Here is a 57183-nt window from a genome sequence, read left to right as displayed (position 1 = left end):
TGCATGGTGCGCCCGATGCCGTGCCCACCGAACTCGCCGTTGACCTGGTAGCCGTAGGAGGCGGCGACCTGACCGATCGCGGCGGAGATGTCGCCGAGCCGGCCCCCCGGCTGGGCGGCGGCGATGCCGGCTTCGAGGGCGACCTCGGTGGCCTCGATCAGCTTCAGGTCAGCCGGGGCGGGGGTGCCCACGATGAGGGAGACCGCGGAGTCGGCGACCCAGCCCTGGATGCTGACCGCCATGTCGATGCTGAGCAGGTCACCGTCGCGGAGGAGATAGTCGTGCGGCAGGCCGTGCAGCACCGCGTCGTTGACCGACAGGCACAGGACGTTACGGAAGGGTCCGCGGCCGAAGGAGGGAGCGTAGTCCCAGTAGCAGGACTCGGCACCGCGTTGCGCGATCCGACGGCGGGCGTGGTGTTCGAGGTCCATCAGGTTGACGCCGGCCGCGGCGACCTCGCCCAGTTCGGCGAGCAGCTCACCGACGAACTGGCCGGTGACCGCCATCTGGCCGATCTCCACGGCGGACTTCAGCTCGATCACGACGCCTCCCAGGCAGCGGTATTTTAATACCGTATTTTTATACCACCCTCGGGGGAGAACACCGGAGGCTATCCTGCCGACATGGTTCGCCAACCCCTGACCGCCGAACAGATCGCCGCGGGTCAGCGCCTCGGGGTCGCCCTCCGGGCCGCGCGGGCCGACCGCAGCCTCGTCGAGGTGGCCCTGGCGGCCGGCATCTCCCCCGAAACCCTACGCAAGATCGAGTCGGGTCGACTGCCCGCACCGGCGTTCGGCACCGTGGTCTGCCTCAGTCGCGCCCTCGACACCCCCCTCGCCGACCTGGCTGACGCCTGGCTCACCAACCCGTCCATCCGCCAGGCATCCTGACCAACAGCGGCGAGGCCGACCGGCGGTCGGCCTGCCCCGCTCCCGCTGGTCGCCTCCCGGCCAACCAGCCCGGCCGCCACCGCCAGCTCGCCATCGACATATCCCGAACCTACGATCGGAGCCCCGCGCACCACCGCGCGAACCTTCGACGCTAGCGCAGCGACCCAGGGTTCGGCGCGCAAAGCCGGACAGACTCCGCTTTCGGGTGAGACGAGCTGTTTCGCAGAACTGAGACTCAGAGTTTGCAAGACTGTGAACGATGATCAGATTTGGTCTGAAGTAGTCGCCCACTCGGTTGCGAATTCGTGATGCCCGTCTGCGCATCAATCGAAGGAGGCTTCATGGCCCGCTTGATCCGATCCCTCTGTGCCTCCCTCTGCGCCGTGGTGATCTTAATTACCGTCCCCTCGTACACCACTGCGAGATCACCATCTTCCGGTGGGCCAGGAGGGGGGGCCGACAGTCAGGCAACGGACGTCTACGACGTGACGCGCCGCTATGTGACGAAGTTCTATCCTCGATGGTTCACCCACCAGCAACAGCTCATCCTGGTCCCCAACCTGCTTTTCGGGCCAGACCGGATGTCCCCAATATTTCGCTCCGTCGTAGCACCCAATGACGACACGCTGTACACCTCTGCGCTCATCGGCGTGCGGAACGAGCCAGCGGTCCTGGAGATCCCGGACACCATGGCAACTTACGGCGTACTCATCACAGACGTCTACGGGAACATCATCAAAACAGACATCTCGACAACCTCTGGCGGTCGCTACGCCTTTACCGGACCCGGCTGGAGCGGAACCCTTCCTCCGGAGTTGACCGAGATCCCGCTCCCGGTGACGAACCCGCTAATGATTATCCGGAGCAACAGATTCTCACCCGACGGGGAAAACCAGATCGCGCTGGCCGAAGAGTTCCGGCGATCCCTCCGCATGGGCCCCCTGCTGGCGTACGAGAGGGGCGTACTGCTGGAGACCCTGATCGTCCCGGTGTCTTTCTGGGCTCGGTCGTTCAAACTCGATGCGGACAGGATGATCAGAGATAACCCACTTCGCTTCCTGCGAGAACTCCAGCGGGGAGTTATGGATATCCGGACACCACCGCTCACCGGCGACAACAGGGCCCTTGCGGAAGAGTTCGACCGGCTGTTCGCTACCGGGATGTTCGAGGACGAGTTCGCGCGAGCGACCCAGGACGCACAGGCCGAAATCATTTCGAACTATCTTGACAATACCGATCAGAACAACTGGATCAACTTCCGGAATATCGGCTTCTGGGGAACCAACTACCTCGACCGATCCTCGATTACGCAATTCTGCCAGTACTGCAACGACATCGAGAGTTCAGCGTACTACGACGTCTTCCGAGACAGCAATGATCAACAACTCAACGCCGCCTCCGGTGGCTATGTTCTCACTTTCGAGAGGGATCAGATACCCCAGGCCCGCGAGTTTTGGTCGGTCACTTCCTACATACCCGAAACAATCACCCTGCATCGCAACCCGGAGGACAAGTACGTCGTAGCGGGCTATACGCCCGGGCTCGAGACCAACGAGGATGGCTCGATCAGCATCTACGCAACGCCAACTCCCCCAGTAGGAGTAAGCATCGCCAACTGGCTACCCGTTCCCGATGGGCCCTTCAGCATGATGCTCCGCGTCTACGGCCCGGAGGGAAGCGTGGCCGAGGGAACGTACGTCCCGCCGGCGGTCCGAAAAATCAATCCATCTGGACGGAGCGGAGGCGGTCCCCGTGGGAAGGGTTGAGCCTCCCTCGTAACGAGTACGCACCGCTCACCTCCACGAAGAACCGTGTTGGGGCGGGAAGCAGAAAGCGCCCTCCGGGCCGGACTGACGGAACCCTGTCGAGTTCGCGTCAGTCCACCGGGGGGCGTTTCTGGGGATCCGGCAACGACGACTCCGTCCTCGACCAGGCCGGCCGCCCCGATCAGTCTCCGGACCGGCTCGACCCGCGCAGCCCCCGACGGGACACGATGTCCGCCTGACGGGTCGCCTCAGGAATTCGATAGCGCCGACACAAGCTCAGGGTTAGGTCGCACGCCTGATCAAGACCAATTCGGTGGCCAACCGAAACGAAGACGGGCTTGACCCCATCCCGCGTACGTAGCGCACGCCCGAGCGTCTCCCCACCCTCCTCCAACGGCGATCCGGCGCCACGGCGAAGGTCTGGGTACGCAAAGTCGGCGGTGAAGGAGGTCTTGGCGACCCCGAACGTTGGCAGCCCGGTCAACACACCGACGTGGCAGGCCAGGCCGAAGCGCCTCGGATGTGCGATGCCGTAGCCGTCACAGACCAACACCTCCGGCTCATCCGCCAACCCCTGGAGCGCCTCCAACAGAATCGGCGCCTCCCGAAACGCCAGCAGGCCAGGGACGTACGGAAAAGTGACCTCCCCGACCACGGTCGCCACATCTGTCACCGCCAACGACTCCAGCTCGATCACTACCGCCGCCGCACATACCCGGTTGGTAGCTTTCTCGTAGGACACGTCGAGCCCCACCACCGACTCCGGGAAGGAGGTCAGTCGAGTCGACAGGTCAAGCTGACGCCGAAGCTGTCGCTGAACTTCCTCAGCATCCTCTTCACTCCAGGGCACAGCTGAGGCTATCCAGGAACCGGGCGACGCTCGCGCGCGCCTGCCGACGGGTCGCCCACTCCACCTGCCAACACGGGTACAACACCAACCGCGACCACCACGCCAGACAGCTGCCGGGCGCGTCATCAATCCAAAAGCTCAGTGTCCGCTAACCAGGGTTGCTGTCCGCTGGTAGTCGGCGTCCCGGGGCGTACTCCACGCACAGGTCACGCAAGGTCGCGGCCTCCGGTGCCCCCGACTGTTCCACCTTTGTCAACAGTTCCGCAGCTCGCCACCAGTTCGACGGCACCACCCGCCCGGACGCCACAGCCTGCACCCCCAGAGCGACCGCCTCGTCGGGCTGACCGGCGGCGACCAGGGCAAGGCCAAGATCGAGACGAGCTGACGCGGACCGGCGAGGCCGCGCTCCCCCATCTCCGTGCGGGTCCAAGTCAGCCAGCACCGCCCGCGCTACCTGCTCAGCACCGGGGTCCCCCGCCCACGCCAACGTCGTGGCCGTATAGGCGGCAGCCTTGGCCGGGTCGTAACGATAGTGATGCTCGGCCCGCTCCGGAACGGGCAGATTCGCCGTCAACCGCTCCACCCAGTCCAGCACTCGACGGGTCGCACCGACCTCGCCCATCCGTGCCCACGCGCGCGCTTCCTGAGCGGTCGCCTGGATGCGAGCAGAGCTGCCCTTCGGGGCAACCCGCTGAGCTTGGTTGGAAAGATCGAGCGCCCTCCGGTAGTCACCTTGAGTCAGCACGTCCCAGGCCTGGGTTCCAGGCACCATGCCTGGATCTCATTCTGGATGGTCGCCGCACCGGTTTGCGGCCTGCTGGGCTGTCTGTCTATCTGCGCCGTCCTGGCGGCGCTGGCGACCTGGCCCAGGAAGGGCGACCGAGGACGGTAGCCCGCTCACGTTCATCCGTGAGCGCATCGCCGCCCACAAGGGCCGGCCAGGTGGAGCTTCAAGAGGCGGCGGCTGGCCGTGGTTGGCGCAGCAGGGCCGGCGGCCAGTGGGGCTGGCCCACCGGCCGCCGGCCGCCGGCCGCGATCAGTCGCGCCGCTCCCCCACCCGGTACGTGACCAGGTTCGGGTCGGCACGGAGCTGGCGCTGCGTGAATTTGATGGTGTCCCACCCCTTGTCCGAGTACAGCCGGGTCTGGTCGGCGTACCAGGGCGAATTCGGGTTGGCCGACTGCGAGTAGGTGAGGATCTGCCGGCCCGACGGCCCGTCCCTACCCAGCTCGACGGCCATCAGGAACGAGGTGCCGTGCAAAATCTTGGGATAGCCGACGCCGGGCGTAAACCCACTGATGATCATGTTGAAGACACCGGCGTCGTGGTGGCCACCGTGGATCGGGATGTGTTCGGCGCCACGCGGCTCGGTCTGGATGTCGCCGAGCCGGGCGTCGAGCGGAATGCCGTCCAGCTTCTGGACGGCGTTCGCGAGCGCGGTCCGCACCTCCGGGTCGTCGACGGCGAGCCGGCTCGGTGTGGTCAGCGGGGCGGTCGGGTCGAACGGGTCGGCGAAGCGCAGGCCCGCGGCCCGAGCGAACTCGGTGAACAGGTGTGCGCCCCGGCTGTCCAGATCAACCCGCAGATCCCACCCGCGCAGGGCGGCGCAGGCTGCGGTCAGGTCGACGGTGGCGCCGTCGGAGGTGATCGCCGTCGGCTCCGCCTCGCAGCTCCGGACCAGGTCGTCCCGGACCAGTTCGCCGCCGTAGGCTCGGTTGCCGAGCGTCACATCCCACAGGTTGCTGGTGGTGAAGCCCCTCCCGGGAAGTCCATCGGTGCCGGCGCGGCGCTGCTGCACCTGGTGCACGCCGAGTCGGGTCCGCAGGCTGCGCTGGGTCTGCTCGTCGCCGACGATGCGCGGGTAACCCTCCAGCGGATGCTCCGGATTGGCCAGCCAGTGGCTGTCGTTGGAGTTGGTCACGTAGTCACTGCGAACCAGGGTGGGCAGGTTGGCCGGGCCGAGGATGCCGGGTACCGCCGCGTCCGGATCCCGGCCCAACTCGCACGAGGAACGGGAACCGTCGAGGACAGCCTCGCCCGTGCTCTCGTACAAGTCCTGGAAGGAGGCCGGAACGCAGGCGGCGGCCAGGGAGTCGGTTACCCGGGGCACGACCGAGTGATCGGCGTAGAGGGCCTGGCCGCGACGGTCAACGGCGATGACGTTGACCCAGGGCAGGAACTGCCGCTGGTCTAACACCGTCCGCAACTCACCCACCGACCGAGCCTGTCCCATCGCCAGCCAGCCATCGAGCGCGCGGTTGTTGGTGGCATTGGCGTCAGTGATCGCGTACGCCGTGGTGGTGGTCCAGTCGAGCGCACCGGGCACCACGACGACCGGACCGAAGTGGGTGTCGTAGAGGGTCCGGCTGATCGGCCCGTCGGGAGTCTGGATGGTGACCGTACGGGCGGTCATCTTCCGGGGCTGGCCGTCGTGGCGGTAGCTGGTCGGGTCACCGGGTACCAGGGACAGCCGGTGCCACACGTATCTTCTCGCGGTGGAGACGGTATGGCTCCAGGCGACCTGGCCGTTGTGGCCGATCTGGATGATTGGGCCACCGACCAGTGCCGCACCCTCGACGTCGTACCGGCCGGGCACCTTGAGATGCATCCGGTAGAAGCGCTCGGCGCCGTCCCACGGGAAGTGCGGGTTGGCCAGCAGCATGCCGGCGCCGCTGGTGGTGGCGTCCCGCCCCAAGCCGTACGCGTTGCTGCCCAATCCGGTCGGCGTACCGCTAGAGCCGGCGACGGCTGCCGCCGGCGGGGCACTCGCCGACGCGCTGTTCCCGCTGGCGGTGGGGGGCGCTGCGGCGACGATGCCGTCGGCCAGGGCACCAGAGCTGGCCAGGACCATCTGGGCCCAGTGCGCCCGCCACATGTCCAGCTCGCTGATCGGGCGTACCCACTCCTTCCCGGCACAGGCGGGGTCGTTGATCGCCTTCCCGTCCCGGAGGTACGCGTTGTAGCCGGCGGCGAAGCCGCGGATCTGGTCGCGTACCTGCCTGGAGGGTGCGCGGACACCATCGCGGGGACCTTTGAGCAACCTCTCGGCAACCTGGTCGTCGATGGCCTTCTGATGGAACAGGTCGCTGCTGACGTTACTCGCCTCCGCCCCGAACCAGCGGGACCGCTCGGCGCGAACCGTCACCATCTGCTCCGCGATCAGGCAAACGTTGTCCTCGGCTTGCACATAGCCGGTACCGAAGCCGAGGCTGGCGAAGTCACGGGCGGTGATGTGCGGTACGCCGTACGACGCGCGCTGGATCAGGGCCGAGTAGCCATCGCCGTTCGCGACGGCGGTGCTGCCGGTGACAGTGAGGCCGGCGGCGACCAGTCCGACGACGGTAGCCGCGGCGGCGAGCCGGCGCCGGCTCATCGGTGGGCTCTATTCACGGTGCGTCCTCCCACGTGGCATTTTGTCCATGCCCGACAGACGCTAGTGGTGGAGAACTGCCCCGACATCAGTAGCTGACCACGAACTTTCGTCAGGGTTCACCCCGAGGGGCCGCTCGACGATGATGATCAGATGGACGACCTCAGTATCCGTGATCGGGTCCCCGCCGACCTGCAAAGCTGCATCTCAGTCCTCGCGGACGCGCACCGGCGGGACCGCTACCCGCTGAACTGGCCCGCCGCCCCGCACCAGTGGCTCTCTCCCGACAACACCCGCCACGCCTGGATCGCCGAGCGCGGAGACACCATCGTCGGCCACGTCGCCCTCCACCACCCCGTCGCCGCGACCGATCCCGCCTTCACAACCGACCCTGCCGCCGCGACCGGCTCTGTCGCTGCGACCGGCTCTGCCTGCTCAACCGGCCCTGGCTCCGCGGCCGTGGCCGAGGTCAGCCGCCTGTTCGTCGCACCGGCCGCCCGTCGCCTCAACACCGCGACCAGGCTCCTGCACCACGCCCGCCAATGGGCCACCGAGCACCAACTCGACCTGACGCTGGAGATCGTCGACGACCCCAGGTCAGCCGCCGCCATCGCCCTGTACGAGCGCACCGGCTGGCGACACACCCACACCTCCACCACCGCCGCCGCCTGGACCAACCCCGAAGGCCGACCCGTACGGCTGCGCCGCTACAGCCTCCGTGACCACGGGGTGCAGACGTTGCAGGAGAACTAGCGTCATTCCCGCAGCACCACCAGCGGCGGCGCGTTCCAACACCTGCTCAACCGGCACCTTCGGGGCGACTGGTCGATCCGACAGGAGACGCTGGGGCAACTCGGCAGCCGCTACATCTGAGGGCAGCTACGCTTCCGCTTATCTTGCTGCGACAGCGGACCGCTGAGTGGCAGGTCGGCTCTGACCACAGCGTTGGGAACCCGCTGCACACAGCGGTGGGCCGGAGACCTCAGCCAAGGAGAGTGGCGCCACCAGCGATACTAGGCGGGTGACCCTGCTGGAGATACGCATCGCACTCCTAATCCTCGGAACGTTAATCTTAAATGGTTTAACCATCGTGCTCGTTGTAGGTGCGGCCGGCTGGTCATCCCTGCCTATTCCCCTGATGGGAATCCTGACCGCGATGCAACTCAGAGACGCACTATTGCGGAGAGACCGGAGCAGCCCTACGGTCCTCTCCCGCTGGCGCAGAAACGCTTAGACTGGAGTTGGCCCAGAAAAGGGGCGTCCCAACTGGGACGAGGCCAACCCAGACCGTAGCAGCGACCGGTGCGGCGCAACCTCTCCTTCGGCCAGGCCGGGCGGGCCTCGCTGCCGGCGAACCGCTGCCTCAGCTCAGCCTGATCGCCAGGGCAGCGCCGGGAAGCCGGCGCCTGCTTGGCCGCATAACGTGTGCGGTACGTGCAGTTATGTTGGGATCAGGCATCTCCGGCACAGGGACGGACCGATGACCGACGACCGCGACGCCGACGGAGCCATAAGCTTCATCTTCGAAGCCGGCGTCCTCAAACGTGCCGCCCGCACCGGCTGATGGTTCGCCGGCGTCACGCAGCCCGAGTCCATCGCCGACCACTCGTTCCGCACCGCGCTGATCGGTTTGATGCTCGCCGCCATGGAGGGCGCTGACCCGGCCCGGGTGTCGATGCTGTGCGTCCTGCACGACACCCAGGAACCCCGAATCACCGACATCCCCACATCGCCAAGCGCTACCTCACCGCCGCACCCAACACCACCGTCACCGCCGATCAGGTCGCCGCCGGCCCACCAGCCGTCGCTGACCTCATCACCGCCGCCGTCGCTGAGTACGAAGCGGGCGAGTGAGGCCCATCACCCCAGGCGAATAAAGCCATCGCTCGAAGGGTCTGTGCAGGGGGCCGGGCGGAGGTCCTTCCGCGTTCACGACCTCGGGTAACTGTCCGGCCGCTCCCGGCTGTCCATGTCGCGGCTTGTTCCTGTCAGCATCGCTGTCGGACTGTCGCCACCGACGGTGTGCGAGGCTTGGGAGCCCCGCAGCCGGCGGGGCTCCCCGGACTCGGCCCGACTCGAACGGGCTGCCACCCTCTCCATGTTGCGGGCATGGTCATCCGGAGCCACCATGCCTTGAGCGAGGACACCGGATTCAACCAGGTGAAGTACTCACACGGCAACGCTTAATTCAGACGTTGAAGCGGAGCTAAGAGCCACTGTCCCGCTGCTGACGGCGACACCGTCCGACACCTGGTCACTCGACCTCCCGGGCTGTCACGGGTGTTCGCTGTTTGACGACGTTCCACGGTGTCTTGTGCCCCCTGTGTGCCCCGAGCTTCCTGTCGGTGCGTCTGTAGTTGACCCCTGTTGACCAACCGGACGGGCACGCGCCGGGGCACCGACCTCCGGGTCTGCGAGCATGCGGTCACCGCTCGATGCGCAGCTTGGGAAGACACCGAGCTGCTGTGCGAGTCACCACCGTCATGGTCGCACGTGGATGCACCGTCACCCTGGCGAGCGTTAGGCGTTGATCGCCATCTAGCATCATCTCGTGGTTCCGACTAGCACGAACTCAGCTGGCGGGCTGCCGCCTCGGCGCCTCCCGTTGAAAGTCAACGTCGCAAGCGTATTGTTGATTCTTCAGGCGTCGTTGCTCATATTCGCGGCGATTTCCGCCGCATACTCTCAAGGGGAGATCAATGCTGCTGTAAACGATGCAGCGGCTCGTTCCAGCACTCCGATAGACAGCAGTTCGATCGCACTCAAGGCGTCCTACTTCCATTTCCAGGCTCAGCTTACCCTGTGGTATTCACTCTTCTTCGCGCCCGCATTGGTTGGCGTCGCGTTGTGGGTCAGGACGGGTCAACAGAGTGCGCGAGTAGCCACCCTCGCGACGAGCCTGCTTAGCATGCTTTGCTGTTGTGGGGCCGGGGGATGGTTATGGCTAGCTGACGAACCAACAGGGATTGATGAAGCATTGCCGGACGCATTCGGTCGAATATCTCCAGCATGGGTTGAACTGGGTCAACTCGGGCTCGCAGCATCCTTTGTGCCCGCATTTATCGCAGCCGCACTGATCTATAGTGCGCGTACCGTTGCCCGGACCTCGCCAGAATCGGACCAGTGACCTCTTCGGCGTCAAGGAATGATCTCGGTTGCCCGGTTCCGAAACCTTTGTCGTCGGTCACGAGCGGGCATCGTTCGAATACGGCGGTTGCTACGAGCAGGGCGTCTCCGGTGTGATCAATGTTGCCGGACTGCACTGCCTCGAACACCTCTGCGTCGTCTACTACTCGGCACCAACTGACGCGAGAGTAGTTGGCGGCGGCAGCCCCGGTGGAAACGAGTCGACCGAGAGCAACCATCACCAACAGCAGATGTTGCCGGCGGTCTACGTCCGGGATCTCGGCCAGCTCGTCAATGGTCAGGAACATCGACGAAGGGGTCAATGGCGTTTGAATCCAGGAGGGCGGGAGCACCCGCCACGGATGAGCTGTGGTCGATTGAGGGCGTGTCGACGTACCTCCGGGTTCAGGTGAACTTCTCGCGCTACGCGTCCAGGACATCGACCACGTCAGCCGTACGGTGCGGATCGAATGGCAAGCTGCGCCGCAGTCCAAGGTCCGAACCGAGCCGAAGACCCGCCGGTCCCGTCGAACGGTCCCGCTACCAGAGGTGGTGTCGACGGCTCTGCGTGAACACTCGGAACAGTTCCCGCCTGCTGACGACGGCACGATCTTCACCACCCGCTTCACGGGTCCGTACCGGCACGACTATTACGGCTCGCTGATCTTCTCGGCGGCGGTGAAACGGGCCGGACTGCCGGAGGGCACCACGAGTCACGACCTGCGGCACCACTGCGCGTCGGTCCTGCTGATGCAGGGCGAGTCGGTCACTGTCGTCGCCGAACGCCTGGGGCACGAGAACGCAAGCCTCGTCCTGTCGACCCACGGTCACCTGATGCCGGACTCGGAGAAAGCACCCGCCGCGCGGTTGACGACGCGTGGGGTTGTGCCCCCGGTGTGCCCAGAGCGACAGTCCAACCGCCTGAGCTTGCGGAAACAGGCCGGTTTCAGACGTTGAAGCGGAACTCCACGACGTCGCCGTCCTGCATGATGTAGTCCTTGCCCTCGATGCGGACCTTGCCCACCGCCTTCGCGGCGCTCATCGACCCGGCCCCGAGCAGGTCGTCGTAGGAGACGACCTCCGCCTTGATGAAGCCGCGCTGGAAGTCGGTGTGGATGACCCCGGCGGCCTCCGGGGCACTCGCCCCGACCGGCACGGTCCAGGCCCGCGCCTCCTTGGGGCCGGCGGTGAGGTACGTCTGGAGCCCCAGCGTGCGGAAGCCGACCCGGACGAGTTGGTCCAGCCCGGGCTCGGCCTGCCCGATCGACTCCAGTAGTTCGCGGGCTTCCGCCTCGGGCAGGTCCACCAGCTCCGATTCGATCTTCGCATCCATGAAGACGGCCTCGGCGGGGGCGACCAGGGCCCGCAGCTCGTCGAGGAACTCGGCGTTGGCCAGTTCGGCCTCGTCGACGTTGAAGACGTACAGGAAGGGCTTGGTGGTCAGCAGGTGCAGCTCGCGCAGGTGCTCCAACGCGACACCGGCGGCGGCCGCGCCCGCGTACAGGGTGGTGCCGTTGTCGAGCACCTCCACAGCGGCCTTGGCGGCGGTCACCGCGGCGGCCCGGTCCTTGCGGAGCTTGGCCTCCTTCTCCAGCCGGGGAATCGCCCGCTCCAGCGTCTGCAGGTCGGCGAGGATCAGCTCCGTGTTGATCGTCTCGATGTCGTCCGCCGGGGCGATCTTGCCGTCGACGTGCACAACGTTCGGGTCGGAGAAGGCGCGGACGACCTGGCAGATCGCGGCGGCGTCCCGGATGTTGGCGAGGAACGCGTTGCCCCGCCCCTGGCCCTTCGAAGCGCCCCGGACCAGCCCGGCGATGTCGACGAACGACACCGGCGCGGGGATTACCTTCTGCGAGTCGAAGATCTCGGCGAGCTTGCCCAGCCGCTCGTCCGGCAGGCCGACCACACCGACGTTGGGCTCGATGGTGGCGAAGGGATAGTTCGCCGCGAGCACGTCATTCTTGGTCAGCGCGTTGAAGAGGGTGCTCTTGCCGACGTTGGGCAGGCCGACGATGCCGATGGTGAGACTCACGACGAGCCAGCTTACGCCGCCACCACCCGGCACCCGGCACCCGGCACCCGGCACCCGGCACCCGGCACCCGGCACCCGGCACCCGGCACCCGGCACCCGGCACCCGGCACCCGGCACCCGGCACCCGGCACCCGGCACCCGGCACCCGGCAGATGATTCCTGCTGCCGCCTCAGTCCAGCAGGCGTGGGCCGATGGGTGTCTCCCGGATGCTGCCGTCCGGACCGCGACTGACCTCGTACGCCGACGCACCCGGCCGGTCCGCCACCGCCTCGACCAGCCGCTCACCCCGGTAGAGCAGACCGACGCCGTCGTCGGTGCACCGGCTGGTGGGCAGCGTGCCGTCGCCGACCAGCCGGTGCATCAACGGGCGCCGCTGGTCTTCACTGTCGTAGTGCACCCCGTTGCCGTACGGCAGCCAGCCCAACCCGTCGGTGAAGCCGCGCAGGGTGGTCCCGAAGCTGTCGGTGGCGCCGCCGGCGTGCCAGCAGATCGAGCCGGCGGACACCCCGCCGAGCACGACCCCGGCCTCCCAGCACTCCCGCAGGATCTCGCCGAGGCCGTGCACCCGCCACACCGCCACCAGGTTCGCCACGCTGCCGCCGCCAACCCAGATCACGTCCTGCGCCCGCAGGTGGGCCCGCACGTCCTCGACGTTCGGCATCGGGAACAGCGCCAGGTGGGACATCCGGAACCGGCTGCCGGCGAACCCCTCGTAAACCCGGGCCAAGGTGGCCGGCTGGTCCCCCTCGGCCTGGTTGAGGAAGCAGATCCGCGGCTCCGCCGCGCCGGCCAGGTCGGCGGCCAGGTCGAAGACCGGGTTGGTCCGCCGGGGCTGGCCAGCGCGTCCGGGCGCGAAGATGCCCATGCTGGTGGCGAGGATGGTGGGTTCGGTGGCGGCCACGGTCTTCCTTTCCGTCGGGTGCGTCGCCCATCCTGCCCCGAGGGCGGCCTCGGTCAGTCCCGGGGGCGGGCCTGGCGGGGGATGACCGGCTCGATCCGCGGCGTTTCCGGGGGCAGTTCGGCGGCGGCGGCGAGCGGCAGGGTGAAGCGTGCGTCGGCCGCCGGCCCGACCGCGTGCGACTCGCGGAGCATCCAGCGAACCTCGTCGGCGGTCCACCCCAGCCCCGGCCGGGCAGCGATCTCGCCGAGCAGCCGCAGCGCCGCCCGGGTGTCATCGTCGTAGAAGCGCACGCACCAGTGGTGCACCCACATCCCGAGGGCACGAAGCCGATCGTTGTCCAGGGAGCGGACGAGCCGACCGCTGGCGGTCTCCTCGAACGCCCGCTCCGGGTTTCCGGAACGGTCCCGGTCCAGCGCTCCGACCGCCGCCGGGGCGACCACCCGCATCCGGGTGAAGAAGCCCTGCGTGACCGCCGGATCCAGCGGCGGGTGCCCCTCCCGTGTCAGTGCCCGCCCGCCCGCCCCGCTCGCCATCGCCGCACCCTTCTCCCGTGATCTGGTGTGCGAGACGGTACCGACCAGGACCGACCGTCCCTGCCTCGGGCACCCCCGTACGCCGACGTCCGATTCCCGCCAGCCGTTCGGCTCCGGACGGAGGCATCATCGGTGCGTGGACCTGGACTTTGAACGGTGTTATCGGGCCGTTGACAGCCGTGACCAGCGGTTCGACGGCTGGTTCTACACCGGTGTGCTCACCACCGGCATCTACTGTCGGCCATCCTGTCCGGCGACCACCCCGAAGCGAAATAACGTGCGGTTCTTCCCATCTGCTGCCGCGGCGCAGGGGGCCGGGCTGCGGGCCTGCCGCCGATGCCGGCCGGATGCGACCCCCGGTTCACCGCAGTGGGATCTCCGGGCGGACCTGGTGAGTCGGGCCATGCGGCTAATCGCCGACGGCGTGGTCGACCGCGACGGGGTGCCCGGTCTGGCGGCGCGGCTCGGCTACACCGAGCGCCACCTGCACCGGCTTCTCCGCACCGAGTTGGGCGCCGGCCCGCTCGCGCTGGCCCGTGCGCAGCGCGCGCAGACCGCGCGGACCCTGATCGAGTCCACCAACCTCGGGCTGGCGGAGGTCGCGTTCGCCGCCGGGTTCGGCAGCGTACGGCAGTTCAACGACACGCTCCGCGCGGTGTACGCGGTCCCGCCGTCCGAACTGCGGGCCACCCGACGAGGTCCAACGACACCCGCGGGACCCGGCGCCATCACGGTACGGCTGGCCTACCGCCCCCCACTGCACGTCGGGGCGCTGCTGGACTTCCTCGCCCCGCGGACACTGCCCGGGGTGGACGAGGTGCGCGCCGGTACCTACCACCGGGGCCTGCGGCTGCCCCACGGCACCGGCACGGCGGCGCTGACCCCGACGGAGCGGCACGTGGTGGCGACCCTGCGCCTGACCGACCTGCGGGACCTGGCACCGGCGGTGGCCCGGTGCCGGCGGCTGCTCGACCTCGATGCCGATCCCACCGCGGTGGACGCCGCCCTCGCCACCGATCCCGCACTGGCCCCGATGGTCACGGCGGAACCCGGGGTCCGGGTGCCCCGTGCGGTCGACGGTTTCGAGGTGGCCGTCCGTGCGGTCGTCGGCCAGCAGGTCTCGGTGGCCTCCGCCCGCACCACGCTCACCCGGCTCCTGCGCCAGCTCGCCACCCCGGTGTCCGAGGCGGGAGGCGGGGAGTTGTCCGGGTTCCCCGCCGCTGCGGAGGTGCTTGCCGCGCCGGATTCGGCCTTCCGGATGCCGGCCGCCCGCCGGGAGACGCTGCGTCGGCTTGCGGCGGCGGTGGCCGCCGGGGAGATCGACCTGGAGCCGGGTGGGGATCGGCAGGAGACCCGGCGGCGGCTGCTGACCCTCCCCGGGATCGGGGCGTGGACCGCGGACTACGTCGCGCTCCGCGCGCTCGGCGACCCGGACGTCCTACTTCCCACCGATGTGGCCGTTCGCCGGGGCGCCGCCGCCCTCGGCCTCCCCACCAGCCCCGACACCCTGTACTCGTACGCCGACCGCTGGCGCCCCTGGCGCTCGTACGCGCTGAGCCGACTCTGGAGAGCAGCATGAACATGATCGACGCCACCGTCGCCGACACCCCGGCCGGCCCGCTCGGCATCCTCGCCGGACCGGACGGGGTGGTCCGCGCCGCCGGCTTCACCACCGACCTGCCCGCCCTGCTCACCCTGGTCCACCCACGCCTGCGTGGTCCGTTGCGCCAACGACGCGACCTCGGCCCGGTCACCGCCGCCGTCGCGGCGTACCTGGATGGGGAGCTGACCGCGGTTGACGGAGTTCCGGTCGAGCAGCACACCGACGGCGCGTTCCTGGCCCACGCCTGGAACGTGCTGCGGGACCTGAAGCCGGGCGATCCGGTCACCTACACGGAGCTCGCCGGGCTGGCGGGTCGCCCAGCAGCGGTCCGCGCCGCCGCGGCGGCCTGCGCCCGGAACGCTGCCGCGCTCTTCGTCCCCTGTCACCGGGTGCTACGCACCGACGGAACGCTCGGTGGCTACCGCTGGGGCCTGGATGTGAAGGAATGGCTGCTGAATCATGAGCGGCAGTTGACAACAAGCTGACACCGGCGACGGTCCTAAAAGACGTAACGTCGGGTAGTGCCCGCGGAGGTTGACGGTTATCCGGGCCCCACCACGGGCCGACATCCGCTCGACAGCCTCTGGCGGCTGCGGCACTACCTGCGCCCATACGCACCGGAGTTCGCCTGGCTCTTCCTCGCCGGCCTGGCCGCCGTGGCGGCGGGGATCGCCGTACCGCTGGTGGCCCAGCGGGTGGTGGACGGTCCGGTCGCTCGGCAGGATCCCGCCGGGCTGTTCCGCCTCGCCGGCCTGGCGCTGCTCTTCGGGCTCGCCGAAGCAGTGCTGATCTTCGTCCGCCGCTGGGTGCAGTCCTCCTCCTCGCTGGGGATCGAGACGGCCATCCGGGCCGACATCTACGCCCACCTGCAACGGTTGCCGGCCAGCTTTCACGACCGGTGGCAGTCCGGCCAGCTCCTCTCCCGGATCACCACCGACCTTTCGGCGATCCGTCGGTTCCTCTCCTTCGGCCTGCTCTTCCTCGCCCTGAACCTGGTCACATACACCGTGGTGGTGGCGCTGCTGATCCGGCTACACCCCATGCTGGGCCTGGTCGTGGCGGTCAGCGCCATCCCGCTGTTCCTCGTCGCCCGGCGGTTCGCCCAGGCGTACCACGCCGCCTCCCGACGGATGCAGGACCAACAGGGCGACCTGGCCACGCTGGTGGAGGAGACCGCGCAGGGGCTACGCACGGCTAAGGCATACGGGCGCGGGCCGGAGCTGGCCGCCCGATTCGCCGTCAGCTCCCGAGCGTTGCACGACACCGCGGTCGGCAAGGGACGGCTGCTCGCCGACACCTCCGCCCGGCTCGACCTGGTGCCGAACCTGACCCTGGGCATCGTCCTCGTCGCTGGCGCGGGCGCCGCCGCGGCCGGCACGCTCACCATCGGCGAGCTGGTGGCCTTCGTCAGCCTCCAGCTCCTGCTGATCTGGCCGGTGCAGGGCCTGGGGTGGATCATCGCGGGCGGGCAGGAGGCGGCGACCGCGGCTGACCGGATCCGGGAGGTGTTGGACACCCCACCCGCGATCCTGGACGCTCCCGACGCCGCCGCCCCACCCCGCGCCCAGCTCCGCGGTCGGTTGCGGTTCTCCGGTGTCTCGTTCCGGTACCCGGATGCCCGCGAACCCGTGCTGCGCGACGTTGACCTCACCATCGAGCCGGGCGAGACGGTGGCGCTGGTCGGCGCGACCGGCTCCGGCAAGAGCACCCTGCTGTCGCTGGTGCCCCGGCTACACGACGTGACCGGCGGCCACATCACCATAGACGGGTACGACGTGCGGCACCTGCAGCTGGCGACGCTGCGCCGGCTGGTCGGGGTGGCCTTCGAGGAGCCGACGCTCTTCTCCATGTCGGTGTGGGAGAACGTGACCCTGGGCCGGCCCGACGCCGGCGACGAGGAGGTCTGGGCCGCGCTCACGCTGGCGCAGGCCACCTTCGCCTACGACCTGCCGTGGGGGTTGGCGACCCGGGTCGGCGAGCAGGGCCTGTCCCTCTCCGGCGGGCAGCGGCAGCGGCTCGCGCTCGCCCGGACGGTGCTCAGCCGCCCCGCCCTGCTCCTGCTCGACGACCCCCTGTCCGCCCTCGACGTGCACACTGAGGCGCTGGTCGAGACGGCGCTCCGCCGGGCCCTGCCCGACACGACAACGCTGGTCGTGGTGCACCGACCGGCCACGATCGCGCTCGCCGACCGGGTCGCCCTGCTGGAGGGCGGCCGGATCACCGCGCTGGGCCGGCACGCTGACCTGCTCGCCACCGTGCCGGCGTACCGTGCCCTGCTCGCGGCCGAACCGGGGCCACCGGCGGGCGATCCGACCCCCAACGGCCTGGTGCGCTCGTGACCGACGGCGACAATCCGGGCGGTGACCCGCGGTCGGCCGTCCCCGTGCGGAGGCCACTGCCGGCCCAGGAGAACTGGCGGGGCATCGCGGTCGACCCGGACGCCGACCGCAGCCGCGCCGAAGACACCGATCCGGCGGCGGTGGCCCGGCTGCGCGCCCGCAGCCGAGCGCTGCTGCGCAACCTGCTCCACCCGCACCGCCGACAGCTCGCCGTCGCCGTCGCGCTGCTACTCATCCAGAACGTGGCGGGAATGGCCGGACCGTATCTGGTGATGCTCGGCATCGACCGGGCCATTCCGCCGCTGCGGGCAGGTGACGCCGGGCCGTTGACGTACATCGCGGCCGCGTTCGTCGTCGCCACGGTCGCCGAGTACGCCGCCCGTCGCGGCTTCCTGGTCCGCTCCGCCCGGATCGGTCAGGCGGTGCTACTCGACCTCCGACGCCGGGTGTACCGGCACTTCCTGCGCCTGTCGGTCACCTTCCACGAGCGGTACACCTCCGGGCGGATGGTCTCCCGGCTCACCAGCGACCTGGACTCCATCGGCGAGTTGGTCGGCGGCGGCATCGACAGCCTGGTCCTCGCCGCCCTGTCAATCCTGTCGGTGGCGGCGATCCTGCTCTGGCTGGACCTTCCGCTGGCCGCCGTGACACTACTGGCGTTCCCGTTCCTGTTCTGGCTGTCCCGCTGGTTCGCCCGCACCTCGGCCGTCGCGTACCGGTGGACCCGGGACACCATCGCCCTGGTTATCGTGCACACCGTCGAGTCGCTGCGCGGGATCCGGGCGGTGCAGGCGTTCCGCCGCGAGCCGCGCAACCAGCGGATCTTCACCCGGGTCAACGACGACTACCGACGGGCCAGCCTGCACGCGTTCCAGCTGATCGCCACCTACTCACCCGGGGTCAAGCTGATCGGCAACGTGACCATCGCGGCGGTGCTCTGCTACGGCGGGTGGCGCGTCCTCAACGGTCACGCGGAGGTCGGGGTGCTCGCCGCCTTCCTGCTCTACCTGCGTCGGTTCTTCGAGCCGATGCAGGAGCTGAGCCAGTTCTACAACTCGCTGCAGTCGGCCACCGCGGCGCTGGAGAAGCTCGCCGGGGTGCTGGACGAGCGACCGGAGGTGCCGGAGCCGGCCCGCCCGGTGCCACTGCCGGCCGTCGGGCGCGGTGCGGTCACCTTCCACTCGGTCTCCTTCGGGTACTACCCGCAGTCCCCGATCCTGCGCGGGCTGGACCTGGACATCCCCGCTGGACAGACAGTCGCGCTGATCGGACCGACCGGCGCCGGCAAGTCGACCATCGCCAAGCTGCTCGCCCGTTTCCACGACCCGAACACGGGCGCCGTTTCGCTGGGCGGCGTGGACCTGCGGGACGTCGCCGACGCCGACCTACGGCAGGCACTCGTCCTGGTCACGCAGGAAACCCACCTCTTCGGCGGGACGGTCGCGGAGAACATCCGCTTCGGCCGGCCGGACGCCGACGACGACGCGGTGGCGGCGGCGGCGAAGGCGATCGGCGCGGACGAGTTCATCACCGCGCTGCCCGACGGGTACGCCACCCAGGTGCATCGCCGCGGCAGCCGGCTCTCAGCCGGTCAACGGCAGCTCGTCGCGTTCGCCCGGGTGTTCCTGGCCGACCCGGCGGTGCTGATCCTCGACGAGGCAACCTCGTCCCTCGATGTCCCGACCGAACGAGCGGTCCAGCGGGCCCTGGCCACCATTCTGCGCGACCGCACCGCGTTGGTGATCGCGCACCGACTCTCCACCGTCGAGATCGCCGACCGGGTGGTGGTGCTGGAGTCGGGACGGATCGTCGAGGACGGTCCACCGGCGCGACTGGTCCACAGCGACGGGCGGTACGCCGCGCTACACCGCCAGTGGCTCGACTCCCTCAGCTGAGCAGGGGGCGGTTCGACGAGTCGCACCCCGCCGGGTTGGCACGCGATCGCCGCCCAGCCGCCCCGAGACGGGGCCAGCGGTGATCGACCAGCGCTCCATTGTTCGACCGTTTCCAGTCGCCACTCAGAAGCCTCCTCGCCGCTGCCCCGCCACTCCTCAGCTGGTTTCGCCGGCCACACTGAACGACCGGAGCCGATCAACCGCCAGGGCGGTGAAGCCGACCGCGATCAGCGTGCTCATCACCGCCGCGACCGGCACCGAGACATCGGTGCCGAGCAGCTCAGTCGGGGCGAACCGGTCGGCGAGCGCGATCACGTACTGCTGGATGGAGAGCACCTTCGTACCGCTGACGAAGTTGCCGAGCAGCCCCTCCCAGATCAGCACGTAAACCAACCCGAGCAGCACCGGGCGGCGCGTGACCAGGCTGAGCGCGAGGAAGAACGCGCAGTAGGCCAACGCGCCGATGGAGGCGGCGGCGGCGAGCGCCAGACCGACCCGGACCGAGCTGGCGAGCACACCGGCCACATACAGCGGCACGGCAACGGTGACCGCGGTGACCCCGGCCGCCACGGCCAGCTTGGGCAGCACGATCTGCCAGCGCGGCAACGGCTTGGTGAGAAGGTGCACCACGGTGCCGTCATCGATCTCCGCGCCGAGCACCCCGGTCCCGACGATCAACGCGATCACCGGCAGCACCACGGCCAACCCGAGACCGACCAGCACCGGCGGCCCCCACTCGCCGGGATCCACCCCCAGCGCGCGGGAGAGCACCGCGAGCAGAATCAGCAGCACCGGGAGCGGGAACAGCAGCAGGAAGCGACGCCGCCCCAACAGCCCCCGGGCGGTGATCCAGGAAACAGTCGACATTGGTCAGGCCTCCACCAGGTAGGAGAACACGCTCTCCAGGGACTCGTCCTCGGGCACCAGCTGCCGCACCCGGATTCCCCGGGCCGGGGCGACCTTGGGCAGCACCCGGGTGAAGGCGCCGTAGTCGCTCACCCGCACGGTCAGCCCGGCCTGGCCCAGCTCCACGCCGGTCACCGACGGTTCCGCCATCAGCGCCACGGCGAGCGCCCTGTCGTCGGTGGAGCGGACCGCGAAGACATGGGGCCGGTTGGTCATCAGTCGGCGGATCGTCCGGAAATCGCCGGAGGCGGCGAGCCGGCCGGCGACCATCACCTGCACCGTGCCGGAGAGCTGCTCGACCTCCTCCAGGATGTGCGAGCTGAACAGGATGGTGCGCCCGGCGCCGCCGAGGCGGTGCAGCAGGTCCATCATGTGCAGCCGCTGTCGCGGGTCCATCCCGTTGAACGGCTCGTCGAGCAACAGCACCTGCGGATCGTGGACCAGCGCCGCCGCCACCCGCGCCCGCTGTCGCATGCCCTTGGAGTACGTGCCGATCCGGCGGGACTGCGCCCCCTCCAACTCGACCAGGGCGATCGCCCGGCGAGCCGCCTCCGCCGGGTCCGGCAGCTGGTGCAGCCGTGCGCTGGCCAGCACGAACTCGTACGCGGTGAGGAAGGTGTGCACGGCCTCCCGTTCACTGACCAGGCCCAGTCGCCGGTAGACCTCGGGGTTACGCCAGGTGGGCGCCCCGTCCAGGGTCACCGCGCCACGGGACGGCGCGAGGAAACCGGCCATCATGTGCAGCAGCGTCGTCTTGCCCGCACCGTTGGGGCCGAGCAGCCCGGTGACCCCCGGCCCCAGGATCATGCTGACGTCGTTGACGGCGACCACGTTGCCGTACCAGCGGGAGACCCCCGCCAGATCCAGTCGGCTGCCCGTCGGGGCCGACGTCGACCTCGGCTCCACACTGGTCACGCTCATCGGGTGGCCACCTTCCGGTAGCGGGCCAACAGGAGGACGACACAGCCGGCCACGAGCAGCACGGCCGCGAGGGCGTAGAGCGGACCGAACCCACCGATGGGCAGCCCACCCCCGCCCTCGAAGAGCAGGTCACCGAGCGCCCAGGTGCCCACGCCGTTGACCATGGTCATGGGGGAGGCGAGGAAGGCCAGCTCATTGATCGTCTGCGCGGGCAGGATGGCAAGGATGCCGACGATCGGCGTGGTCATCAGAAAGACCGCGACGATCCCGCCGGCGGCGAACGCCCGCTTGCCGGTGAGTGCGGCGATCAACAGGCCGATAGCGCCGAAGACCGCTGCCCAGAGACCGGCGTAGAGCAGGCCCGGCAGCAGGTCGAGCAGCTCGTTCCAGACCCCCCGTGGCCCCTCCTCGGTGGTGAAGGCGGCGCCAAGGAACATCACCAGCTGCGGACCGCCGAGTAGCAACCAGAGCGCGGTGACCAGGGCGAGGAGCTTGGCCAGCGGATAGTCCGACCGGGCCAGCGGCCGGGAGAAGTACAGCGGCAGCACTCCGCTGCGCAGGTCGCGACTGACCAGTTCGGGGGCGGCGACGGCGGCGAAGAAGATGATCAGCCAGCTCATCGTGTCGGCGAACTGCGCGTACGTGATCACCACCTGACCGATCTGGCTCCGGACGGCGGCGACCACCGCGGCGACCACGATCACGATGCCCACCACCAGCCAAGGGAAGATCTTCGCCTTGGCGCTGCGGCCGAAGCCGAAGACCGTACGCAGCCCGTGCAGGTAGAGCGCGGCGAAGACCGGACCACGGCCGAGGCGGGGGCCCTCGTAGCGCTGGTAGCCGATGTCGTGAATGACTCCGGTCGACTCAGACATGGCTGGGCTCCCTGGTGGCGAACAACTCGGCCACCCGGTGACGACGCTGGTCCAACCGGTGCAGCGGCAGGTCCAGCTCGGCGACCGCGCCGAGGATCTGATCGTAGGTGTCGTCATCGGCCAGCTCGACGAGGAGTAGGCGGCCGTCCCGGCGGACCGGCAGCCGCAGCGCGGCCAGGTGGGCGGCCAGTTCCTCGGTGCCCTCGCTGACCTCCACCGCGAGCACGTCGGTGGCCGAGGTCATGGCGTCGATCCGGTCGGCCCGCAGCAGCCGGCCGCCGTCGATGGCGACCAGCGTGTCGCAGATCCGCTCGACCTCGCCGAGCAGGTGCGAGCAGACCAGCACCGAGATGCCGAACTCGGTGCCGATCCGGTGGATCAGGGCGAGCATCGCGTCCCGCCCGGCCGGGTCGAGCCCGTTGGTGGGCTCGTCGAGCAGGAGCAGGTCCGGGTCGTGCACCAGGGCCTGCGCGAGCTTCACCCGCTGCTTCATGCCGGTCGAGTAGCCGCCGACCGGGCGGTAGCGCTCCTCGTAGAGCCCGACGTGTCGCAGTGCCTCGCTGGCCCGTTCGCGGGCCACCGTCCGTGGCAGGCCGCTGACCCGGCCGAGGTGGGTGACCAACTCGGCGGCGGAGAGGTCGGGCGGCAGGGCCTCGTGCTCGGGCATGTAGCCGACCCGCGCCCGGACCTGGTCGGGCTGGGTGGTCGGATCCAGGCTGAGGACCCGGACCTGCCCGTTGGTCGGCGGGAGCAGGCCGAGCAGGATCTTGATCAGGGTGGACTTGCCGGCGCCGTTCGCGCCGACGAGACCGACGACGCCGGGCTCGACCACGACGGTCAGATCAGCCAGCGCGGTGACCCCACCCCGATAGGTTTTGGTCAGCGACTCGGTCGCAATGAGTGCCACGCTCCCAGCCTAGGCAGGCGCCGCCCGCTGCCGACACCCGACGCGCCCCTGATCAATCCCGTAGGGGGCGGCAGTCGTAAGGCTCCGGTAATTTCACCCACCGACCCCGGCCGGCAGACTGAACGTATGGCCTCAAGACTGCTGCGCGCCCCGCTCACCTGGGTCGCGGTCACCGTTCTCGCCGCCGGCACCGCCTTCGGTCTCTACTGGTTCCAGCCGTGGAAGCTGGTCACCGACACCGAGGTGAACGAAGAATTGTCGGTCGTGGCCACCGATGCGCCGTCATCGCCGGCCAACTCCACGCCAGGCGAAGGCTCTACTCCGGACGAGGGCTCCGCCTCGGACACCAGCCCGGTAGTCGTGCGCAGCGGCGAGTTCGTCACCCACGAACACGACACCAGCGGCACCGCTCGGATCATCCGCACCGCCGATGGCAAGCTGCGGTTGGAACTGGTAGGCCTGGCAACCTCCAACGGTCCTGACCTGCGGGTGTGGTTGACCGACCAGCCGGTGCGGACCGGCGAGGCCGGGTGGCACGTGTTCGACGACGGCCACTGGGTCGAGCTGGGCCGGCTCAAGGGCAACCGCGGCGACCAGGCGTACGACATCCCGGCCGAGGTGAGGCTGGACGAGCTGACCAGCGTGTCAATCTGGTGCAAACGGTTCGCGGTGTCGTTCGGCGCCGCTCCCTTGGCCACTGCCTGAATCCGGCCGCACCCCCGTCTCCTGGAGTGGCACTCGACCGATCCCCCGGTTGGCTGAGAAACTAGTGCCGAACAGTGATTTGGGGGGTTCATGAGTAACGGTTGGGTGCCGCCCGACGAGGTGCTGCGGGACGCGCCGGCGTACTCGCCCCGCCCGGGTGAACTGGCCGACCTGGAGCTGCTCCTCACCGGGGCGTACACCCCGCTGACCGGCTTCATGACCCGCGCCGACCTGGTCTCGGTGCGCCGGCGGGGCCGGCTGGCCGACGACGTTTCCTGGTCGGTGCCGGTAACGCTCCAGGTGCCCACGGCCCTCGTCGAGCGGCTCGACGTCCACGATCCGGCCCACCGCACGTTGGTACTGACCGACGGCGAGGGGGCCCCGATGGCCGCGCTGGAGGTTGCCGACGTCTGGCCGGTCCGCGACGGGGTGACGGGGGTCGGCGGTCCGGTTCGCCGGCTCGGTGACGGCGGGCACGGCCCGTTCCAGCGGCTGCGTCGCACCCCGGAGGAGATTCGCTCACTGCTGCCACCCGGCCGGGTGCTCGGGGTGGTCGCCGACCGGCCGCTACACCGGCCGCAGCTCGCCCAGATCGCCCACGCGACCCGTACCCTCGGCGCCCACCTGCTGGTGTTGATCCCGATCGGTGAGGACGGCGGCGAGTTGCCGCCGGAGGCCCTGGTTCGCAGCGTCTTCGCCGCCCGGGACCGAATGCCGCCGGCGACGCTGGTCGCCGTTCCGCTGCCCCGCCGCCGCGAGGAGATCGCCGACGCGTTGCTCCGGGCGCGGGTCTCGGCGGCGTACGGGGTGACCCATCTGCTCTCCACCGGCGAGACGCTCTCCGGTGCCGGGCTGCGGGTGCTGGTCCCACGGGAGTTGGCCTACGACAACCGCGACGGGCAGTGGCGGTGGCGGGAGGACATCCCGCCGCGCAACCGGCGGCAGGCGCTGACCCAGGCCGAGATCGACGACCTGCTGGACCGGGGTTTCCCGCTGCCGGAGTGGCACACTCCACCGGCGGTGGCGAAGGAGTTGGTGCACGCCCGCCCACCCCGCCGCTACCGAGGACTGGTCATCTTCCTGACCGGCCTCTCCGGTTCCGGCAAGTCCACCATCGCCCGTGGTCTCACCGACGCCCTGCGGGAGCAGGGTGAACGGACGGTCACCCTGCTCGACGGCGATATCGTGCGCCGGGAGCTGTCGGCGGGGCTCGGCTTCAGCAAGGCCGATCGGGACACGAACATCCGCCGGATCAGCTGGGTGGCCGCCGAGATCGCCCGGCATCGGGGGGTGGCGATCTGCTGCCCGATCGCCCCCTACGAGCAGGCGCGGGCCGCCGCTCGAAGGATGACGCTGGCCACCGGGGCGGGCTTCCTGCTGATCCACGTCTCCACCCCGCTGGAGGTCTGCGAGCAGCGGGACCGCAAGGGCCTGTACGCACGCGCCCGCGCCGGCCTGCTGACCGGGATGACCGGAGTGGACGACCCGTACGAGGAGCCGACCGACGCTGACCTGACACTCGACACGACCGACCTGTCGGTGGAGGAGGCGGTGCAGGCGGTCCTGCACCAGCTGGCCGAGACGGGCTGGGTCGAGCCCCGCCACCCGAGCGGATAGCTTCCCGGGAAGGGCCCGGAACCGGGGCGCGGGGGGCCCGGGACAGGGCCCCCCGCTGGGAAGGGACGGCTGGCTGTACGCGACAGCCGGGAAGCTGACGGGCGGCGCACGTCGTGGGCGACCACGGTCAACTTTCCTGGACTCGACTGGCATCTCGTCCATCTGGGTCAACGAGGCGCGCCGAAGAAAGTCGCGCCACCCGCCGGCTCGACCCGGCCCCGCCGACTACCCATCGGTAGTCGGCGGCCCCGTCGGTCGGGATTGGTCAGGCGAGCTTGCGGGCCAGGTTCTCATCCAACGCGTTCATGAACTCGTCGGTGGTCAGCCACGGGGCGTCCCGCGAGATGAGCAGCGCGAGGTCCTTGGTCATCTGACCGCCTTCGACGGTCTCGATGATGACCTTCTCCAGCGTGTTGGCGAACTCGACAACCGCCGGGGTGCCGTCCAGCTTGCCCCGGTGGGCCAGGCCCCGGGTCCAGGCGTAGATCGAGGCGATCGGGTTGGTCGAGGTCTTCTCGCCCTTCTGGTACTGCCGGTAGTGCCGGGTGACGGTGCCGTGCGCGGCCTCGGCCTCGACGGTACGGCCGTCCGGGGTCATCAGCACGGACGTCATCAGGCCGAGCGAGCCGAAGCCCTGTGCGACGGTGTCGGACTGCACGTCACCGTCGTAGTTCTTGCAGGCCCAGACGAAGCCGCCCTCCCACTTGAGCGCCGCGGCGACCATGTCGTCGATCAGCCGGTGCTCGTAGCTGATGCCGGCCGCCTCGAAGTCGGCCTTGAACTCGGCCTCGTAGACCTCGGCGAAGATGTCCTTGAACCGGCCGTCGTACGCCTTGAGGATGGTGTTCTTGGTCGACAGGTAGACCGGGTAGCCACGGTCGAGGCCGTACCGCATGGAGGCGCGGGCGAAGTCCCGGATCGACTCGTCGAAGTTGTACATGCCCATGGCGACCCCGCCGCCGGGGAAGTTGGCGATCTCCATCTCGACCGGCTGGGTGCCGTCGGTCGGGGTGTAGGTGATGGTGACCTTGCCGGGCCCGGGGACGACGAAGTCGCTGGCCTTGTACTGGTCGCCGTGGGCGTGCCGACCGATGATGATCGGCTTCGTCCAGCCGGGCACCAGCCGCGGCACGTTGGACATGATGATCGGCTCACGGAAGACGACGCCGCCGAGGATGTTGCGGATGGTGCCGTTCGGCGACCGCCACATCTTCTTCAGCCCGAACTCCTCGACCCGCGCCTCGTCCGGAGTGATCGTGGCGCACTTGACGCCGACGCCGTGCTCCTTGATCGCGTTGGCGGCGTCAACGGTGGCCTGGTCGTCGGTCTCGTCCCGGTGCTGGATCGAGAGGTCGTAGTACCGCAGGTCGACGTCGAGGTAGGGCAGGATCAACTGCTCCCGGATCTGCTTCCAGATGATCCGGGTCATCTCGTCGCCGTCGAGCTCTACGACCGGGTTGTTTACCTTGATCTTCGCCATCGGCCGGCGCTCCTCTCGGGGGACACATGCTCAAGCAGTACGAGCGTACTGCAAACAATTCCGGTCTCCCCAGCCGGCCTCATTCCAGGATCCCCGAGCCCTTGGTGAGGGCGACGGCAGGCCCGCGGCCGGGTGGCCACGGGGCCTGCCGTCGGGATGATCACATGCTGGCGACGTCGCCCTGCTTGGCGCGAACCGCCTCGGCGGCCTCCTTCAGCGCGGCCAGCTCATCGGCGTCCAGGTCGGTCTCGACGACCCGCCGAACTCCCTGCGCGCCGATCTCCGCCTCCACCCCGAGGTAGACGCCGGAGATGCCGTACTCCCCGTCCACCCAGGCGCAGACCGGCATGACCTCGCCGGAGTCCTCGGCGACGGCCTTCGCCATCCGGGCGGCGGCGGCCGACGGGGCGTAGTAGGCCGAGCCGGTCTTCAGCAGCGCCACCACCTCGGCGCCACCGTTGCGGGTCTTGACCACCAGCTCCTCGATCTGCTCCGCGGGCATCGCCTCACGCAGCGGCTTGCCGGCCACGCTGCTCTTCGACGGCACCGGGACCATGGTGTCCCCGTGCGAGCCCAGCGTCAGCGTCCGCACCGACGCCACCGGTACGCCGAGCGCCTCGGCCACGAAGTTGGTGAATCGGGCGGTGTCCAGCATGCCCGCCTGGCCGAGCACCCGGTTGTGCGGGAACTGGGTGGCGATCTGGGCCAGCGCGGTCATCTCGTCGAGCGGGTTGGAGACCACGATCACGACGGCGTTCGGCGCGTACCTGGCGACGTTCTCGGCGACCTGCCGGACGATCTTGGCGTTAGTCTCCAGCAGGTCCATCCGGCTCATGCCCGGCTTGCGCGGCAGACCGGCGGTGACAACGACGACATCCGAGCCCTCGATGGCCTCGTAGCCCTCGCCGTTGGGGCCGGTGGTCACGCCAACCAGCTTGGTCTCGAAGCCCTCGATGGCCCGCGACTGGTTGAGGTCCAGGGCTAGACCCGCCGGCTTACCCTCCACGATGTCGGTGATCACGACGGTGTCGAAGACGTCGTACTCGGCCAGACGCTGCGCGGTGGTGGAGCCGTAGAAGCCGGCCCCGACGACAGTGACCTTCTTACCCATTGACGTCCCACTCCCTGATACCAGTCGGTTTTTCCGGACCGTATCAGCCATCCTGGCACCGATCCGGTCAGGGGCGGACGGTTATGACCCCGATGCGCGCGCTGCGGTGCCGCTGCGGGACGTCAGCCGCGTTCGGCCCGCTCCACGACGTTGGTCAGCAGCATCGCGCGGGTCATCGGCCCCACTCCGCCGGGCATTGGGACCAGGGCCCCGGCCACCTCGGTGACGCCGGGATCCACGTCGCCGGTGTAGCGGCCCTTACCATCAGGGCCGATAACCCGGGTGATCCCGACATCCACCACGACCGCGCCCGGCGTGACCATATCGGCGGTGAGTAGCCCCGGCACCCCGGCCGCGACGATCACGATGTCCGCGGCCCGGGTGTGCGCGGTGAGGTCGAGGGTGCCGGTGTGGCAGAGGGTGACGGTCGCGTTCTCGCTGCGCCGGGTGAGCAGCAGCCCGAGCGGGCGGCCGACCGTGTTACCGCGACCGACCACGACGACCCGGGCACCTCGCAGCGCCACGTCGTGCCGGCGGAGCAGCTCGACGATCCCGCGCGGAGTGCAGGGCAGCGGCCCCGGGTAGCCGAGCACCAGCCGGCCCAGGTTGACCGGGTGTAGACCGTCGGCGTCCTTGTCCGGATCGATCAGCTCCAGCACCCGCTGGGTGTCGAGGTGGCCGGGGAGCGGCAGTTGCACGATGTAGCCGTGACAGGTCGGGTCGGCATTCAGGTCCGCCAGCACGGCGTCCACCTGCTCCTGCGTGGCGTCGGCCGGAAGCTCCCGACGAAGCGAGGCGACGCCGACCTCGGCGCAGTCCCGGTGCTTGCCGTTGACGTACGCCTGGGAGCCGGGATCGCCGCCGACCAGGACGGTGCCGAGACCGGGAGTGACACCCCGTTCCGCCAGAGCCTTCACGCGTACCCGCAGCTCGTCCTTGATCTGGGCTGCGGTCGCCTTGCCATCCAGAAGCGTCGCCGTCACCTCCAGATCGTCTCACGCCGGCCGCCGCGCGGAGCCGACGACCCGGGCAGCCGGCGGCGCGGCGCTGTTGTGACGGGGGGCACCCAGGGCTGCCAGTCACGTGCAATAAGTCACTCTGAGTAGCCTCAAATGACCCAAACCTGCACGACCAACTGCGGGCAGGGGCACGCCGGACGGGTCGGCGACGGCGGGTTCGGTGGTGCCGTTGCGGGTCGACACCCCCCACCCGATCACCGATTCGTGAGACAAACGTGCAGTTCAGCCGCGGATCTGTAGCACGGAGGGCCGCCCCAGACAAGCCTCATCACCACCCTCCGTTACGGCTTCGCAACCCTTCCGTTGTCGATCGCTGACCGGCGGCCTACCGTTGCCGGTCGTTGCGCAGCGTTACCCAACGTCGGGTCCTGTGCAGCGTGAGGATGAGGAGGCTTCATGCGCGTTCGTAGACTCGCCGCCTGGACGGCCCTCCCGCTGGCGGTGACCCTGGGCCTGACGGCCTGCGGCTCCGGCAGCGGTGGTTCCGGCGGGACCGACCCAAACGCGGCCGTGCGGATCGAGATCGCCGAGCCGCAGCACCTGGTTCCGACCAACACCACTGAGACCAGCGGCTCGCAGGTGCTCGCTGCCCTGTTCAGCCCACTGGTCGACTACGACGACGCCCACCAGGCGTACGAGGTGGCAGCCGAGTCGGTGACGTCCGAGGACAACATCACCTGGACGATCACACTCAAGGACGGCTACACCTTCCACAACGGCGAGCCGGTCACCGCCGACAACTACATCGACGCCTGGAACTACGGCGCCTACGCCCCGAACGGCCAGGGCTCGAGCTACTTCTTCGAGAAGATCGCCGGCTACGAGGACCTTCAGGGCGAGACCCCGGCGGCGCAGACGCTGTCCGGCCTGGAGAAGGTTGACGACCTGACCTTCACCGTCACCCTGTCCGCGCCGTACTCCGACTTCCGGACCATGCTCGGGTACAACGCCTTCTACCCCCTGCCGAAGGCCGCGTTCTCGGAGCCGGGCGTGCTCGACGAGGGCTACGAGCAGGCACCGATCGGGCAGGGCCCGTTCCAGATGAAGGGCACCTGGCAGCACGACGCCCGGGTCGAGGTCGAGCGGTACGACGCCTTCCCCGGCGAGCAGCCGAAGGTGGCGGGCGTCGAGTTCCGGATCTACCAGCAGCCCGCCGCCGCGTACGCGGATGTCCTCTCGGACAACCTCGACGTGATCAAGGCGATCCCGACCGAGAACCTGTCGACCGCCCCCACGGACCTGGGGGAGCGGTTCCAGACCAGCCCCGCGTCGTCCTTCCAGTTCCTCTCCTTCCCGACCTACCAGGAGGAGTTCAGCAACCCGGACGTGCGTAAGGCGATCTCGATGGCGATCGACCGGGAGGAGATCACGAAGGCGGTCTTCAAGGACTCGCAGACGCCGGCCCGCTCGTTCGTCTCCCCGGTTGTCGCGGGCTACCGCGACAACACCATCGGCGACGCCGGCACCTTCGACCCGGCCAAGGCCAAGGCGCTCTACCAGAGCGTGGGCGGCCCGAGCCGGCTCGAGATCTCGTACAACGGCGACGGCGGCCACAAGGACTGGATCGACGCCACCTGCAACCAGCTCCGGGCGAACCTGGATGTGGAGTGCGTCGGCAGCGCCGAGCCGAAGTTCTCCGACCTGCTGACGAAGGTCAAGGCGGAGCAGCCGGTCGGCCTGTTCCGGATGGGTTGGGTCATGGACTACCCGTCCATGGAGAACTACCTGGGCCCGCTGTACAGCAGCAACGGCTCTGCGAACTTCTACGGCTACGAGAACCCCGAGTTCGACAAGCTGGTCGCCGAGGGTTCGGCGGCGGCCTCCGAGGAGGAGGCGATCGCGAAGTACCAGCAGGCCGAAGACCTGCTGGCCGAGGACCTGCCGGTGATCCCGCTGCGCTACGGCCAGCACGTCTTCGGGCACTCGAGCAAGGTCACGAACGTGGAGTTGGACCTCTTCAACCGGGTCGACCTGCTGAAGATCGAGGCAGTCCAGTAGTTCGGTAACGAGCGGCGTGGTCGGGTCACCGGGTAGCTGGTGACCCGACCAAGCCTCCCCTTCGCCCTTTTTCAGAGAGACTGCCTAGTATGGTCCGCTTTATTCTGCGACGACTGCTCCAGATGGTCCTCGCCTTCTTCGGGACCACACTGATCGTCTACGCGCTGATGTTCGCCGGTCAGGGTGACCCCATCCAGGCGCTCGCCGGCGAACGCCCGGTCACCGAGGCCCAACGGGCGTACCTGACGGAGAAGTTCCACCTGGACCGGACCGGCATCGACGGCTTCTTCTACCGCTACTTCGACTACATCCGGAACCTTCTCCAGGGCGACCTCGGCGAATCCCTCACCGGACGGCAGATCGGCGACATCCTCGCCGCCGCCTGGCCGGTGACGATCAAGTTGGCCCTGATCGCGATGGCGGTTACCGTGCTCGTCGGGGTCACCGCCGGTGTGCTCGCCGGAGTTCGCCGGGCCAGCATCTTCGACAACTCGACGCTGCTGCTGACCCTGGTCGTCCTCGCCGTGCCGACCATCGTGCTGGCACCCATCGCGCAGTACCTCCTCGGCGTCCGGTGGCAGCTCTTCCCACCCACCGCCGGCGCCGACCCCGACTTCTACTCACTCCTACTGCCGGGGATCGTCCTCGGTTCCCTCTCCCTGGCCACCGCACTGCGGCTGACCCGGACCGCCGTAGCCGAGAACCTGCGCGCCGACTACGTCCGCACCGCCCGGTCGAAGGGCCTGGTCAAGCGACGGATCGTCGGCATTCACGTGCTGCGCAACTCACTCATCCCGGTGGTCACCTTCCTCGGCGTCGAGTTGGGCAACCTGATGGGCGGCGCGATCATCACCGAAGGGGTGTTCAACATCCCCGGGGTCGGTTTCAACCTCTTCCGCGCCATCCGCACCGAGGACGGTCCGCTGGTGGTGGGGATCGTCAGCGTGCTGGTCGTGGTCTACCTCATCGCCAACCTGGTGGTGGACGTGCTCTACGCCGTACTCGACCCGAGGATCCGCTATGAGTGATTTCGAGACGGTGGCCGCGTCGGAGGATCCCCACGCCCGGCGCGGCCCCTCCGGCGAACCCAACGCGCCGAACCAGATCGGCGGCACCTCCGTCACCCCCGGCCGACCGCGCAGCCTCGCTGGCGACGCCTGGCGGGACCTACGGCGAAAGCCGATCTTCTGGATCAGCTCCGCCCTGGTCCTAGTGGTCACCGCGATGGCCGCCGTGCCCGCGCTGTTCACCACCGCCGACCCGGCCGACTGCCTACTCTCCCGGCAGCACGCCGGCCCCTCCGGCGGAGCGATCTTCGGGTACGACTTCCAGGGCTGCAACACGTACGCCCGAGCGGTCTACGGCGCTCGCGCCTCGCTCCTGGTCGGCGCCCTCTCGGCGCTGCTCACCGGACTGATCGCGCTCACCGTCGGCATGCTCGCCGGCTACTTCGGCCGATGGATCGACGCCGTCCTCTCCCGGGTGATCGACATCGTGCTCGGTATCCCACTGCTGCTCGCCGCGATCGTGCTGCTCAAGCGAGTCGCCAGCGACAGCGCGACGATCCGAATCGCGGCCGTCATCTTCGTCCTGGCGGTGCTCGGCTGGACGACGACGGCCCGGGTGGTCCGCTCGTCGGTGATCACCGCGAAGGAGCAGGACTACGTCTCCGCCGCCCGGATGCTCGGCGCGAGCAACAGCCGAATCATGTGGCGACACATCCTGCCCAACACGCTCGCCCCCGCGATCGTGGTGCTGACCATCGCCCTCGGATCGTTCATCGCGGCCGAGGCGACGCTCTCCTTCCTCGGCATCGGGCTCAAGGAACCCACGATCTCCTGGGGCATCGACATCAACAACGGCCGGGTGCACATGCGGGAGTCGGCCACCCCGCTGATGGTCCCGTCGACCTTCCTCGCGCTGACCGTGCTGGCGTTCATCATGCTCGGCGACGCGATCCGAGACGCCTTCGACCCGAAACTCCGGTGAGCCCCATGCGCGGGAACCGGCCCACCCGTGGCAGCGAGCGAAAGGCAGGCGCTGTGTCCCAGTCCGCAGTCCAACCCACGCCCGCCTCCCCCACTCCGGAGGGCGGCCACCTGCTTGAGGTACGGGACCTGCACGTCGAGTTCCGCACCGGAGAAGGTGTGGCGAAGGTGATCAACGGTGTCTCGTACCACCTGGACGCCGGGGAGACCCTCGCCGTGCTCGGTGAGTCCGGCTCCGGCAAGTCAGTCACCGCCCAGGCGATCATGGGCATCCTGGACACCCCGCCCGCGGTGATCCGCTCCGGGCAGATCCGCTACCAGGGCCGCGACCTGCTCGCCCAGTCCGAGGAGCAACGCCGGCAGGTGCGCGGCACCGAGATCGCCATGATCTTCCAGGACGCCCTCTCCGCGCTGAACCCGACCTTCCCGGTCGGCTGGCAGATCGGCGAGACGCTGCGCCAACGGGCCGGGATGTCCCGCGGCGACGCCCGCCGGCGGGCGATCGAACTGATGGAGCTGGTCAAGATCCCGGCCGCGGCCAGCCGGCTCGGCGACTACCCGCACCAGTTCTCCGGCGGCATGCGGCAACGCGTCATGATCGCCATGGCGTTGGCACTGAACCCGAAGGTTCTCATCGCCGACGAGCCGACCACCGCGCTGGACGTGACCGTGCAGGCCCAGATCATGGACCTCCTGTCCGACCTGCGCCGAGACCTCCGCATGGCGATGATCCTGATCACCCACGACCTCGGCGTGGTAGCCGGCGTCGCCGACCGGATCGCCGTCATGTACGCCGGGCGGATCGTCGAACACGCCGACGTCCGGTCGCTGTACAAGTCACCCGCCCACCCGTACACCAAGGGGCTGTTGGAATCGATCCCCCGGCTGGACTTCCACGGCCAGCAGCTGTCGACCATCCGGGGCCTGCCACCGAACCTGATGCGGATTCCCTCCGGCTGCCCCTTCCACCCCCGATGCCCGTACGTCCAGCAGGTCTGCGTGGACGTCGTTCCGCACGACCTGGTCCTCGGCGACGGCCGGACCAGCGCGTGCCACTTCGCGCAGGAGGTCCGCGATGACCGCGCCCGCTAGCCCGCCGAAGAAGGTACGCGGCGAGCCGATCCTGGCCGTCGAGAACCTGGTAAAACACTTTCCGATCACCCGGGGCGTCGTCTTCCAACGCCAGATCGGAGCGGTCCGTGCCGTGGACGGGGTCAGCTTCGACCTGCGCCGTGGGGAGACCCTCGGCATCGTCGGCGAGTCCGGCTGCGGGAAGTCCACGTTGGCCCGGCTGCTGATGCGGCTGGAGATCCCGACCTCCGGAGTGGCGACCCTGGAGGGGCGGGACCTCTTCGCCGCCCGCGGCGGGGAGTTGCGCCGGCTACGCCGCAACATGCAGATGGTCCTCCAGGATCCGTACACCTCGCTGAACCCGCGCATGACCGTCGGCGACATCATCGGGGAGCCCTTCGAGATCCACCCGGAGGCGGCGCCCAGGGGCAGCCGACAGCGGCGAGTCCAGGAACTGCTGGACATGGTCGGGCTCAGCCCCGAGCACATCAACCGGTACCCACACCAGTTCTCCGGCGGCCAGCGACAGCGCATCGGCATCGCCCGCGCGCTCGCGCTGCGCCCCGAGGTGATCGTCTGTGACGAGCCGGTCTCCGCGCTGGACGTCTCGATCCAGGCACAGGTGATCAACCTGCTTGAGCAGCTGCAGGACGAGCTCGGCCTCTCGTACATCTTCATCGCCCACGACCTGTCGGTGGTACGGCACATCTGCGACCGGGTCGCGGTGATGTACCTGGGTCGGATCGTCGAGCTCGGCACCGAGGAGGAGATCTACCAGCGGGCCACCCACCCGTACACCCAGGCGCTGCTGTCGGCGGTGCCGGTGCCCGACCCGGAACAGCGGGACAACCAGAACATGATCCGCCTGATCGGCGACGTGCCGAGCCCGGCGAACCCGCCGAGCGGCTGCCGGTTTCGCACCCGGTGCTGGAAGGCGCAGGATGTCTGCGCCACCCAGGACCCGGACACCGTGCCGCGCGCCGCCGACCCGCACCCGTCGGCCTGCCACTTCGCCGAACTCCGCGAACCGGCGTCCCCCTCCTGACGACCGCATCCCAGGGCGCCGGGATCAACCGGTCCGGCGGGCGCCGCCCGTGGCGCCCAGCTTCCTGGTGCCCACCCGAGGGTTTCGATCTGCGAGGCACCCGACTTTCGATCTGCGGGGCCTTCAGCTTTCGATCTGCGGGGCTCCAGGCTTTCGATCTGCGAGGGGCTCGGGTAGGCCGGCTACGACGCCGACGTGACCGCCCACGTCGTCACGGTCGGCGGCACCGAGGACGGCGCCCAGCAGCCCGGGGAAGCGGGCGTCGAGGTCGCCGCCACGAAGTTCGACGAAGCAGCGGGTGCCTTCCTGTCGGGTGCGGGTGATCCCAGCATCGCGGAGCACGCGCAGGTGATGACTGAGGGTGGACTTGGCGACCGGCACGCGAAGTTCGCCCCACCCGCGTTCCCGGCCATCGGCGAGCACCCGCACCAGGCCGACCCGGATGGGGTCGTTGAGGGCCCCCAGCACGTCGATCAGGGAGATCTCGTCCGGGTCGGGATGTCGTGCCTTTCTCATGGCGACCATGCTACCTTGTTCGACGTTTTACGAACATCGAACATTGGGGTGACAGTGAACGCCAGACCCTGCACCGATCTCACCGCACACGTCGTTGTTGTCACCGGCGCCGGATCCGGCATCGGCCGCGCGACAGCACACGCGTTCGCCCACGCGGGCGCCCGGGTGCTGGGTGTCGGCCGCCGCAAGGACGCGCTCGCGGAGACCGCCGCCGGACACCCCGCGATCGCCGTCCACCCGGCCGACCTGAACGAGCCCTCAGCACCACAGGAAGTGGTTGACGCCGCAGTCGACCGCTGGGGACAACTGGATGTCCTGGTCAACAACGCCGGCGCCACCAAGATCATGCCGTTGGCACACACCACCGCCGCGGGCATCGCCGCCCTGTTCGACCTCAACGTCGTCGCGCCCAGCCTGCTGGCGCACGCGGCCCTACCGCACCTGCGCCGAAGCCGCGGATCGATCGTCAACGTCTCCAGTACCTACGGCCACCGACCCCTGCCAGGCGCCGCCCACTACGCGGCCTCCAAAGCCGCCCTCGAACAGCTCACCCGGAGCTGGGCGGCAGAACTCGCGGCGGGCGGGATTCGGGTCAACGCCCTCGCTCCCGGCCCGACCGAGAGCCCGGCGCTGGCTGCCGCCGGACTCTCCGACGCGGCCATCGAGGAGATCAAACGAGAAGAGGCTGCCCGCATCCCCCTCGGTCGCCGCGGTAATCCCGAAGAGGTCGCCGCGTGGATCCTGCGCCTGGCCGACCCGGCCAGCACCTGGCTGACCGGGCAGGTCCTCACTGTCGACGGCGGGCTGGAACTGACCTGACCTCGGTCAGTGGAAGAAGTGCCGGGTGCCGGTCAGGTACATGGTCACGCCGGCCGCCTCGGCGGCGGCGATGACCTCCTCGTCCCGGATCGAGCCGCCGGGCTGGACGATCGCCCGCACTCCGGCGGCGAAGAGGATCTTCGGCCCGTCGGCGAACGGGAAGAACGCGTCGGAGGCGCACACCGCCCCGCGCGCCCGTTCGGCACCGGCCCGCTCCACCGCCAGCCGGGCCGAGTCGACCCGATTGACCTGCCCCATGCCGACGCCGACGGTCGCGCCGTCGCGGGCCAGCAAGATCGCGTTGCTCTTCACCGCTCGAACCGCCCGCCAGGCGAAGGCCAGGTCCCGCAGGGTCGCCTCGTCGGCGGCGTCTCCGGTCGCCAGCTGCCAGGTGGCCGGGTCGTCGCCCGTGGCGTCCACCCGGTCCCGCACCTGTACCAGCATCCCACCGGTGACCGGTCGCCACTCCGCCGACGCCGGGGCGTAGGCCGGGGCGCGCAGCAGCCGCACGTTCTTCTTGCCCCGCAGCACCTCAAGCGCGTCGGGTTCGAACTCCGGCGCGACAACCACCTCGGTGAACACCTCCGCCACCTGCCCGGCGAGCTCGACGCCGACCGGCCGGTTCACGGCGATCACGCCACCGAAGGCGGACACCGGGTCACAGGCGTGTGCCCTACGGTGCGCCTCGGCGACGTCCGCGCCCACCGCGATGCCACACGGGTTGGCGTGCTTGATGATCGCCACCGCCGGCTGGTCGGGGAAGTCGTTGGCGGCCCGCCAGGCGGCGTCGGCGTCAACATAGTTGTTGTACGACATCTCCTTGCCGTGCAGCTGCTCGGCCTGGGCGAGCCCGGCCGGGCTCGACGGGTCGGTGTAGAGGGCGGCCGGCTGGTGCGGGTTCTCCCCGTACCGCAGCACCGCGTCGCGGCGCAGCGCCAGGCCGGCGAAGCCCGGCCACGGCGCGTCCTCCTCGACCAACTCCCGCGCGCACCACTCGGCGACAGCCACGTCGTAGTCGGCGATCACCGCGAACGCCCGGGCCGCGAGCGCCCGGCGCTGCGCCAGGGTGAAGCCACCCGCCCGTACCGCCGCCAGCAGCTGGGGGTAGCCCGACGGGTCGGTCACCACGGCGACCGAGGCGTGGTTCTTGGCGGCGGCCCGCACCATCGCCGGGCCACCGATGTCGATCTGCTCGACGCACTCGTCCTGCCCCGCCCCGGAGGCGACGGTGGCCTGGAACGGGTACAGGTTGGACACCAGCAGGTCGATCGCTCCGATGCCGTGCTCGGCGAGCTGCCCAACGTGCGATTCCTTGCGCAGGTCCGCGAGGAGACCGCCGTGGATCTTGGGGTGCAGCGTCTTGACCCGGCCGTCGAGGATCTCCGGGAACCCGGTCACCGAGTCCACCGCGGTGACCGGCACACCGGCACCGGCGATGGCCGACGCGGTGCTTCCGGTCGAGACGATCTCCACGCCGGCGTCGTGCAACGCCTGGGCCAGCTCGGCCAGACCGGCCTTGTCGTAGACGCTGACCAGCGCCCGCCGGATCGGGCGGCGCTCGTCCTGACTGGAACTCACGGAACCGTGACCTTTCTTCCGGTGATCGTCCAACCTGCACGGACCAGGCGGCCCACCTGCTCGACGAGCTGGCGGCGCTCGGCCTCTTTGATGCGCTCGGTGAGCGTCTGCTCGTCGTCGCCGTCCCGGACCGGCACCGCGACCTGGGCGACGATTGGGCCGGTGTCCGTGCCCGCGTCGACGAAGAAGAGGGTGGCCCCGGTGATCTTCACCCCGTAGGCGAGCGCGTCGCGGGGCCCGTGAATGCCGGGGAAGGCCGGCAGCAGGGTGTTGTGGGTGTTCAGATAGCGGTCGCCGAACGCGGCGAGGAAGTGCGGGCCGACCAGCTTCAGGAAGCCGGCGGAGACGACCAGGTCGGGGGTGTGCTCGGCGACCCGCGCGGTGAGCGCGGCGTCCCAGTCGGAGCGGGTCGGATAGTCCTTCACCCGCTCAACGAAGGTCGGCACCCCCACCGCCGCGGCCCGGTCCAGCCCGGCGATGCCGTCGCGGTCCGCCCCGACCGCGACCACCCGGGCCCCGTACCCGGGATCGGTGCCGGCGTCGAGCAACGCCTGAAGGTTGCTGCCGGAGCCGGAGACGAGAACGACGATACGGGCGGCAGACGCGGGCTCAGGCACCGGACAACCCTATCGGGGTGGCCCGGCCGCCGGTCCGCTGGGCGGCAAGCCGACGCTGAACCCTCGACCGGACCCGGTACGCTGCCGGTCGCTCCCACGCGCACCGATGGCGACAGTCGTCCCGATGCCGCACCCGTTCGAAGGAGTATCGAGAGATGCAGCCCGCGATCCCGCCCCAGTCCTCGAACTCCTACTGATTTACCGGGGAAACACATGCAGCCCGACCCATCCACCCCGCAGTCCGACCCATCCACTCCACCGGCCGACCCATCCACCCCACCGGCCGACCCGTACGCCCCACCAGCGGACCCGTTCCACCCACCAGTCGACCCGTGGGCGCCACCGGCCGACCCGTACGCCCCACCGGCTACCCCGGTTTCCAAGCAGCCGTACCCTCCGCCGCCGGTGAACCCGTACGCCGCGCCCACCACACCGCCGAGCCCACCACCGGACCCGTACGCTGCGCCCACCGCTCCGCCGTACCCGGGGCCCTACGGTGGGGTGCAGCTGTACCCGAACGCGGGTTACCCGCTCCCGGCGGGAAGGCAGAACTCGCTCGGACTACTGTCCATGATCCTCGGCATCGCGTCGGTCCCGCTGGCCTGCTGCTATGTCGGCCTTCCGGTGGGCATCGCCGCGGTGGTGACCGGATGGCTCGGCCAGCAAAAGGTCGAGCAGGGGCTCGCGGACAATCGTGATCAGGCCATGGCCGGCATGATCTGTGGAGCGATCGGGGCGCTGCTGGGCCTGGGCTGGGGTGTCCTGAACATCATCGGGCTCGCCCTCTAGTCGCCTCGACGGGTCAGCCGCGGGACAGGAACCGGGCCGCCACCACGCCGCCCAGCACGCCGGTCCCGGTCACCACGGTCGCCACCACCGCCACCTGCCACGGCACCGGTCCGACCTCCGCCAGCCGGCCCGCACCGAGCGGGCCGGCGGACGCCGCCGCCGCGGCCCCCACCAGTAGGCCCACCACCGGGCCGGCGAGCACCACCGGGCGCAGCAGCGGCCCCCACTCTCCCCGGGCACTGTCGCTGCCGGACCGCAGCACCCGACGGGTCAACGACCAGCCCGCCACCATCCCGACCAGAACCGGCGCCGCGAGCAGGCCCGTCCCCAGGCCGTCCACCGGTCCACCGGGGAGGCCCGCCACCAGCGGCAGGGCCGGCAGCGCCCCCACTGTCACCTCGCTGGTCTGCACCGTGGTGTCGACGCCAACCGCGAAACCGGGGCCGAGCAGGTAGCTGGTTGACCAGATCGCCGCGTTCGGGGCGTACGCCAGGTTGACCAGGGTGATCCCGGCCTGCCCCGCCACCCCGGTGTGGTAGGCCGCGATCAGGTCGGCCGCGTCACCGCCACCGGTCGCCACCGCCAGCCCCGCCACGCCGGCCCCCGCCGCAAGTAGCAGCAGCGCCGCGACCAGACCGGTCCGGATCCCCTCCCGCAGCGCTAGCGGCGCCCGCGCGGCGAGCAGGTCACCGAGCCCGGTCGTGCGAACCGCCCCGACGAGGGCGGCAACGGTGGCGACCGCGGCGAGGGTCAGGCCGGTCCGTACCGGCGACACATCCAATGTCCCACCGGCTACCAGCAGGGCGGCGAGCACTCCGAGGAGGGTGTAAGCGATCCCGACCGCCCCGGCGGCGATGAACGCACGCTTCGGTGACCTGCTGCCCCGGGCGCCGATGGCCCGGGTGACGTGCACTCCGGCCCGGATGAGTCGCCAACCGGCGAGCAGGGTCACCGCCAGCGGGGCGAGCCCGAGCGGACCGGCGTCCGTCGTCAGCGGGACGCCGTGCCCGAGTAACCAGCCGGCCAGCCCGACCCGGACTGCGTCCGGCAGGTTCGACGCACCCGCACCGAGTTGGAAGAACCAGAGCACAACTGCCACCGGTAGCCAGGAGGTGAGCGCCGCACCGACCGCGGCGACGCCCGCGGCGACGGCCAGCGGCGGACGGCTCGGCGGCCCGCCCGCCCGTGGCGCGGGTACCCGGCGAGCCGGCCCGGGTCGCCCCGGCGGACGGGCGCCCATCCGGGGGGCTCGGCCGGGCTGGTCGGGGGTGACAGAGGACATCAGGTCTACTCTGACATGCCGTGGGGGTGGCAGCAGGTCGATAAACCCCCCGGGCGGGTTCGAGTTGCGCGATCCACCGTCTCCTGCCTCCGATCCGGTCTAGCCTCGGCCACAGGACGCCACCGTGGCCGACCGGTGGGTCAAGTGGGGACCTCCACCACCGGAGGTGTTGACCGTGCCCCCGCAGCCCGGCGGGCGCGGCACCGATGCGAGGAGGCACGCCGTGACCGCTGCATATCCGCCGTCCGGCACGGCGGCGGGCAAGGATCGGACGACGCTCTGGGGCGTACTCGGCATCGTCGTCGGCCTGCTCTGCTGCGGCGTACTCGGGATCGTCTTCGGCTACCTGTCAATCCGCGATGCGCGGCGCTTCGGTAACTCGCCGGTGCTCGGTTGGTTGGGCATCGCCTTCGGCGTGTTCAACATCATCGCCAACGGCTTCTTCTACCTGGGCGGCAGTAATCCGTTCAGCTGAGTTGACGACCGGAGGGACCAGCCGTGGGCGGCTGACCCCTCCAGCGGTCGTCGCCGGGGCTCAGCCCGCGGACATGATCTCCCGCATCAGCCGGGCCGTCTCGGTCGGAGTCTTGCCGACCTTGACGCCGACTGCTTCCAGCGCCGTCTTCTTGGCCTCCGCGGTGCCGGCCGAGCCGGAGATGATCGCACCCGCGTGCCCCATCGTCTTCCCGGGCGGTGCGGTGAAGCCGGCGATGTAACCGACCACCGGCTTGGTGACGTTCGCCTTGATGAACTCGGCAGCCCGCTCCTCGGCGTCGCCACCGATCTCACCGATCATGACGATCGCGTCGGTGTCCGGGTCGTTCTCGAACGCGGCCAGCGCATCGATGTGCGTGGTGCCGATGATCGGGTCACCGCCGATACCGACACAGGTGGAGAAGCCGATGTCGCGCAGCTCGTACATCATCTGGTAGGTCAGCGTGCCGCTCTTGCTGACCAGGCCGATCCGGCCGGCGCCGGTGATGTCGGCTGGGATAATGCCGGCGTTGGCGGCGCCCGGCGACACGATCCCCGGGCAGTTCGGCCCGATGATGCGGGTCCGCTCACCCTGCGCCACGTTGTACGCCCAGAAGGCGGCGGTGTCGTGTACCGGCACGCCCTCGGTGATCACCACGGCGAGCGGGATGCCGGCGTCGATCGCCTCGATCACCGCACCCTTGGTGAACTGCGGCGGCACGAAGATGACCGTCACGTTGGCGCCGGTCTCCCGCATCGCGTCGGCGACGTTCGCGAAGACCGGCAGCTGGGCGCCGTCGAAGTCAACGGTGGTGCCCGCCTTGCGCGGGTTCACCCCACCGACGATGTCGGTGCCCGCGGCGAGCATCCGCCGGGTGTGCTTGGAACCCTCGGAACCGGTCATCCCCTGCACGATGACCTTCGAGTCCTTGGTCAGCCAGATCGCCATTGTCAGACCCCCGCAGCGGCCAGCTCGGCGGCCCGCTCGGCCGCACCATCCATCGTGTCGACCCGCTGGATCAGCGGGTTGTTCGCGCCGTCGAGAATCGCCCGACCGGCCTCCGCGTTGTTGCCGTCCAGGCGGACGACCAGCGGCCTGGTCACCTGCTCGCCCCGCTGCTCGAGCAGGGCCAGCGCCTGCACGATGCCGTTGGCGACCGCGTCGCAGGCGGTGATCCCGCCGAAGACGTTGACGAATACGCTCTTCACCGCGGGGTCGGAGAGCACGATCTCGAGGCCGTTGGCCATCACCGCGGCGCTCGCACCGCCACCGATATCGAGGAAGTTCGCCGGCTTCACGCCGCCGTGCCGCTCACCGGCGTACGCGACCACGTCGAGGGTCGACATGACCAGTCCGGCGCCGTTGCCGATGATGCCGACCTCACCGTCGAGCTTGACGTAGTTGAGGTCCTTCTCCTTGGCGGCCTGCTCAAGGGGGTCCACCGCGGCCTGGTCAACCAGCGCCTCGTGGTCCGGGTGCCGGAACGCCGCGTTCTCGTCCAGGCTGACCTTGGCGTCGAGCAGGAGCAGCCCGCCCTCGGCGGTCTTGGCGAGCGGGTTCACCTCGACCAGGGTCGCGTCCTCGGCGACGAACGCCTGCCACAGGTCCACCGCGATCTCAACGGCCTGGTCGGTAACCTCGGCCGGGAAGCCGGCCTGGGTGACGATCCGCCGGGCCGTCGCCGCGTCCACGCCGACGTTCGCGTCGATGGGCGCCTTGACGACCTTCTCCGGCGTCTCGGCGGCCACCTGCTCGATGTCCATCCCACCGGCGACACTGGCGATGCAGAGGAAGGTGCGGTTCGCCCGGTCCAACAGGTAGGAGAAGTAGTACTCCTCGGCCACGTCCGCGGTCACGGTGATCATGACCTTGTGGACGGTGTGCCCCTTGATGTCCATGCCGAGGATGTCGGTGGCCCGGGCCACCGTCTCCTCCGCGCCCTCGGTCAGCTTCACCCCGCCGGCCTTGCCCCGGCCACCGACCTTCACCTGCGCCTTGACAACCACCCGACCGCCGAGGCGTTCGGCGATCGCGCGGGCCTCCTCCGGGGTCGTGGCGACGCCGCCGGCGAGCACGGGCAACCCGTGCCGCTCGAACAGGTCCCGCCCCTGGTACTCGTACAGGTCCACGATTGCGCGTCCCGTCCCGTCTCCGCGGCGCGCCGTCGCGCCGCCACCAGCGTATGGAAAACAGTTTGACGCCTGTCATCAGTTGTAACAGGCCATTGAAGTCAGCCTAGCGAGGTCGACACCACCAACGACCAAGCGGGTACGTGGTGTGCGGTTCTGCACAGCTGACTTGCCCGCACCCGCCGTTTGGCCGAGTGTCAACCTTCCGGACGATGTTTTCCCCGGCACGTAACCCCGGGGGTTCAGGCCTCGTTGAGTCAGATGTCGAAGCGCTGATCAGCGCGGCGACGAGACGGCCGATGCCCTGTCGGTCGAGGGGTGGCGGCGGGGCATCGTGCATAGAGGGGCCGGGCGTGTGAGGGGTGCGTCCGGCCTCTCCCCCTGCCCGGCCCGCGAAACCCCCGGGCCGATCGTCAGGCGACGGCCTGCGCCACGTTCTGCCGGACCCAGTCCACGATCGACCCCGTGGTGGCCCCCGGAGTGAAAATCTTCGCCACGCCTATCTGCTGCAGTTCCGGGATATCGGTGTCCGGGATGATGCCCCCGCCAAAGACGACGATGTCTCGCGCGTCTCGCTCGGTAAGGAGCTCCAACACCCGCCGGAAAAGGGTCATGTGCGCCCCGGACAGAACGGAAAGTCCGACCGCGTCGGCGTCCTCCTGGATCGCGGTCTCCACAATCTGCTCCGGGGTCTGATGCAGACCGGTGTAGATGACCTCCATCCCGGCGTCCCGGAGGGCACGCGCGACGACCTTTGCGCCGCGGTCATGGCCGTCCAGGCCCGGCTTGGCGACGACGACCCGAACACGAGAGCTCATCTGCGCATCCCTTTCACCGGCTCCGCGGCTTGACCTTAACGAACGGTAACCCGACCGGTCCGGGCCGCGGAATCCGGGCCGCCGAACACCCCCGCCACCTCGGTGCCCGTCCAGCCAGCGGAACCAGGGATGCCCCGAGTAAGTCAAGTCGGACGGCTCCACCTTTCGGTCACCCTACGCGACGAACGGGATGAGATTGGGGACACCTTCACCGGCTTAGGCCCAGGACAATAGTGGATACAAACGGACAGAACATCACACCAATTTAGCGATGCGGCTTGTGACGGACGTGGTGGTTAGTTACCGTGTCCAACGGTTGTCATCAGGTCCATGGACGGGTGACGACGCGGTCGGTGGAGTTCATCCAGCTTCGCGAACCCCGCCCGATCGCCTCGATACCCCGACAACGGAGGGTGTGCGTGCGCCAGCGCCTGTCGTCTGAGCCCGATAGATATCGCGGCCGCCGCCGCGTACCCACCCCACCGCGGAGCCGCTACGCCGCAGTGGTTACCACTGCCCTCGTCGGCGCCAGCGGGGTCGCCCTCTTCGCCGGCAGCGCCCTTCCCGACGCCAAGAGCGTCAGCCCGACAGTACTGGACGAGCTCAAGGCGGCTTCGGCGCTGAGCGAGGACGCCGCAGAGCGCGCCAACGCCGCCGACCGCTCGTCGCGGGACGGCGAGCGGTTGAGCTCGGAGGCGGAGTCCGGAGTCTGGTGCCTCCCGCTGAAGGACTACGACTTCAACTCCCCATACGGCGTTCAGGGTGAAGAGCTGCATACCGGCGTGGACCTGGTCGCACCGGAGGGCACCCCCTACGTCTCCGTCCATGACGGCACCGTCACCAAGGCCGGCTGGTTCGGCGGCTACGGCTACACGGTGATCGTCGCGCACGCCGACGGCAGCGAGGCCATCTACGGCCACTCCTCCACCCTCAGCGTGCAGGAGGGACAGCAGGTCAAGGCCGGCGACCAGCTCGGCCTGGTTGGCAACACCGGCCTCTCCTACGGCTCCCACCTACACCTTGAGGTCCATGTCAAGGGCGAACCGCTCGACCCGGTGCCCTGGCTGATGGAGCGCGGAGTGGACATCAAACTCCAGATGGAACCTTTCTACAGCGATGTAGCCATTCCCTGACGCTGTGTAGTGCCCTACCGCCGCCCGGATCGAAGGATCCGGGCGGTTTTTCTCTCCACCAGCCGGCGAAGGTGTTTGGGGTCACTGCCAACAGTGTGACTGAACCCACGTACGAGCCGGGGTCGCTGCCGCCGCTATTCGCGACACGGGCCGACATAGCTCCGCTGATCGCACCGGACCGAGCCCGCCCGCCGGCCCCTCGTCTCCGGCCGGCTCCGGACGGACCTCAGGATGTCGAGGTCACGTGCCCCTACGAGCAGTGAAGGTCCGCTGTGCAGAACGACACCTCCCGCTCGCGCAGGAACACCGCCCCGGCCCGCCATCGGCGACCGATCAACACCCGAGGTCGGATACTGCGGGCCACCGCGGTAGCCGGACTCGCCCTCGCCGGAGTCGCGTTAACAACGATCACCGGCGATGACCAGGACGCCACCCCGAACGATGCCGTCAACGTCGACCTGCAAGCCCAAGCCGAGGCCCGGGCCAAGGCCGAGGCCGAGGCCGCCGCTGAAGCCGAGGCCGCCGCCCGCACCGCGGCAGCCGCCCGCGCCGATCGCTCCGCCCGAAAGTCGGCGAGCAGCAGTCCGAGCCCGATCGCCTCGGCGAGCCCGAGCGCCTCGGCGAGCCCCACGGCGCAGCCCTCGGCCAGCACGACACCGAAGGTGACAGCCAAGCCGACAACCACCGCGTCGACACCGACCTGGGTCATCCCGATGGCCGACGCCACCATCACCTCCTGTTACGGCCCCCGGGGAGGAATGCTGCACGCCGGCATCGACTTCGCCCTGCCCGCCGGCACCCCGGTCCGCGCCGCTTTCGGCGGCACCGTGACGAAAGCCGGCGACGCCGGTGACGGGTACGGCATCTCGGTCGTCATCGACCACGGCACCGGATATCTGACCCACTACGCCCACCTGAGCACCGCGAAAGTGAGCATCGGCGACCCGGTCGACGCCGGTGACACCATCGGCCTGGAGGGCTCCACCGGCGACTCCACCGGCCCGCACCTGCACTTCGAGGTGCATCAGGGCCAGCTGTGGAACCAGATCGACCCGGCGCCGTTCCTCCGCGAACGCGGCGTCGACGTGGCCTGCTGACCGAGCGCCTCCCGGGGCCGACGGCGGCCGAACAGCACCCGGGCCGTCCGCTCAGAGTCGATCGATCGGTGCGTGCCGGAGCACCAGCCAGACTGTCTGGTCGCCGAAGTCGATCTGAGCACGGGCGCCAGGGCCGTGTCCTTCCACCGCGAGCACCCGACCCAGCCCGTACCGCTGGTGGTTGACCCGGTCGCCGACCGCGACCCGCGGGGGCGCCGACGGCAACTCGCTGGCCGTGGCGAGGCGGCTACCGTCCACGCCGAGCCGACGCGCCAGCTGCGTGGCCTTCGGCGTGCCCCCGGTGAAGCCGCCCTGCCCCCGGTCCGCGCGACCGCCCACGCCCCCACCGCCGCCGGCCCACGAGGTGTACGAGCCCTCGGTGCGCTCCCAGCGCACCAACTCCACGGGCAGTTCCGCAAGGAACCGGGACGGCGCATTGTAGGCCGGCTGGCCCCACGCCGAGCGGGTGACCGCCCGGGACAGGTAGAGCCGCTGCCGGGCCCGGGTGATCCCCACGTACGCCAGACGCCGCTCCTCCTCCAGCTCATGGTTGTCGCCGAAGGTACGGGCGTGCGGGAAGACCCCGTCCTCCAAACCGGTCAGGAACACCACCGGAAACTCCAGCCCCTTGGCGGTGTGCAGCGTCATCAGGGTCACCACCCCCTGGTGCTCCGGGTCGTCGGCGGGCAACTGGTCCGCGTCGGCCACCAGCGCGACCTGCTCCAGGAAGCCGGCGACGGTGGCTCGCTCGCCCTCCTCGCCCAGGCCCTCCACCCGCTCCGTGTACTCCCGGGCCACGCTGACCAGCTCCTGGAGGTTGTCGACCCGGCCGGCATCCTGCGGGTCCAGGCTCTCCTCCAGCTCGGTCAGGTACCCCGACCGGTTGAGCAACGCCTCCAGCACCTCCTCGGGTGCGCTGGTCTCCGCGACCTCCCGGGCACCATCGAGCAGCGCGATGAACTCCGCGATGCCGTTCGCCGCCCGGGTGGAGATGCCCGGCGCGTCCTTGGCCCGGCGCAGAGCCGCGCCGAAGGAGATCCGGTCCCGGCTGGCCAGCGCCTCGACACACGCCTCGGCGCGGTCCCCGACGCCCCGGCGGGGAGTGTTCAGCACCCGACGAAGGCTGACCGTGTCGTCCTCGTTGACCAACGCCCGCAGGTAGGCCAGGGCGTCCCGGACCTCCTTCCGCTCGTAGAAGCGGACCCCACCGACGACCTTGTAGGGGAGGCCGACGCGGATGAACACCTCCTCGAAGACCCGGGACTGGGCGTTGGTGCGGTAGAAGACCGCCACGTCCCCCGGCCGGGTGTCGCCGTCGTCCACGAGCCGGTCAATCTCCCGGGCCACCCAGTCGGCCTCGGTGTGCTCGGTGTCGGCGACGTAGCCGACGATCGGGTCACCGGTCCCGGCCTCGCTCCAGAGCCGCTTGGGCTTACGGGAGGTGTTTCGGTCGATCACAGCGTTGGCCGCGTTCAGAATGGTCTGGGTGGAGCGGTAGTTCTGCTCCAGCAGGATTGTCCGGGCATCGAGGAAGTCCCGCTCGAACTCCAGGATGTTGCGGATCGTCGCGCCCCGAAACGCGTAGATCGACTGGTCGGCGTCGCCCACCACGCAGAGCTCCGCCGGGTCGAGCCCGTCGGTACCCGACACCAGCTCCTTGATCAACACGTACTGGGCGTGGTTGGTGTCCTGATACTCGTCAACCAGCACGTGCCGGAACCGACGCCGGTAGGTCTCCGCGACGTGCGGATGCGACTGGAGCAGGTGCACCGTGGTCATGATCAGATCGTCGAAGTCCAGTGCGTGCGCCTCCCGGAGCCGCCGCTGATAGAGCGAGTACGCCTCGGCGAGCGCCCGCTCGTTCGGCCCCTTGGCCCGGGCGGCGAACTCCTCGGGGTCAACAAGTTCGTTCTTCAGATTGGAGACCTGGGCGGCCAGCCCCCGCGCCGGGTAGCGCTTCGGGTCTAGGTCCAGCTCCCGGGTGACCAGCTGCATCAGCCGACGGGAGTCGTCGGCGTCATAGATCGAGAAGGTCGACTTCAGGCCGGCGTGTTCGTGCTCGGCCCGCAGGATGCGGACACACGCGGAGTGGAAGGTCGAGACCCACATCAACCGAGCGCGCGGCCCGACCAACTGGGCCACCCGCTCCTTCATCTCGCCCGCGGCCTTGTTGGTGAAGGTGATCGCGATGATCTCGCCTGGGTGCACCTGTCGCTCCGCGAGCAGGTACGCGATCCGATGGGTGAGCACCCGGGTCTTGCCGGAGCCGGCCCCGGCCACGATGAGCAGCGGTGACCCGGCGTGGGTGACCGCCTCCCGCTGGGGGCCATTCAGCCCGTTGAGCAGCGCCTGCGGGTCGAGGCGCACCGGAGTGGGCCGGCGCGGCGGAGCAGGGTCGGGCGCGGACGAGGACACGGGAAGGTCAAAGAGAGGATGCATCGCACGGCGAGTCTATGCCGTCGCCCCGACGAATCCCTTCGGCCACGGCCCGGATGTGCGACGGCGCGCCCGCCGCGCCCCGGTCCTCCCCTTCGGGTGGCACCGGCCTCCCCGGCCCGGGCTTTCCTTGCGCCGTCAGGCGGGAGCGGGCATACTCGGGTCCGTGTTCGATCAGCGCGACTACTTTTACTACGGCCCGGAGAGTCCGGTAGCCGTGGGTCACGCTTGATCAACCAAGACCTACGAAAAGGCCCCGGGCTCGCGAGCCCGGGGCCTTTTCGTCTCGGGATCCGGGCACCAGCGCCCGACACCCGAAGGGTACGACGATGATGACAGGCGTGGCGGAGCAGAACGGCAACACGGACGGAACGAATGGCGCGGCGGGCACCGATGGCCGCGACGCCGGCACGAAGGAACCGTTGGCTGCAGCGCAAATCGCGAATATCCGGCAGCGGATCGACGAGATCGACGGCACCCTGATCGACCTCTGGCAGGAGCGGGCCCGGCTCTCCCAGCAGGTCGGCGTGACCCGGATGGCCTCCGGTGGCACCCGCCTGGTGCTCTCCCGGGAGCAGGAGATCCTGGAACGCTTCCGGTCCGCGCTGGGGGCGGATGGTACCCAGGTCGCTCTCCTGCTGCTTCGTGCCGGTCGTGGCCCGCTCTGATCCGGCGGCCCGGTAGCGGAACGGAACCGGGGCGTCGGCCAGGAATGGCCAACGCCCCGGTCACCGTAGCGCTGCTACCGCTGCGCGTGCACCACGTCCCGAACCTCGGCGAAGTGGCAGGCACTCGGGTGGGCCGAACTCTGCCGGACAGCCAGCGCCGGCTCCTGCTGGGCGCAGATCTCCTGCGCCTTCCAGCAGCGGGTCCGGAACCGGCAGCCGGAGGGCGGGTTGGCCGGCGACGGAACATCGCCGGTCAGCACGATCTGGTCCCGCAGACCCCGAAGCTTCGGATCCGGCACCGGCACCGCCGAGAGCAGCGCCTGCGTGTACGGGTGGGTGGGGTTCTCGTAGATCTGGTCCTCGGTACCGATCTCAACGACCCGACCGAGGTACATCACCGCGACCCGGTCGGCGATGTGCCGAACCACGGACAGATCGTGTGCGATGAAGATGTACGAGAGCCCCAACTCGTCCTGAAGCTTCTCCAGCAGGTTGATCACCTGCGCCTGGATCGACACGTCCAGGGCGGAGACCGGCTCATCACACAAGATGATCTCCGGGTTGAGCGCCAGGGCGCGGGCGATACCGATGCGCTGGCGCTGGCCGCCGGAGAACTGGTGCGGGTACCGGTTGATGTGATCGGGGTTCAGGCCGACCAGATCCAGCAGCTCCTGAACCCGGGCCCGCCGCTTGGGCTTCGCCAACACCTCGGGGTGCACCTCGAACGGCTCGCCGACGATGTCGCCGACGGTCATCCGCGGGTTGAGCGACGTGTACGGATCCTGCATCACCAGCTGGATGTTGCGCCGGCCACGACGCCGCTCGGCGCCACCGACCTTCGCCATGTTCCGGCCCTGCACGAACAGGTCACCAGAGGTGGGCGTCTCCAGCCCCACCAGCATCCGGGCCAGGGTCGACTTGCCGCAGCCGGACTCGCCGACGATGCCGAGAGTCTCGCCCCGGCGCAGCTGCAGGTTGATCCCATCGACCGCGCGGACCGCGCCGATCTGCCGCTTGAAGAGGATCCCCTGGGTAAGCGGGAAGTGCTTCACCAGGTCACGGGCCTCCAACACGATGTCAGACATCGGCCTTGACCTCCTTCCAGAAGTGGCAGGCGGAGCTTCGGGACGGCGCCACCTGATACAGCGGCGGCACCGGGTCCCGACGGCAGGCGTCCTGCGCGTACCGGCACCGGGGGTTGAAGGCGCATCCCTTCGGGATGTCGGTCAGCAGCGGCGGCAGCCCCTTGATGGCGGAGAGTTCCTGGCCCTTGAGGTCCAGGCGGGGAATCGACTCCAGCAGACCCTTGGTGTACGGGTGGGAGGGGCTCTCGTAGATCTCCCGGACCGGAGCCTCCTCAATGACCCGGCCGGCGTACATCACCGAGATCTGGTCCGCCACGTCGGCGACCACACCCATGTCGTGGGTGATCAGCAGCAGGCCCATGTTCCGTTCCCGCTGCAGCTCGGCGAGGAGGGACATGATCTGGGCCTGCACGGTGACGTCCAGGGCGGTGGTCGGCTCGTCGGCGATCAACACCTCCGGGTCGAGCGCCAACGCCATGGCGATCATGACACGCTGCCGCATACCACCGGAGAACTGGTGCGGGTACTCGTTCACCCGTTGCTTCGCCGCCGGAATCTTGACCAGGTCAAGCAGCTCGACGGCGCGCACCTTGCTGTCCGCCCGGGACATGCCCCGGTGCTTACGGAACAGCTCGCCGAGCTGGAAGCCGACCGTGAACACCGGATTCAGCGCGGAGAGGGCGTCCTGGAAGATCATCGCGATCCGGTTGGCGCGGACCTTACGCCGCTGCGCCTCCCGGAGCTTGAGCAGGTCAACACCGCGGTAGCGGATCTCCCCGCCGGTGACGAACCCGGGTGGGCTGTCCAGGATGCCCATGATCGCCTGAGCGGTGACGCTCTTACCGCAGCCGGACTCACCGAGAATCGCTCGGGTCTCGCCGGCCCGCAGGCTGAAGTTGACGCCGTTGACCGCGCGGGCGATGCCGTTGCGAGTGCGGAACTCTACCTGCAGGTTCTTGACCTCAAGCGGCAGGGCATCCGCGTCAAGGCCGGGCAGGGCGTCCAGCTTGACGTTCACATCAGTGCTCATGGCGCTCACCGGAACTTCGGGTCGAGGGCGTCACGCAGGGCGTCACCCATGAGAATGAAGGACAGCACCGTGCCAATCAACAGTCCGCAGGGGAAGAGCAGCAGCCACGGATCCTCCAGGAAGTAGACCTGGTGGGCCGAGATCATGATGCCCCAGGACTGCGTCGGCGGCTGGAGCCCGATACCGAGGAAGGTCAGCGTGGCCTCCGCGGCGACGAACGAGCCCAGCACGATCGTGGCGTACACCAACATCGGCGCGATCGCGTTCGGCAGGATGTGCCGGAACATCAACCGGCCGTTACCCGCCCCGACCGCCTTGGCGGCCTGCACATAGTCCAGGTCCTTTGAGGAGATGACGCTACCGCGGATGATCCGGGCGATCGTCGGCCAGCTCAGCAGGAACAGCACCAGGGCGATGGTGAAGATGTTCTGCTGCTTGATCACGGTCAGGAAGACGATCGCGCCGAGCAGGAACGGCAGCGAGAAGAAGATGTCCATCAGCCGGGAGATGAGCCCGTCCACCCAGCCGCCGTAGTAGCCGGCGAGGAGGCCCATCAGGCCGCCGAAGAGCACGATGCCCCCGGTAGCCATGATCGCGATCACCATTGATGGCCGGGCGCCATAGATGGCGTGCGAGTAGTAGTCGCAGCCCTGGATGTTGAAGCCAAACGGGTGCTCCCAGCTCGGCGCGATCCGAGACTGGTCGGTGTGGCACGCCCGCGGGTCCTGACCGGTCCAGAGCTTCGGGAAGGCCGCCATCGTGCTGACCACCACGATGTAGAGCACGGCGAGCATGAAGACCGGGTCGCGGGCCAGCTGCCGGCGGGCATCCGCCCACAGGCTGGCGTTGCGCTCCTTGCCGCTCTTGCTCGTCTTCCCGGGGGCACCGCCGACGGCGGTGCCGGCACTCGTCGCGTCACTCATGTCCCACCTCGTTTCGCTTCGCCCTGCCGCGGATCGCCGGTGTCACCGGCCCCCGGTTACTGACCACGGTGCCGTCACTCATAGCGGATCCTCGGGTCGAGCACGGCGTACAGGAGGTCAACCAACAGGTTGGCGAGCAGAACGACCAACACCAGCATGGTCACCACGCCGATGACCACGGACGACTCTCCCTCCCGGGCGGCAGCCGTCACCAGCCGACCGATACCGGGCACGTTGAAGATGGTCTCGGTAACCACCGCACCGGCCATCGCCGAACCGATGTCGACGCCGAGGTACGTGATCACCGGGATCAGCGAGTTACGCAGCGTGTGCACGCCGATGACCCGCTTGTTGGCCAAGCCCTTTGCCCGGGCGGTCCGGACGAAGTCCGCCCGAATGTTCTCCATGATGCTGGTCCGGGTCAGCCGCGCGGTGGTGGCGAGCGCGACCGAGCCGAGCACCATGCCGGGAATCAGGAGGCTGGCGAAGGGGTAGTCCGGCTTGAAGCCGGGGCTGAAGAACCCGTACGCGACAACGTCGGGGAGCCACTCCTGATCACGCAGAATGTTGCCGAACTTGACCCCGATGAACTCTCGCACCACCACGCCGAGCACGAAGATCGGCACAGAGATCACGAAGACGGTGCTGATCTTCACCAGGTTGTCGGCGAAGCTGCCGCCCCGCAGACCCGCCCAGACGCCGGCGGCGATACCCACGACCGCCTCGAAGACGATCGCGATCACCAGCAGCTTCAGGGTGTACGGAATGGCATTGGCAACCAGCTCGGTTACCTCCTGCTCCCGCAGGTCGATGCCGAAGTCGAAGTTTAGGAAGACTCCGCTCACCCGGTCGAGGAAGAGCCCGAAGCAGGGGTTGCCCTTCTGCTCGAGGCAGGGGTCACCGTAGCCGAGGCGTTCGGTGATCGACTGGAGTAGGGCCGGCGGCGGGGTCCGGTCGCCGAAGATGGCACGGACCGGGTTCCCACTGAACTGAATCGCCAGCGAGGTCATGTAGTGGAGCAGGAACATGGTGCCCAGCACGGTCGGAATGAACTGGAGCAACCGTCGAATGACGTAGCGCCCCATGTCGGGGTCTCCTCTCGGCGCTGATACGGCGGCAACGATCACCCTGGTGGGGTGACCGTTGCCGCCACATCCTGGTTACGGCGGGATCAGATTGCCGAAGCTCAGTTCTACTTCAGCGCGGTCGCACCGTAGTCGGCGCCCGCGACCTTGTTCCAGACAAAGTTGTCGACGTGCTCGCTGTAGATCGCCGCTTCCTTACGCCAGAACATCGGGATGACCGGCAGTTCCTCGGCCAGGATGTCCTCGGCCTGCTGGTAGAAGGGGATGGCCTCCTCCACGCTCGGGGCGGAGTCACCCTGCTTCAGCAGGCTGTCAAAATCAGCGTTGCTGAAGGTGGTGTAGTTGCTCTTGGCGCCGGTGCCGTAGGTCGGAGTCAGGTAGGTCTCCAGGTACGGGTAGTCCGGACCCCAGCCGAGCCGGAACGGGCCGGTGAACTCCCGCTTGTCTGCCTTGTCCAGGTACTCGGCGAACTGCAGGTTGACCTTCAGTTCGTAGTCGATGCCCAGCACGGCCTTGATCTGGTCGCCGACCGCCTGCAGCCAGGCGTCGTGGCTGGCGCCCGCGTTGGCCCACAGGGTCAGCTTCTTCCCCTCCGGCCAGCCGCCGGCCTCTTCGAGCAGCTTCTTGGCCGCCTCGACGTCCTTCTTGCAGTAGGTGCAGACACCCTCGCGAGCACCCTGGAAGGTCGGCGCGACGAAGCCGGTGGCGGGAGTCCACCGGCCGTCGAAGACGGCGTCCACGATGGACTCCCGGTCGACCGCCATCGAGATCGCCTGACGGATCCGCTTGTCCTGGAAGCTCTCGTCGTACAGGGGCAGACCGACGTAGTTGAGGCTGCCGCTCGCCTGCTCGTACAGCCGGTCGCCGTAGCTGGCCTTGGCCTCCTTGAAGCGCGCCGGCGGGATCGTGTACATCACGTCCAGCTCGCCGGCCTGGAAGGCGGCGTAGGCCGCGTCCACGTCCCCGAAGATCCGGTAGTTGATCGCAGCGGGCTTACCCGCCTCGCCCTTCCAGCTGTCGCTACGGACCAGGTTGATCTCGACGTCGTGCTTCCAGCTACCGTCGATCTTGTATGGGCCGTTGCCGATCGGGGTCTCGTTACAGGCATCCGTGTCGTCCAGGCAGGCCTGGGCCATCGGCGAGAAGCCCGGGTAGCCAACCACGATCGGGAAGCCGCTGAACGGCTCGCTGAGCTCGACGGTGAAGGTCAGGTCGTCGACCTTCTTCAGGCCGGAAAGCGTCTCGGCCGTCGGCTCCGGGGCCTTCTCCGGGCCGTCACCGTCCGGGTCCTTGGGCAGGACCGCGTCGATACCGGCGATCCGCGTCATGAAGGAGCCGTTGTTCTGGGCGTTCGGCGCGTAGGCGGCGAAGTTCCACGACCGGATGAAGGCGTCGGCGTCGACCGGCTCACCGTTGTCGAAGGTGTAGCCGTCCTTCAGCTTGATCGTCCAGAGCTTCTGGTCGTCCGAGTCGATCGACTCGGCCAGATCCATCTCTGGATCACCGGTCTCGGCGTTGTACTTGACCAGACCGCGGTAGAGCTGGCGAACCACATAGATCGACGGCTCGTCGTTGGCATTCGACGGCAGCAGGTACGCCGGCTCGGATGCATATACCCGAAGCGTGCCGCCGGCGGCGTCGTCGCCAGCATCGCTCGAGTCGCTGCCACAGGCGGTGGCCAACATAGCGGTGGCGGTCGCCGCGACCGCCACCTTCAGGAATTTCCCACGCATGGGAGTGCCTCCTCAGGCGCTCAGCTCACGAGGGGGTGTGAGGTGCCTGCCACTGTGACACCAGACGCGCGCTAGCGGGAAGGCGTGTTATCAACCCGATACCCGGCCGGGACGGTGTGTACATCCACCCATAGGTGTGTACATCGACCCCGGGCAAGCGTGGTAAGAGTCGGAAAAACTACATCGACAGTAGCCAGTCCTGTCACGTTGAGCAACCCGTCGTCACAGCCGATCGTCGGCTCAGACGAGCCGACGATCCGCCGCCCAGCGCGACAACTCGTAGCGGCTGGACATCTGGAGCTTGCGGAGGACGTTCGACACGTGCGTCTCGACCGTCTTGATCGAAATGTACAGCTCCCTGGCGATCTCCTTGTACGCGTACCCCCGAGCGAGTAGACGCAACACCTCCCGTTCCCGGTTGGTCAACAGGTCCAGCTCGGGGTCCGAGACCGGCACGTCCGGCCGGGCGGCGAAGGCGTCCAGTACGAAACCGGCCAGCCGGGGACTGAAGACGGCGTCGCCCTCGGCGACCCGGCGGACCGCCGCCGCCAACTCGTCCGGTGAGATCGTCTTGGTGACATAGCCCCGGGCGCCAGCGCGGATCAGCCCGATCACGTCCTCGGCCGCGTCCGAAACGCTGAGCGCGAGGAACCGCACGTACGGGTGCGTACGCCGGATGGCCTCAAGCACCGCCCGGCCACCCCCCTCCGGCATGTGCACATCAAGCAGCACCACGTCGGGCTCGGTGGCGGCGATCCGACTGACCGCCTCCGCCACCGTGCTCGCCTCGCCCACCACGTCAACATGCGCACCCAGCTCGGCACGGACTCCGGCCCGGAACATCACATGATCGTCAACGAGGAAGACCCGCAGCCGCCGCGCGGCCACACCCACCTCCACCGCTGAATCCGGCGTCTGGTCCGCCATCACCCACTCCTCTCCGCCGTGGACCCGTCACGGGAGATCGGCAGGATCAACCGGATCTCGGTCCCTTCCCCGGGCCCGGAGCGGATCTCCGCCCGGCCACCGTGTCGCTTCATCCGGCCGATAATCGAGCCCCGAACGCCGTGCCGGCGTTCCTCCACCGTAGCCGGATCGAAACCCCTCCCCCGATCCCGGACGAAGACACTGACCTGCTCCGGTTCGACCTCGGCGTAGAGCGAGACGGTCTGCACCCCAGCATGCCGGCCCGCGTTCACCAACGCCTCGCGAGCGGCGGCCACCAACGCGCCGACCCGCTCGTCGGTCTCCCGGTCACCGACGACCACCGTCTCCACCGTGACCGCGTAGGTGTCCTCCACCTCGGCCGCCACCAGCTCCAGCGCTGCCGCGAAGCGCTCCGTCGGCGAGGCAGTCGGCCGGTAGAGCCAGTTGCGCAGCGAGCGCTCCTGCCCCCGGGCCAGCCGCGTCACCGTCTTCCCGTCGCCGGCGTTGCGTTGGATCAACGCGAGGGTGTGCAGCACCTGGTCATGCACCATGGCAGCCAGTTCGGCCCGTTCCTGCTCCCGGATCCGCCCTTCCCGCTCCGACCGAAGCTGGTTCCAGGTTCGCCAGAGCACCGGCGCGGCCACCACCCCGACCCCCGCCAGACCGACCAAGGCGAAGATCACGCCGTTGAGCACCGCGTCGAAGTTCTGCGTCGGGGAGTACACCGCCGCGACCCCGATCACCCCCACCGCGACCAGGATTCCGCCGCCGATGAAGCGAAGCACGAACGCCCGCCGGTCACTCTCCTCCACCACCGCGCTCAGCCAGGGCACCGGCAGCGTCCCGTCCCACTGCCGTCGCCGCTGCGGTGCGGACTGGTGCCAGATCAGCCCGGCCCCGACCGCGATGATCGTGACCAGCCAGCCGGCGGTGCCCGCAACACCGGTCGCACCCACCGCATCAAAGAAGATCACCTGGAAGATCAGCACCCCCAGGCCGATCGCCACAAACGGCAGCAGCTGAGCCACATCACGACGGGGCGGGGTGGCGGTGTCCCCCGGTCGCAGCGGCACCACCGCCCAGAGGGCCGCGTA

Annotated in this window: 50 protein-coding genes and 2 pseudogenes (2 of these 52 cut by a window edge); 23 read left to right on the top strand and 29 right to left on the bottom strand. The window is 69.2% G+C overall.

Annotation, left to right across the window (positions count from 1 at the left end; translation table 11 throughout):
* Positions 1–542, bottom strand: the 5' portion of a protein-coding gene (gene map, locus SALPAC3_RS0118710; protein ID WP_018222713.1) for a type I methionyl aminopeptidase. 277 nt of this gene lie to the left of the window's left edge; only the first 542 of its 819 coding nucleotides appear in the window; its start codon is at positions 540–542; its stop codon lies off the left edge, out of view.
* 81 nt (positions 543–623) lie between these two features.
* On the opposite strand from map, the gene SALPAC3_RS0118705 reads away from it, so the two are divergent.
* Together SALPAC3_RS0118705 and SALPAC3_RS0118700 are read left to right on the top strand one after the other, a co-directional pair.
* The gene (locus SALPAC3_RS0118705; RefSeq protein ID WP_018222712.1) at positions 624–890 is read left to right on the top strand and encodes a helix-turn-helix domain-containing protein; all 267 of its coding nucleotides are present in this window, start codon (positions 624–626) and stop codon (positions 888–890) included.
* Between the two features lie 500 nt (positions 891–1390).
* On the top strand, positions 1391–2656 hold the full coding sequence (locus tag SALPAC3_RS0118700) for a DUF1214 domain-containing protein (RefSeq protein ID WP_026185707.1): 1266 nt from the start codon (positions 1391–1393) through the stop codon (positions 2654–2656).
* Positions 2657–2837: 181 nt separating this feature from the next.
* On the opposite strand, the gene SALPAC3_RS0118695 is transcribed toward SALPAC3_RS0118700, so the two are convergent.
* The 3 genes and pseudogenes from SALPAC3_RS0118695 to SALPAC3_RS0118685 form a co-directional block, all read right to left on the bottom strand.
* Complete coding sequence (locus SALPAC3_RS0118695; RefSeq protein ID WP_026185706.1) at positions 2838–3413, bottom strand: endonuclease V; 576 nt, start codon at positions 3411–3413, stop codon at positions 2838–2840.
* 241 nt (positions 3414–3654) lie between these two features.
* Positions 3655–4289 (bottom strand): annotated as a pseudogene (locus SALPAC3_RS26035) (transcriptional regulator); the annotation flags it as partial.
* A 253-nt stretch (positions 4290–4542) separates the two neighbouring features.
* The gene (locus tag SALPAC3_RS0118685) at positions 4543–6879 is read right to left on the bottom strand and encodes an acylase (protein ID WP_018222709.1); all 2337 of its coding nucleotides are present in this window, start codon (positions 6877–6879) and stop codon (positions 4543–4545) included.
* 150 nt (positions 6880–7029) lie between these two features.
* Between SALPAC3_RS0118685 and SALPAC3_RS0118680 the strand changes: the two genes are divergently transcribed.
* The 4 genes and pseudogenes from SALPAC3_RS0118680 to SALPAC3_RS26025 all read left to right on the top strand — a co-directional run bounded on the left by SALPAC3_RS0118680 (position 7030) and on the right by SALPAC3_RS26025 (position 10959).
* Positions 7030–7629, top strand: a complete 600-nt coding sequence (locus tag SALPAC3_RS0118680; protein ID WP_018222708.1) for a GNAT family N-acetyltransferase — start codon at positions 7030–7032, stop codon at positions 7627–7629.
* A 727-nt stretch (positions 7630–8356) separates the two neighbouring features.
* Positions 8357–8727 (top strand): annotated as a pseudogene (locus SALPAC3_RS26030) (HD domain-containing protein); the annotation flags it as partial.
* Between the two features lie 754 nt (positions 8728–9481).
* Complete coding sequence (locus SALPAC3_RS28040; protein ID WP_157632334.1) at positions 9482–10003, top strand: hypothetical protein; 522 nt, start codon at positions 9482–9484, stop codon at positions 10001–10003.
* A 458-nt stretch (positions 10004–10461) separates the two neighbouring features.
* On the top strand, positions 10462–10959 hold the full coding sequence (locus SALPAC3_RS26025) for a tyrosine-type recombinase/integrase (protein ID WP_050563703.1): 498 nt from the start codon (positions 10462–10464) through the stop codon (positions 10957–10959).
* Here the strand turns inward: SALPAC3_RS26025 and ychF are convergent.
* The 3 genes from ychF to SALPAC3_RS0118650 form a co-directional block, all read right to left on the bottom strand.
* Positions 10949–12034 carry a redox-regulated ATPase YchF gene (gene ychF / locus SALPAC3_RS0118660; RefSeq protein WP_026185705.1) on the bottom strand — a complete coding sequence of 362 codons (1086 nt, stop codon included), beginning with the start codon at positions 12032–12034 and terminating at the stop codon, positions 10949–10951. The genes SALPAC3_RS26025 and ychF overlap by 11 nt on opposite strands.
* Before the next feature lie 170 nt (positions 12035–12204).
* A complete protein-coding gene (locus tag SALPAC3_RS0118655) occupies positions 12205–12936 on the bottom strand; it encodes a Type 1 glutamine amidotransferase-like domain-containing protein (protein WP_018222705.1) in 732 nt (243 codons plus the stop codon).
* 53 nt (positions 12937–12989) lie between these two features.
* A complete protein-coding gene (locus tag SALPAC3_RS0118650) occupies positions 12990–13469 on the bottom strand; it encodes a hypothetical protein (protein WP_018222704.1) in 480 nt (159 codons plus the stop codon).
* A 136-nt stretch (positions 13470–13605) separates the two neighbouring features.
* Here SALPAC3_RS0118650 and SALPAC3_RS0118645 point away from each other — a divergent pair, with 136 nt between their 5' ends.
* The 4 genes from SALPAC3_RS0118645 to SALPAC3_RS0118630 are packed head-to-tail and all read left to right on the top strand — an operon-like array spanning position 13606 to position 19306.
* Positions 13606–15048: an AlkA N-terminal domain-containing protein gene (locus SALPAC3_RS0118645; RefSeq protein ID WP_018222703.1), complete on the top strand. Its 1443-nt coding sequence runs from the start codon at positions 13606–13608 to the stop codon at positions 15046–15048.
* Positions 15045–15557, top strand: coding sequence for a methylated-DNA--[protein]-cysteine S-methyltransferase (locus tag SALPAC3_RS0118640; RefSeq protein WP_018222702.1), 513 nt, complete (start codon positions 15045–15047; stop codon positions 15555–15557). Before SALPAC3_RS0118645 ends, SALPAC3_RS0118640 begins: the two co-directional genes overlap by 4 nt.
* A gap of 36 nt (positions 15558–15593) precedes the next feature.
* The gene (locus SALPAC3_RS0118635; protein ID WP_018222701.1) at positions 15594–17411 is read left to right on the top strand and encodes an ABC transporter ATP-binding protein; all 1818 of its coding nucleotides are present in this window, start codon (positions 15594–15596) and stop codon (positions 17409–17411) included.
* Positions 17408–19306, top strand: coding sequence for an ABC transporter ATP-binding protein (locus SALPAC3_RS0118630; RefSeq protein WP_018222700.1), 1899 nt, complete (start codon positions 17408–17410; stop codon positions 19304–19306). The genes SALPAC3_RS0118635 and SALPAC3_RS0118630 overlap by 4 nt, the downstream gene beginning before the upstream one ends.
* A gap of 156 nt (positions 19307–19462) precedes the next feature.
* On the opposite strand, the gene SALPAC3_RS0118625 is transcribed toward SALPAC3_RS0118630, so the two are convergent.
* Genes SALPAC3_RS0118625 through SALPAC3_RS0118610 form a run of 4 tightly spaced genes read right to left on the bottom strand, consistent with a single transcriptional unit; the run spans position 19463 to position 22915 of the window.
* Complete coding sequence (locus SALPAC3_RS0118625) at positions 19463–20173, bottom strand: ABC transporter permease subunit (protein ID WP_018222699.1); 711 nt, start codon at positions 20171–20173, stop codon at positions 19463–19465.
* 3 nt (positions 20174–20176) lie between these two features.
* A complete protein-coding gene (locus SALPAC3_RS0118620; RefSeq protein WP_018222698.1) occupies positions 20177–21133 on the bottom strand; it encodes an ABC transporter ATP-binding protein in 957 nt (318 codons plus the stop codon).
* The gene (locus SALPAC3_RS0118615) at positions 21130–22008 is read right to left on the bottom strand and encodes an ABC transporter permease (RefSeq protein WP_018222697.1); all 879 of its coding nucleotides are present in this window, start codon (positions 22006–22008) and stop codon (positions 21130–21132) included. The genes SALPAC3_RS0118620 and SALPAC3_RS0118615 overlap by 4 nt, the downstream gene beginning before the upstream one ends.
* Positions 22001–22915 (bottom strand): ABC transporter ATP-binding protein, encoded by a 915-nt coding sequence (locus SALPAC3_RS0118610; protein WP_018222696.1) that lies wholly within the window; start codon positions 22913–22915, stop codon positions 22001–22003. The genes SALPAC3_RS0118615 and SALPAC3_RS0118610 overlap by 8 nt, the downstream gene beginning before the upstream one ends.
* A gap of 126 nt (positions 22916–23041) precedes the next feature.
* Here SALPAC3_RS0118610 and SALPAC3_RS0118605 point away from each other — a divergent pair, with 126 nt between their 5' ends.
* On the top strand, positions 23042–23620 hold the full coding sequence (locus SALPAC3_RS0118605) for a DM13 domain-containing protein (RefSeq protein WP_018222695.1): 579 nt from the start codon (positions 23042–23044) through the stop codon (positions 23618–23620).
* A gap of 90 nt (positions 23621–23710) precedes the next feature.
* Positions 23711–25237 carry an adenylyl-sulfate kinase gene (gene cysC, locus SALPAC3_RS0118600; RefSeq protein WP_018222694.1) on the top strand — a complete coding sequence of 509 codons (1527 nt, stop codon included), beginning with the start codon at positions 23711–23713 and terminating at the stop codon, positions 25235–25237.
* A gap of 265 nt (positions 25238–25502) precedes the next feature.
* Here cysC and SALPAC3_RS0118595 read toward each other — a convergent pair whose 3' ends face one another.
* From SALPAC3_RS0118595 to SALPAC3_RS0118585, 3 genes are all read right to left on the bottom strand, one after another.
* Positions 25503–26717: an NADP-dependent isocitrate dehydrogenase gene (locus SALPAC3_RS0118595; RefSeq protein ID WP_018222693.1), complete on the bottom strand. Its 1215-nt coding sequence runs from the start codon at positions 26715–26717 to the stop codon at positions 25503–25505.
* 160 nt (positions 26718–26877) lie between these two features.
* On the bottom strand, positions 26878–27828 hold the full coding sequence (locus tag SALPAC3_RS0118590; protein WP_018222692.1) for a malate dehydrogenase: 951 nt from the start codon (positions 27826–27828) through the stop codon (positions 26878–26880).
* Positions 27829–27950: 122 nt separating this feature from the next.
* Positions 27951–28811 carry a bifunctional methylenetetrahydrofolate dehydrogenase/methenyltetrahydrofolate cyclohydrolase gene (locus SALPAC3_RS0118585; RefSeq protein ID WP_018222691.1) on the bottom strand — a complete coding sequence of 287 codons (861 nt, stop codon included), beginning with the start codon at positions 28809–28811 and terminating at the stop codon, positions 27951–27953.
* Positions 28812–29243: 432 nt separating this feature from the next.
* Between SALPAC3_RS0118585 and SALPAC3_RS0118580 the strand changes: the two genes are divergently transcribed.
* The 5 genes from SALPAC3_RS0118580 to SALPAC3_RS0118560 all read left to right on the top strand — a co-directional run bounded on the left by SALPAC3_RS0118580 (position 29244) and on the right by SALPAC3_RS0118560 (position 34949).
* Entirely contained in the window at positions 29244–30845 is a 1602-nt protein-coding gene (locus SALPAC3_RS0118580; RefSeq protein WP_018222690.1) for a peptide ABC transporter substrate-binding protein, read from the top strand.
* Positions 30846–30934: 89 nt separating this feature from the next.
* Positions 30935–31873, top strand: a complete 939-nt coding sequence (locus SALPAC3_RS0118575; RefSeq protein WP_026185704.1) for an ABC transporter permease — start codon at positions 30935–30937, stop codon at positions 31871–31873.
* The gene (locus SALPAC3_RS0118570; protein WP_018222688.1) at positions 31866–32834 is read left to right on the top strand and encodes an ABC transporter permease; all 969 of its coding nucleotides are present in this window, start codon (positions 31866–31868) and stop codon (positions 32832–32834) included. The genes SALPAC3_RS0118575 and SALPAC3_RS0118570 overlap by 8 nt, the downstream gene beginning before the upstream one ends.
* Before the next feature lie 5 nt (positions 32835–32839).
* Positions 32840–33925, top strand: a complete 1086-nt coding sequence (locus SALPAC3_RS0118565; RefSeq protein ID WP_018222687.1) for an ABC transporter ATP-binding protein — start codon at positions 32840–32842, stop codon at positions 33923–33925.
* On the top strand, positions 33909–34949 hold the full coding sequence (locus tag SALPAC3_RS0118560; protein ID WP_018222686.1) for an ABC transporter ATP-binding protein: 1041 nt from the start codon (positions 33909–33911) through the stop codon (positions 34947–34949). Before SALPAC3_RS0118565 ends, SALPAC3_RS0118560 begins: the two co-directional genes overlap by 17 nt.
* 123 nt (positions 34950–35072) lie before the next feature.
* Here SALPAC3_RS0118560 and SALPAC3_RS0118555 read toward each other — a convergent pair whose 3' ends face one another.
* Positions 35073–35474: an ArsR/SmtB family transcription factor gene (locus SALPAC3_RS0118555; RefSeq protein ID WP_018222685.1), complete on the bottom strand. Its 402-nt coding sequence runs from the start codon at positions 35472–35474 to the stop codon at positions 35073–35075.
* 45 nt (positions 35475–35519) lie between these two features.
* On the opposite strand from SALPAC3_RS0118555, the gene SALPAC3_RS0118550 reads away from it, so the two are divergent.
* Complete coding sequence (locus SALPAC3_RS0118550) at positions 35520–36284, top strand: SDR family NAD(P)-dependent oxidoreductase (protein WP_018222684.1); 765 nt, start codon at positions 35520–35522, stop codon at positions 36282–36284.
* Between the two features lie 6 nt (positions 36285–36290).
* Here SALPAC3_RS0118550 and purH read toward each other — a convergent pair whose 3' ends face one another.
* Both purH and purN read right to left on the bottom strand, forming a co-directional pair.
* The gene (gene purH, locus SALPAC3_RS0118545) at positions 36291–37862 is read right to left on the bottom strand and encodes a bifunctional phosphoribosylaminoimidazolecarboxamide formyltransferase/IMP cyclohydrolase (protein WP_018222683.1); all 1572 of its coding nucleotides are present in this window, start codon (positions 37860–37862) and stop codon (positions 36291–36293) included.
* Complete coding sequence (gene purN / locus SALPAC3_RS0118540; protein WP_018222682.1) at positions 37859–38479, bottom strand: phosphoribosylglycinamide formyltransferase; 621 nt, start codon at positions 38477–38479, stop codon at positions 37859–37861. Before purN ends, purH begins: the two co-directional genes overlap by 4 nt.
* Before the next feature lie 213 nt (positions 38480–38692).
* Between purN and SALPAC3_RS26020 the strand changes: the two genes are divergently transcribed.
* The gene (locus SALPAC3_RS26020) at positions 38693–39268 is read left to right on the top strand and encodes a DUF4190 domain-containing protein (protein WP_018222681.1); all 576 of its coding nucleotides are present in this window, start codon (positions 38693–38695) and stop codon (positions 39266–39268) included.
* Between the two features lie 13 nt (positions 39269–39281).
* Here the strand turns inward: SALPAC3_RS26020 and SALPAC3_RS0118530 are convergent, their stop codons facing one another.
* Positions 39282–40550 (bottom strand): cell division protein PerM, encoded by a 1269-nt coding sequence (locus tag SALPAC3_RS0118530; RefSeq protein WP_026185702.1) that lies wholly within the window; start codon positions 40548–40550, stop codon positions 39282–39284.
* Between the two features lie 223 nt (positions 40551–40773).
* Here SALPAC3_RS0118530 and SALPAC3_RS0118525 point away from each other — a divergent pair, with 223 nt between their 5' ends.
* Positions 40774–41025 carry a hypothetical protein gene (locus SALPAC3_RS0118525; protein WP_018222679.1) on the top strand — a complete coding sequence of 84 codons (252 nt, stop codon included), beginning with the start codon at positions 40774–40776 and terminating at the stop codon, positions 41023–41025.
* Positions 41026–41085: 60 nt separating this feature from the next.
* On the opposite strand, the gene sucD is transcribed toward SALPAC3_RS0118525, so the two are convergent.
* From sucD to SALPAC3_RS0118510, 3 genes are all read right to left on the bottom strand, one after another.
* Positions 41086–41973, bottom strand: a complete 888-nt coding sequence (sucD, locus tag SALPAC3_RS0118520) for a succinate--CoA ligase subunit alpha (protein ID WP_018222678.1) — start codon at positions 41971–41973, stop codon at positions 41086–41088.
* A 2-nt stretch (positions 41974–41975) separates the two neighbouring features.
* A complete protein-coding gene (gene sucC, locus SALPAC3_RS0118515; RefSeq protein WP_018222677.1) occupies positions 41976–43154 on the bottom strand; it encodes an ADP-forming succinate--CoA ligase subunit beta in 1179 nt (392 codons plus the stop codon).
* Between the two features lie 413 nt (positions 43155–43567).
* A complete protein-coding gene (locus tag SALPAC3_RS0118510; RefSeq protein WP_018222676.1) occupies positions 43568–43972 on the bottom strand; it encodes a coenzyme B12-dependent isobutyryl CoA mutase small subunit in 405 nt (134 codons plus the stop codon).
* A gap of 419 nt (positions 43973–44391) precedes the next feature.
* Between SALPAC3_RS0118510 and SALPAC3_RS0118505 the strand changes: the two genes are divergently transcribed.
* Both SALPAC3_RS0118505 and SALPAC3_RS0118500 read left to right on the top strand, forming a co-directional pair.
* Positions 44392–45105: a M23 family metallopeptidase gene (locus tag SALPAC3_RS0118505; protein ID WP_033662193.1), complete on the top strand. Its 714-nt coding sequence runs from the start codon at positions 44392–44394 to the stop codon at positions 45103–45105.
* Positions 45106–45377: 272 nt separating this feature from the next.
* Positions 45378–46202 (top strand): M23 family metallopeptidase, encoded by an 825-nt coding sequence (locus SALPAC3_RS0118500; RefSeq protein WP_018222674.1) that lies wholly within the window; start codon positions 45378–45380, stop codon positions 46200–46202.
* A gap of 51 nt (positions 46203–46253) precedes the next feature.
* Here SALPAC3_RS0118500 and pcrA read toward each other — a convergent pair whose 3' ends face one another.
* A complete protein-coding gene (pcrA, locus tag SALPAC3_RS0118495) occupies positions 46254–48641 on the bottom strand; it encodes a DNA helicase PcrA (RefSeq protein ID WP_026185701.1) in 2388 nt (795 codons plus the stop codon).
* Between the two features lie 326 nt (positions 48642–48967).
* Here pcrA and SALPAC3_RS0118490 point away from each other — a divergent pair, with 326 nt between their 5' ends.
* The gene (locus SALPAC3_RS0118490; RefSeq protein ID WP_033771500.1) at positions 48968–49306 is read left to right on the top strand and encodes a chorismate mutase; all 339 of its coding nucleotides are present in this window, start codon (positions 48968–48970) and stop codon (positions 49304–49306) included.
* A 74-nt stretch (positions 49307–49380) separates the two neighbouring features.
* On the opposite strand, the gene SALPAC3_RS0118485 is transcribed toward SALPAC3_RS0118490, so the two are convergent.
* From SALPAC3_RS0118485 to SALPAC3_RS0118455, 7 genes are all read right to left on the bottom strand, one after another.
* A complete protein-coding gene (locus SALPAC3_RS0118485; RefSeq protein ID WP_018222671.1) occupies positions 49381–50391 on the bottom strand; it encodes an ABC transporter ATP-binding protein in 1011 nt (336 codons plus the stop codon).
* Positions 50384–51421 (bottom strand): ABC transporter ATP-binding protein, encoded by a 1038-nt coding sequence (locus SALPAC3_RS0118480; RefSeq protein WP_018222670.1) that lies wholly within the window; start codon positions 51419–51421, stop codon positions 50384–50386. Before SALPAC3_RS0118480 ends, SALPAC3_RS0118485 begins: the two co-directional genes overlap by 8 nt.
* Positions 51422–51426: 5 nt before the next feature.
* Positions 51427–52344: an ABC transporter permease gene (locus SALPAC3_RS0118475; RefSeq protein ID WP_018222669.1), complete on the bottom strand. Its 918-nt coding sequence runs from the start codon at positions 52342–52344 to the stop codon at positions 51427–51429.
* Between the two features lie 74 nt (positions 52345–52418).
* Positions 52419–53429 carry an ABC transporter permease gene (locus SALPAC3_RS0118470; RefSeq protein ID WP_018222668.1) on the bottom strand — a complete coding sequence of 337 codons (1011 nt, stop codon included), beginning with the start codon at positions 53427–53429 and terminating at the stop codon, positions 52419–52421.
* A 107-nt stretch (positions 53430–53536) separates the two neighbouring features.
* Positions 53537–55162, bottom strand: a complete 1626-nt coding sequence (locus SALPAC3_RS0118465) for a peptide ABC transporter substrate-binding protein (RefSeq protein ID WP_018222667.1) — start codon at positions 55160–55162, stop codon at positions 53537–53539.
* A gap of 240 nt (positions 55163–55402) precedes the next feature.
* Positions 55403–56089, bottom strand: coding sequence for a response regulator (locus SALPAC3_RS0118460; RefSeq protein WP_018222666.1), 687 nt, complete (start codon positions 56087–56089; stop codon positions 55403–55405).
* Positions 56089–57183, bottom strand: the 3' portion of a protein-coding gene (locus SALPAC3_RS0118455; protein ID WP_018222665.1) for a sensor histidine kinase. Its footprint extends 153 nt past the window's final position; 1095 of the gene's 1248 nt are visible here — the last part of the coding sequence; the start codon falls outside the window, past its right edge — the gene reads right to left on this strand; its stop codon occupies positions 56089–56091. Before SALPAC3_RS0118455 ends, SALPAC3_RS0118460 begins: the two co-directional genes overlap by 1 nt.

This window comes from Salinispora pacifica DSM 45544, assembly GCF_000378845.1.
Taxonomy (GTDB): domain Bacteria; phylum Actinomycetota; class Actinomycetes; order Mycobacteriales; family Micromonosporaceae; genus Micromonospora; species Micromonospora pacifica.
The sequence above is the reverse complement of the archived record's forward strand: the minus strand, read 5'-3'. Positions and strand labels throughout refer to the sequence as shown.

Bases quoted from the DNA above. Each gene is read 5' to 3' on its own strand.
- SALPAC3_RS0118705 (WP_018222712.1), top strand. From the start codon at position 624: ATGGTTCGCCAACCCCTGACCGCCGAACAGATCGCCGCGGGTCAGCGC.
- SALPAC3_RS0118685 (WP_018222709.1), bottom strand. From the start codon at position 6,879: ATGAGCCGGCGCCGGCTCGCCGCCGCGGCTACCGTCGTCGGACTGGTC.
- SALPAC3_RS0118680 (WP_018222708.1), top strand. From the start codon at position 7,030: ATGGACGACCTCAGTATCCGTGATCGGGTCCCCGCCGACCTGCAAAGC.
- SALPAC3_RS0118650 (WP_018222704.1), bottom strand. From the start codon at position 13,469: ATGGCGAGCGGGGCGGGCGGGCGGGCACTGACACGGGAGGGGCACCCG.
- SALPAC3_RS0118640 (WP_018222702.1), top strand. From the start codon at position 15,045: ATGAACATGATCGACGCCACCGTCGCCGACACCCCGGCCGGCCCGCTC.
- SALPAC3_RS0118625 (WP_018222699.1), bottom strand. From the start codon at position 20,173: ATGTCGACTGTTTCCTGGATCACCGCCCGGGGGCTGTTGGGGCGGCGT.
- SALPAC3_RS0118620 (WP_018222698.1), bottom strand. From the start codon at position 21,133: ATGAGCGTGACCAGTGTGGAGCCGAGGTCGACGTCGGCCCCGACGGGC.
- SALPAC3_RS0118615 (WP_018222697.1), bottom strand. From the start codon at position 22,008: ATGTCTGAGTCGACCGGAGTCATTCACGACATCGGCTACCAGCGCTAC.
- SALPAC3_RS0118605 (WP_018222695.1), top strand. From the start codon at position 23,042: ATGGCCTCAAGACTGCTGCGCGCCCCGCTCACCTGGGTCGCGGTCACC.
- cysC (WP_018222694.1), top strand. From the start codon at position 23,711: ATGAGTAACGGTTGGGTGCCGCCCGACGAGGTGCTGCGGGACGCGCCG.
- SALPAC3_RS0118595 (WP_018222693.1), bottom strand. From the start codon at position 26,717: ATGGCGAAGATCAAGGTAAACAACCCGGTCGTAGAGCTCGACGGCGAC.
- SALPAC3_RS0118590 (WP_018222692.1), bottom strand. From the start codon at position 27,828: ATGGGTAAGAAGGTCACTGTCGTCGGGGCCGGCTTCTACGGCTCCACC.
- SALPAC3_RS0118580 (WP_018222690.1), top strand. From the start codon at position 29,244: ATGCGCGTTCGTAGACTCGCCGCCTGGACGGCCCTCCCGCTGGCGGTG.
- SALPAC3_RS0118575 (WP_026185704.1), top strand. From the start codon at position 30,935: ATGGTCCGCTTTATTCTGCGACGACTGCTCCAGATGGTCCTCGCCTTC.
- SALPAC3_RS0118570 (WP_018222688.1), top strand. From the start codon at position 31,866: ATGAGTGATTTCGAGACGGTGGCCGCGTCGGAGGATCCCCACGCCCGG.
- SALPAC3_RS0118565 (WP_018222687.1), top strand. From the start codon at position 32,840: ATGCGCGGGAACCGGCCCACCCGTGGCAGCGAGCGAAAGGCAGGCGCT.
- SALPAC3_RS0118560 (WP_018222686.1), top strand. From the start codon at position 33,909: ATGACCGCGCCCGCTAGCCCGCCGAAGAAGGTACGCGGCGAGCCGATC.
- SALPAC3_RS0118555 (WP_018222685.1), bottom strand. From the start codon at position 35,474: ATGGTCGCCATGAGAAAGGCACGACATCCCGACCCGGACGAGATCTCC.
- SALPAC3_RS26020 (WP_018222681.1), top strand. From the start codon at position 38,693: ATGCAGCCCGACCCATCCACCCCGCAGTCCGACCCATCCACTCCACCG.
- SALPAC3_RS0118530 (WP_026185702.1), bottom strand. From the start codon at position 40,550: ATGTCCTCTGTCACCCCCGACCAGCCCGGCCGAGCCCCCCGGATGGGC.
- sucD (WP_018222678.1), bottom strand. From the start codon at position 41,973: ATGGCGATCTGGCTGACCAAGGACTCGAAGGTCATCGTGCAGGGGATG.
- SALPAC3_RS0118510 (WP_018222676.1), bottom strand. From the start codon at position 43,972: ATGAGCTCTCGTGTTCGGGTCGTCGTCGCCAAGCCGGGCCTGGACGGC.
- pcrA (WP_026185701.1), bottom strand. From the start codon at position 48,641: ATGCATCCTCTCTTTGACCTTCCCGTGTCCTCGTCCGCGCCCGACCCT.
- SALPAC3_RS0118490 (WP_033771500.1), top strand. From the start codon at position 48,968: ATGATGACAGGCGTGGCGGAGCAGAACGGCAACACGGACGGAACGAAT.
- SALPAC3_RS0118485 (WP_018222671.1), bottom strand. From the start codon at position 50,391: ATGTCTGACATCGTGTTGGAGGCCCGTGACCTGGTGAAGCACTTCCCG.
- SALPAC3_RS0118480 (WP_018222670.1), bottom strand. From the start codon at position 51,421: ATGAGCACTGATGTGAACGTCAAGCTGGACGCCCTGCCCGGCCTTGAC.
- SALPAC3_RS0118475 (WP_018222669.1), bottom strand. From the start codon at position 52,344: ATGAGTGACGCGACGAGTGCCGGCACCGCCGTCGGCGGTGCCCCCGGG.
- SALPAC3_RS0118470 (WP_018222668.1), bottom strand. From the start codon at position 53,429: ATGGGGCGCTACGTCATTCGACGGTTGCTCCAGTTCATTCCGACCGTG.
- SALPAC3_RS0118465 (WP_018222667.1), bottom strand. From the start codon at position 55,162: ATGCGTGGGAAATTCCTGAAGGTGGCGGTCGCGGCGACCGCCACCGCT.
- SALPAC3_RS0118460 (WP_018222666.1), bottom strand. From the start codon at position 56,089: ATGGCGGACCAGACGCCGGATTCAGCGGTGGAGGTGGGTGTGGCCGCG.